57 protein-coding genes (2 of these 57 only partly in view) are annotated in these 57,671 nt (G+C 37.9%); 44 read left to right on the plus strand and 13 right to left on the minus strand.

Annotated elements, in window-relative coordinates:
• From BLO34_RS01290 to BLO34_RS01370, 17 genes are all read left to right on the plus strand, one after another.
• On the plus strand, positions 1-2,329 hold the 3' portion of the coding sequence (locus tag BLO34_RS01290; protein WP_090751896.1) for a polysaccharide biosynthesis tyrosine autokinase. Its footprint begins 134 nt before the window's first position; only the last 2,329 of its 2,463 coding nucleotides appear in the window; the start codon falls outside the window, past its left edge; it ends in the stop codon at positions 2,327-2,329.
• Between the two features lie 12 nt (positions 2,330-2,341).
• Positions 2,342-3,196: an ABC transporter permease gene (locus BLO34_RS01295; RefSeq protein ID WP_090751897.1), complete on the plus strand. Its 855-nt coding sequence runs from the start codon at positions 2,342-2,344 to the stop codon at positions 3,194-3,196.
• A gap of 16 nt (positions 3,197-3,212) precedes the next feature.
• Positions 3,213-3,929 (plus strand): glycosyltransferase family 2 protein, encoded by a 717-nt coding sequence (locus BLO34_RS01300; protein ID WP_090751899.1) that lies wholly within the window; start codon positions 3,213-3,215, stop codon positions 3,927-3,929.
• A complete protein-coding gene (locus BLO34_RS01305) occupies positions 3,926-5,356 on the plus strand; it encodes a hypothetical protein (RefSeq protein ID WP_090751901.1) in 1,431 nt (476 codons plus the stop codon). Before BLO34_RS01300 ends, BLO34_RS01305 begins: the two co-directional genes overlap by 4 nt.
• A gap of 55 nt (positions 5,357-5,411) precedes the next feature.
• Positions 5,412-6,824 (plus strand): DUF6056 family protein, encoded by a 1,413-nt coding sequence (locus BLO34_RS01310; RefSeq protein ID WP_090751902.1) that lies wholly within the window; start codon positions 5,412-5,414, stop codon positions 6,822-6,824.
• A gap of 15 nt (positions 6,825-6,839) precedes the next feature.
• The gene (locus BLO34_RS01315; protein ID WP_231959532.1) at positions 6,840-7,688 is read left to right on the plus strand and encodes a polysaccharide pyruvyl transferase family protein; all 849 of its coding nucleotides are present in this window, start codon (positions 6,840-6,842) and stop codon (positions 7,686-7,688) included.
• Between the two features lie 11 nt (positions 7,689-7,699).
• The gene (locus tag BLO34_RS01320; RefSeq protein ID WP_090751904.1) at positions 7,700-8,995 is read left to right on the plus strand and encodes a polysaccharide ABC transporter ATP-binding protein; all 1,296 of its coding nucleotides are present in this window, start codon (positions 7,700-7,702) and stop codon (positions 8,993-8,995) included.
• Positions 8,980-9,726, plus strand: a complete 747-nt coding sequence (locus BLO34_RS01325) for an FkbM family methyltransferase (protein WP_197672891.1) — start codon at positions 8,980-8,982, stop codon at positions 9,724-9,726. Before BLO34_RS01320 ends, BLO34_RS01325 begins: the two co-directional genes overlap by 16 nt.
• A complete protein-coding gene (locus BLO34_RS01330) occupies positions 9,723-11,435 on the plus strand; it encodes an FkbM family methyltransferase (RefSeq protein ID WP_090751905.1) in 1,713 nt (570 codons plus the stop codon). Before BLO34_RS01325 ends, BLO34_RS01330 begins: the two co-directional genes overlap by 4 nt.
• A gap of 281 nt (positions 11,436-11,716) precedes the next feature.
• Positions 11,717-12,718, plus strand: a complete 1,002-nt coding sequence (locus BLO34_RS01335; protein WP_157686600.1) for a glycosyltransferase — start codon at positions 11,717-11,719, stop codon at positions 12,716-12,718.
• Entirely contained in the window at positions 12,715-13,491 is a 777-nt protein-coding gene (locus BLO34_RS01340) for a glycosyltransferase family 2 protein (RefSeq protein ID WP_090751908.1), read from the plus strand. Before BLO34_RS01335 ends, BLO34_RS01340 begins: the two co-directional genes overlap by 4 nt.
• Positions 13,491-14,450 (plus strand): glycosyltransferase family 2 protein, encoded by a 960-nt coding sequence (locus BLO34_RS01345; RefSeq protein WP_090751910.1) that lies wholly within the window; start codon positions 13,491-13,493, stop codon positions 14,448-14,450. Before BLO34_RS01340 ends, BLO34_RS01345 begins: the two co-directional genes overlap by 1 nt.
• Positions 14,443-15,393, plus strand: coding sequence for a glycosyltransferase family 2 protein (locus BLO34_RS01350; RefSeq protein WP_090751912.1), 951 nt, complete (start codon positions 14,443-14,445; stop codon positions 15,391-15,393). The genes BLO34_RS01345 and BLO34_RS01350 overlap by 8 nt, the downstream gene beginning before the upstream one ends.
• Positions 15,390-16,178: a glycosyltransferase family 2 protein gene (locus tag BLO34_RS01355; protein ID WP_090751913.1), complete on the plus strand. Its 789-nt coding sequence runs from the start codon at positions 15,390-15,392 to the stop codon at positions 16,176-16,178. The genes BLO34_RS01350 and BLO34_RS01355 overlap by 4 nt, the downstream gene beginning before the upstream one ends.
• A complete protein-coding gene (locus BLO34_RS01360; RefSeq protein WP_090751915.1) occupies positions 16,171-17,028 on the plus strand; it encodes a glycosyltransferase family 2 protein in 858 nt (285 codons plus the stop codon). The genes BLO34_RS01355 and BLO34_RS01360 overlap by 8 nt, the downstream gene beginning before the upstream one ends.
• Before the next feature lie 12 nt (positions 17,029-17,040).
• A complete protein-coding gene (locus tag BLO34_RS01365; protein WP_090751917.1) occupies positions 17,041-17,772 on the plus strand; it encodes a glycosyltransferase in 732 nt (243 codons plus the stop codon).
• 50 nt (positions 17,773-17,822) lie between these two features.
• Entirely contained in the window at positions 17,823-18,686 is an 864-nt protein-coding gene (locus BLO34_RS01370) for a glycosyltransferase family 2 protein (RefSeq protein WP_090751919.1), read from the plus strand.
• Between the two features lie 20 nt (positions 18,687-18,706).
• On the opposite strand, the gene BLO34_RS01375 is transcribed toward BLO34_RS01370, so the two are convergent.
• Positions 18,707-19,558, minus strand: a complete 852-nt coding sequence (locus BLO34_RS01375) for a hypothetical protein (RefSeq protein ID WP_090751921.1) — start codon at positions 19,556-19,558, stop codon at positions 18,707-18,709.
• 184 nt (positions 19,559-19,742) lie between these two features.
• Between BLO34_RS01375 and BLO34_RS01380 the strand changes: the two genes are divergently transcribed.
• From BLO34_RS01380 to BLO34_RS01485, 22 genes are all read left to right on the plus strand, one after another.
• On the plus strand, positions 19,743-20,825 hold the full coding sequence (locus BLO34_RS01380) for a glycoside hydrolase family 99-like domain-containing protein (protein WP_090751922.1): 1,083 nt from the start codon (positions 19,743-19,745) through the stop codon (positions 20,823-20,825).
• A gap of 21 nt (positions 20,826-20,846) precedes the next feature.
• On the plus strand, positions 20,847-21,944 hold the full coding sequence (locus BLO34_RS01385; RefSeq protein WP_090751924.1) for a glycosyltransferase family 2 protein: 1,098 nt from the start codon (positions 20,847-20,849) through the stop codon (positions 21,942-21,944).
• Positions 21,941-22,897: a glycosyltransferase family 2 protein gene (locus tag BLO34_RS01390; RefSeq protein ID WP_090751926.1), complete on the plus strand. Its 957-nt coding sequence runs from the start codon at positions 21,941-21,943 to the stop codon at positions 22,895-22,897. The genes BLO34_RS01385 and BLO34_RS01390 overlap by 4 nt, the downstream gene beginning before the upstream one ends.
• A gap of 1 nt (position 22,898) precedes the next feature.
• The gene (locus tag BLO34_RS01395; RefSeq protein WP_090751927.1) at positions 22,899-24,032 is read left to right on the plus strand and encodes a glycosyltransferase family 4 protein; all 1,134 of its coding nucleotides are present in this window, start codon (positions 22,899-22,901) and stop codon (positions 24,030-24,032) included.
• 51 nt (positions 24,033-24,083) lie between these two features.
• Positions 24,084-25,259 carry an acylneuraminate cytidylyltransferase gene (locus BLO34_RS01400; protein ID WP_090751929.1) on the plus strand — a complete coding sequence of 392 codons (1,176 nt, stop codon included), beginning with the start codon at positions 24,084-24,086 and terminating at the stop codon, positions 25,257-25,259.
• On the plus strand, positions 25,256-26,392 hold the full coding sequence (locus BLO34_RS01405; RefSeq protein WP_157686602.1) for an acyltransferase family protein: 1,137 nt from the start codon (positions 25,256-25,258) through the stop codon (positions 26,390-26,392). Before BLO34_RS01400 ends, BLO34_RS01405 begins: the two co-directional genes overlap by 4 nt.
• 21 nt (positions 26,393-26,413) lie before the next feature.
• Positions 26,414-27,286, plus strand: coding sequence for an N-acetylneuraminate synthase family protein (locus tag BLO34_RS01410; protein ID WP_090751932.1), 873 nt, complete (start codon positions 26,414-26,416; stop codon positions 27,284-27,286).
• 7 nt (positions 27,287-27,293) lie between these two features.
• Positions 27,294-28,100, plus strand: coding sequence for a class I SAM-dependent methyltransferase (locus BLO34_RS01415; protein WP_090751934.1), 807 nt, complete (start codon positions 27,294-27,296; stop codon positions 28,098-28,100).
• A 10-nt stretch (positions 28,101-28,110) separates the two neighbouring features.
• Positions 28,111-29,517, plus strand: a complete 1,407-nt coding sequence (locus BLO34_RS01420) for a UDP-glycosyltransferase (RefSeq protein ID WP_090751936.1) — start codon at positions 28,111-28,113, stop codon at positions 29,515-29,517.
• Entirely contained in the window at positions 29,514-29,726 is a 213-nt protein-coding gene (locus BLO34_RS01425) for a hypothetical protein (protein WP_090751937.1), read from the plus strand. The genes BLO34_RS01420 and BLO34_RS01425 overlap by 4 nt, the downstream gene beginning before the upstream one ends.
• A 75-nt stretch (positions 29,727-29,801) precedes the next feature.
• Positions 29,802-30,890, plus strand: coding sequence for an acyltransferase family protein (locus tag BLO34_RS01430; RefSeq protein WP_157686604.1), 1,089 nt, complete (start codon positions 29,802-29,804; stop codon positions 30,888-30,890).
• Complete coding sequence (locus BLO34_RS01435; protein WP_090751941.1) at positions 30,890-32,038, plus strand: glycosyltransferase family 4 protein; 1,149 nt, start codon at positions 30,890-30,892, stop codon at positions 32,036-32,038. The genes BLO34_RS01430 and BLO34_RS01435 overlap by 1 nt, the downstream gene beginning before the upstream one ends.
• A complete protein-coding gene (locus BLO34_RS01440; RefSeq protein WP_090751943.1) occupies positions 32,035-33,525 on the plus strand; it encodes a glycosyltransferase family 2 protein in 1,491 nt (496 codons plus the stop codon). Before BLO34_RS01435 ends, BLO34_RS01440 begins: the two co-directional genes overlap by 4 nt.
• Positions 33,522-34,310: a glycosyltransferase family 2 protein gene (locus BLO34_RS01445; RefSeq protein WP_090751945.1), complete on the plus strand. Its 789-nt coding sequence runs from the start codon at positions 33,522-33,524 to the stop codon at positions 34,308-34,310. Before BLO34_RS01440 ends, BLO34_RS01445 begins: the two co-directional genes overlap by 4 nt.
• Positions 34,303-35,331 (plus strand): exostosin family protein, encoded by a 1,029-nt coding sequence (locus BLO34_RS01450; protein ID WP_090751947.1) that lies wholly within the window; start codon positions 34,303-34,305, stop codon positions 35,329-35,331. Before BLO34_RS01445 ends, BLO34_RS01450 begins: the two co-directional genes overlap by 8 nt.
• Position 35,332: 1 nt before the next feature.
• The gene (locus tag BLO34_RS01455) at positions 35,333-36,328 is read left to right on the plus strand and encodes a glycosyltransferase family 2 protein (RefSeq protein WP_090751948.1); all 996 of its coding nucleotides are present in this window, start codon (positions 35,333-35,335) and stop codon (positions 36,326-36,328) included.
• The gene (locus tag BLO34_RS01460) at positions 36,325-36,873 is read left to right on the plus strand and encodes a serine O-acetyltransferase (RefSeq protein WP_090756350.1); all 549 of its coding nucleotides are present in this window, start codon (positions 36,325-36,327) and stop codon (positions 36,871-36,873) included. The genes BLO34_RS01455 and BLO34_RS01460 overlap by 4 nt, the downstream gene beginning before the upstream one ends.
• Positions 36,870-38,222 (plus strand): glycosyltransferase, encoded by a 1,353-nt coding sequence (locus BLO34_RS01465; RefSeq protein ID WP_090751950.1) that lies wholly within the window; start codon positions 36,870-36,872, stop codon positions 38,220-38,222. Before BLO34_RS01460 ends, BLO34_RS01465 begins: the two co-directional genes overlap by 4 nt.
• A 52-nt stretch (positions 38,223-38,274) precedes the next feature.
• A complete protein-coding gene (locus BLO34_RS01470) occupies positions 38,275-39,345 on the plus strand; it encodes a glycosyltransferase family 4 protein (RefSeq protein ID WP_090751952.1) in 1,071 nt (356 codons plus the stop codon).
• On the plus strand, positions 39,342-40,724 hold the full coding sequence (locus BLO34_RS01475) for an O-antigen ligase family protein (RefSeq protein ID WP_090751953.1): 1,383 nt from the start codon (positions 39,342-39,344) through the stop codon (positions 40,722-40,724). Before BLO34_RS01470 ends, BLO34_RS01475 begins: the two co-directional genes overlap by 4 nt.
• Positions 40,721-41,737 (plus strand): glycosyltransferase family 4 protein, encoded by a 1,017-nt coding sequence (locus tag BLO34_RS01480; protein ID WP_090751955.1) that lies wholly within the window; start codon positions 40,721-40,723, stop codon positions 41,735-41,737. Before BLO34_RS01475 ends, BLO34_RS01480 begins: the two co-directional genes overlap by 4 nt.
• Positions 41,738-41,772: 35 nt before the next feature.
• Positions 41,773-43,164 (plus strand): sugar transferase, encoded by a 1,392-nt coding sequence (locus BLO34_RS01485; RefSeq protein WP_090751957.1) that lies wholly within the window; start codon positions 41,773-41,775, stop codon positions 43,162-43,164.
• Between the two features lie 182 nt (positions 43,165-43,346).
• On the opposite strand, the gene lnt is transcribed toward BLO34_RS01485, so the two are convergent.
• Together lnt and BLO34_RS01495 are read right to left on the minus strand one after the other, a co-directional pair.
• Entirely contained in the window at positions 43,347-44,954 is a 1,608-nt protein-coding gene (gene lnt / locus BLO34_RS01490; RefSeq protein ID WP_090751958.1) for an apolipoprotein N-acyltransferase, read from the minus strand.
• Positions 44,955-45,021: 67 nt separating this feature from the next.
• The gene (locus BLO34_RS01495; protein WP_090751960.1) at positions 45,022-46,071 is read right to left on the minus strand and encodes a PorV/PorQ family protein; all 1,050 of its coding nucleotides are present in this window, start codon (positions 46,069-46,071) and stop codon (positions 45,022-45,024) included.
• A gap of 139 nt (positions 46,072-46,210) precedes the next feature.
• Here BLO34_RS01495 and BLO34_RS01500 point away from each other — a divergent pair, with 139 nt between their 5' ends.
• Positions 46,211-46,975 (plus strand): CDP-alcohol phosphatidyltransferase family protein, encoded by a 765-nt coding sequence (locus BLO34_RS01500; RefSeq protein ID WP_090751962.1) that lies wholly within the window; start codon positions 46,211-46,213, stop codon positions 46,973-46,975.
• On the opposite strand, the gene lptB is transcribed toward BLO34_RS01500, so the two are convergent.
• Positions 46,972-47,718: an LPS export ABC transporter ATP-binding protein gene (gene lptB / locus BLO34_RS01505; protein WP_090751964.1), complete on the minus strand. Its 747-nt coding sequence runs from the start codon at positions 47,716-47,718 to the stop codon at positions 46,972-46,974. The two genes, BLO34_RS01500 and lptB, sit on opposite strands and share 4 nt — an antisense overlap.
• Positions 47,719-47,801: 83 nt before the next feature.
• Here lptB and BLO34_RS01510 point away from each other — a divergent pair, with 83 nt between their 5' ends.
• From BLO34_RS01510 to BLO34_RS01525, 4 genes are read left to right on the plus strand one after another with little or no spacing between them, the layout of a single operon-like run.
• The gene (locus tag BLO34_RS01510; RefSeq protein ID WP_090751966.1) at positions 47,802-48,032 is read left to right on the plus strand and encodes a hypothetical protein; all 231 of its coding nucleotides are present in this window, start codon (positions 47,802-47,804) and stop codon (positions 48,030-48,032) included.
• A complete protein-coding gene (locus BLO34_RS01515) occupies positions 48,025-48,597 on the plus strand; it encodes a phosphatase PAP2 family protein (protein WP_090751968.1) in 573 nt (190 codons plus the stop codon). Before BLO34_RS01510 ends, BLO34_RS01515 begins: the two co-directional genes overlap by 8 nt.
• Before the next feature lie 3 nt (positions 48,598-48,600).
• Entirely contained in the window at positions 48,601-48,981 is a 381-nt protein-coding gene (locus BLO34_RS01520; protein ID WP_090751970.1) for a hypothetical protein, read from the plus strand.
• A 19-nt stretch (positions 48,982-49,000) separates the two neighbouring features.
• Positions 49,001-49,471: an HAD domain-containing protein gene (locus BLO34_RS01525; protein WP_090751972.1), complete on the plus strand. Its 471-nt coding sequence runs from the start codon at positions 49,001-49,003 to the stop codon at positions 49,469-49,471.
• Between the two features lies 1 nt (position 49,472).
• Here the strand turns inward: BLO34_RS01525 and meaB are convergent, their stop codons facing one another.
• From meaB to BLO34_RS01570, 9 genes are all read right to left on the minus strand, one after another.
• Positions 49,473-50,489: a methylmalonyl Co-A mutase-associated GTPase MeaB gene (meaB, locus tag BLO34_RS01530; protein WP_090751974.1), complete on the minus strand. Its 1,017-nt coding sequence runs from the start codon at positions 50,487-50,489 to the stop codon at positions 49,473-49,475.
• Positions 50,490-50,529: 40 nt separating this feature from the next.
• Entirely contained in the window at positions 50,530-50,874 is a 345-nt protein-coding gene (locus BLO34_RS01535) for a DUF3140 domain-containing protein (protein WP_090751976.1), read from the minus strand.
• Positions 50,875-51,270: 396 nt separating this feature from the next.
• On the minus strand, positions 51,271-54,687 hold the full coding sequence (secA, locus tag BLO34_RS01540; protein WP_090751978.1) for a preprotein translocase subunit SecA: 3,417 nt from the start codon (positions 54,685-54,687) through the stop codon (positions 51,271-51,273).
• 115 nt (positions 54,688-54,802) lie between these two features.
• The gene (locus BLO34_RS01545) at positions 54,803-55,024 is read right to left on the minus strand and encodes a DUF2795 domain-containing protein (RefSeq protein ID WP_055413277.1); all 222 of its coding nucleotides are present in this window, start codon (positions 55,022-55,024) and stop codon (positions 54,803-54,805) included.
• 190 nt (positions 55,025-55,214) lie between these two features.
• A complete protein-coding gene (locus BLO34_RS01550; RefSeq protein WP_090751981.1) occupies positions 55,215-55,787 on the minus strand; it encodes a cob(I)yrinic acid a,c-diamide adenosyltransferase in 573 nt (190 codons plus the stop codon).
• Between the two features lie 3 nt (positions 55,788-55,790).
• Positions 55,791-56,255 (minus strand): PH domain-containing protein, encoded by a 465-nt coding sequence (locus BLO34_RS01555; RefSeq protein ID WP_157686606.1) that lies wholly within the window; start codon positions 56,253-56,255, stop codon positions 55,791-55,793.
• 12 nt (positions 56,256-56,267) lie between these two features.
• Positions 56,268-56,624 (minus strand): carboxymuconolactone decarboxylase family protein, encoded by a 357-nt coding sequence (locus tag BLO34_RS01560; protein ID WP_090751984.1) that lies wholly within the window; start codon positions 56,622-56,624, stop codon positions 56,268-56,270.
• A gap of 4 nt (positions 56,625-56,628) precedes the next feature.
• Positions 56,629-57,459, minus strand: coding sequence for a twin-arginine translocase subunit TatC (gene tatC, locus BLO34_RS01565; RefSeq protein WP_090751986.1), 831 nt, complete (start codon positions 57,457-57,459; stop codon positions 56,629-56,631).
• Positions 57,460-57,671: the final stretch of an SIS domain-containing protein gene (locus tag BLO34_RS01570; RefSeq protein ID WP_172823942.1), read on the minus strand. 757 nt of this gene lie beyond the right edge of the window; 212 of the gene's 969 nt are visible here — the last part of the coding sequence; its start codon lies off the right edge, out of view; it ends in the stop codon at positions 57,460-57,462. It abuts the gene before it with no gap.

Raw genomic sequence — 57,671 nt, forward strand, 5'->3', positions numbered from 1 at the left:
CCAATTTATACAGACGTTTTATAGAATTGAATCCCTGATCAGCATCAAGGATAATAACAACCCGCTGTTTACAAGTAATCAAAGCCTTACGTTTAATTGGGGCGGTACTACAGATAAGGTTACCACAGCGATTATACAGTTCAAATCTAGATCTCATGCAGAGGTTGTGGTGGATCAATTGCAATATTATGTCAATTATATCAAGGAAGGAGATTATTATAACATTGATGCTTATAAGCAAACTCCGTTTTTTGTTTTTGTTGATACTTCCTATGCTCAGTTGTATCAGAAAAACATTAGAATCAAAGTCCTGGACAATGATCGCTTTGAACTGAGTGCTCCTTTCAGCGGAACTACAGCTGGTGGGTTCGACTTCGTGAAAAAGGAATGGGTCTCTGTAGAAACCCCTCAAGGAGAATGGCAGCAGATATTTGAATTTGGAGAAGAAATTGACCTGCCTTTTTTACATATTACTATAGAGAGAACCTCAGAGCAGGTAAAGACAGGAGAATGGCTGTTTAACCTAGGCAACTATTGGGGGACCGTTATGCGATACAAAGGCATCGCTGTTAGTCAACAACCTACAGGATCTTCTATTTTGAGCCTTAGTATGCAGGGTTTGAACAAGAAACGCCTTATCGACTACATTAATAAGAGTAGCGAGGTACTTGTTACTGAGGAATTACGTAAGAAAAATAAATTTGCCGTCAGCACTATAAAATACATCGACAGCAGTCTACAGCAGCAAAGTAAATTATTGAAAGAGTCAGAAACGGAATTAGCGGCGTTCAGAGATAACACCCAGCTTATCGATGCCACTTCTCAAAGCACTGATTTCAATTCAAAACTGACCGGTTTTGAGATTCAGAAGCGTGACTTATTGAATAGGTTGAATTATTATGAGACCTTAGATACATATTTAAAGCGGCGTTCAGACTATACTGCTATACAGGCTCCATCTATTGTAGGAATTACTGAAGGTAGTATAGGTGGTTTCATAGGTCAGCTCATCGGTCTATCTGAAGAGCGCAAGCGATTGGAATTTAGTTTAAAGCCAGATGCACCGGCTTTCAGAGATATTGATAGGCAGATAGATGCTTTGAAAACGGTAATTTATGAAAACATCGATAATAGCACCTCGCTTTTAGAAAATGAACTGGGCCAGATCAATAGGGAGATAGGTAGATTGGAAAGCCAGATCAAGCGATTGCCTAAAGAACAGCAGGAGTTCTTAAAAATCCAGCGACAGTTTGATATAACTCAGCAGGCTTACAATGTTTTTCAGGCAAAACGTGCGGAAGCTGAATTAGTCAAAGCAGCCAATGTATCAGATGTTTATATCATTGACGAGGCAAAAGACACCGGTCAGGGCGGCAGCCAGCGAGATACTAATATTAACTATTTAATCGCGTTGCTGATAGGTATTGCGATTCCGGTTACAGTGGCTTTTGTACTGACCTTGCTGGATACATTTATCCATTCACCTAAGGAGTTGGAAAGGTTATCTCCAGTCCCTCTAATTGGCGTTATAGGACAGGTAAAACACGATAATAATCTAGTAGTTTTTGAGAAGCCTAGGTCTGCCATAGCAGAAGCTTTTAGGGGATTGCGTTCCAGCCTCCATTTTATATACAATCAGGATACTGCGTCAGAATCCAAAACAATTATGGTGACCAGTAGTGTTAGTGGTGAAGGGAAAACCTTTACCAGTATCAACCTAGCGACAGTTTTTGCCTTAAGTGGCAAGCGTACCATACTAGTAGGATTAGATTTAAGAAAGCCTAAGATATTTGACGATTTCAACATTGATAATACGATAGGTGTTTCAAACTATCTGGTAAAGGATGCCACGTTGAACGAGATTGTCAAATCTTCAGGAATAGAAAATCTGGACCTAGCCTTATCTGGACCGGTACCACCCAATCCCAGCGAGCTTATATTGAATAAGCAAACCGCCATAATGCTAGAGGAATTGAAGCAGTCCTACGACTATGTTATTCTGGATACGCCACCTTTAGGATTAGTAGCAGATGCCATGGAGATTTCAAAGCATTCAGATGCCAGCCTTTATGTAGTGCGTCAAGGTTATACTAAAAAAGGAATGCTGGATATTTTAAACGATAAGTATTCTAAACAGGAATTGGGTAACGTAAGTATGCTCTTCAACTATTTCAACGACCGTGCGAGATATGGACATGGGTATGGATACGGATATGGTTACGGTGCCTATGGTAATGGATATCATCAAGACAGTGCACCTCAAACGGCAGCTTATCGCTTGAAAACACGGATCAAACAATTGTTTTCGCTTTCGCGAAAGCGAAATTAATTACAGCCATTAATGGAAAATCAAGAGTGGTTATATGAAATTAAGCCTAAGGGAAAGCTTATTGACCTGAATTTCAAGGAAATATGGAGATATAGGGATTTACTGGTTTTATTTATTAAAAGGGATATTACCACTGCCTATAAGCAAACCATATTGGGCCCTTTGTGGTTTTTGATACAGCCGTTGTTCACAAGTGTGGTTTTTACCTTAGTATTCAACGAGGTGGCGGGAATAGATAATGGAGCCATTCCCAACTTTCTTTTTAATCTTACCGGACTTACTCTCTGGAGCTATTTTAAGGAAGTCTTGAGTGTTTCAAGCAGTGCCTTTACATCAAATGCCGGCCTGTTTGGTAAAGTATATTTCCCACGGTTTATTGCGCCAGCATCAAGAGTACTTTCTGGCTTGTTCAAGTTTGGAATCCAGTTGATTATATTGGTGATATTCTATGTCTATTATTATGTAAATGGAATGGATATTTTGCCCAGTACTGCTCTGCCGTTGATCCTGCTGGTGCTACTCAACGTTATTTTGATGGGAATGGGTTCAGGTCTTATCTTATCTGCAATGACGACTAAGTACCGTGACCTAAATGTATTGATAGGCTTTGGTTTGAGTCTTTTATTATACCTCAGTGCTGTGATGTATTCATTAGAAGAGGCAAAAAATAAATTACAGGAGTACTATTGGGCCGTAGAATGGAATCCTATCGCCCATGTTATTGAGAGCTATCGTAGTTTGTGGTTTGGCTCGTTGCCTATTCACTGGACTGGAATCTATGTAGGATTTTTTGTGGGAACGGTCCTGTTTTTAATTGGCTTGATTGTATTCAACAAGACAGAGAAAACATTTATAGATACGGTTTGATGAAAATATTAATGCAATGATAGCAGTAGTAGTTCCCTGTTTTAACGAGGCCCATCGTTTGAAAGCTGATCAATTCAAGGATTTCATTGAAAAAAATTCAAACTATCACTTCTACTTTGTTGATGATGGAAGCAACGATAATACATTTGAACTTCTAACCAGAAGTTTCAGTAATGTAAAAAGGTGTTCTATTTTTAACGTGGTTGAGAATGTTGGTAAAGGTGAAGCAATAAGAACTGCTATTAAACGGATCGATATTAATAGATACGAGTACGTTAGTTTTATCGATGCAGATCTTGAAATACCATTAAATCAGCTTATCAAGCTCTCTAAAAAGATTTCTACATACCCACGGTCACTGATAGTTATATCTCGAAGAACTAACAGAAATAAGGAAAAAAGATTTTTCATTAGAAATCTAGGAAGCAAGATGATATCCTTAATATCTCAGAAACTACTTAGGCTTAATAATCCTATTGTTGATACACAATGTGGTTGTAAAATGCTAAGGGTAGAAATAGTTCACATATTTGAAAAACCATTTATTTCCAGTTGGTTATTTGATTTAGAAATTTTACTAAGAATTCGTAATTATAAGAAACGTTCAGATCAATGGATTCATGAGGTTTCGTTGCATGAATTAAATAGCGTGAATGCTAAAAGAAATTATACTTTCAAAAGTGCACTTCATTTGACAAACCAGTTGTATAAAATAAATAGAGCTTACAATTGAAAAAGAGATTACTTGGAAATTTGACGGTAATTTTAATAATTTTCACAATTGTTGTTGTGCCTTTTGGGATGGTCTTTGAATACGTTCAGCTTTCGCAGGATGACTTAGGAAGAGCCTATTCAAACTTTGAAAATTACTCGCAAAATTTTGATTGGTGGATGTCTGCCCATAATGGTAGATTTTTTAATGCCTTGATTGCATTATTACCTATTTATTCTTCAATGACATCAATCAAGTTAATTCTTCTCCTAATTTTCTTATTGCATCCAGTAGTATTATATCTGGTTCTCAAAAAATATTTAAAATTTGTGGGGTTGCAAATTGAAAAATCTTCAATTTTATTATTGAGTATGATGTTTTTTTTTATGATGATCATACAAATGCCTCTCCTTGTAGAATATTTTTATTGGTATGCTGCCATGACTGTCTATAGTTTGCCTTTTTTAAGTTTTTTAATGCTTATCTATTTTATACTAGGTATTCATCAATCTAAAAAGGGTGCTCTGTTTGGCGCTGTATTTTGCTCTTTACTTTGCGTAGGTAGCAATGAAATGTTTATTCTAATTATCAATTTTTTATTGACGATTCAGATTCTACGTTATGCTCTGATGAATAAAATGATTTTATTTAAATATTTGATAATTGAATTATGTGTGCTGCTGTCCTCGCTTATAGTGATCTTTGCCTCCGGTACTTCACACAGGCAGGCAATAAACCAGTCTGGAGGAGATTTTGCTAACGCTACCATGCAATCAATAAAAGCAACCCTATCTCTTTTATTCAATCAGCTCAGTTCTTTTGAAGATATTACGGTTATTCTTTTAATTATTTTTTCAATAGGACTATTCAGTTCTAAAGGTGTGAATAGTTCAAGGCTCAAATACATAAATCCAATTATTTTACTTGCATTCAGTTTAATAATAATTTTTTTGGTACTATTTGTTCCAGCCTATGCCACAGGCGGCATAGGTTACAACCACGGTAGAATAGCAAACCTAATACAGATTTCCTTGTTGATGACATTAGTGATAAACGCTATAAATTTTGGAATCTATATTTTATCTAAAGGGATCAGATGGAATATTTCTAAATATTACTACGGCTATACTTGCCTTCTTGTGGTTTTCATAATTTTCATTTCATTCCGTGATGAAAATTTAAGAGGGCTGTATCAAGATTTTAATGAGAATAGGTTTGAAGTAGTCGAAGGAGCCATTGACCAGAGAACTCGAATATTATTGAAGGCAAAGAACGGTAAAGTTGAAGTTCCTAAGCTTTCACATTCCAACACTCTACCCTATATGGATATTACCGAGGATTCAAAACACTGGTATAATCGAGTATACGTCGAATATGTGAATCATAAATATGAAATAAATATTCAGTCTATAGTTTTGCAGTACGAAAAGAGCGATACTGAATTGTAATGTATGACAGGGCTTTCAAAAAGCTTTGATTTTTAAACATTAAAATTATACTCCAATGCTACAACTAAGAAAGCTTATAGGTATCAAACTAGTATCCTTCGTCATAGTATGCTTTTTTGTGCTTTTGCCTTTTTCATTTGTTACGAATTACGTAGACCTTTCTGAAGATGATTATGGTAGAGCCATATTATTTTTTGATAATTATTGTGTCAATTATTTCGTTTGGTTGAAACAGCACAATGGAAGATATATAAATGCAATGATTAGCCTTTTGCCCTTATATAGTTTACCCATTTTAAAGACAGTTTTGGGACTCAATTTCCTGATTACTCCATGGGTTATAAAAATGTTTGTGCAGCGTTTGAGTATAACTTTTGGCGTGCGACTTAGAAATATTAATTCATATCTGGTAGCAGTGGTATTGTTTGGTCTGATGATTTTCCAGATGCCCTTGTTGGTTGAGTATTTTTATTGGATGGCGGCAACTACTGTTTACTCATTTTCCTTTTTGAGTTTTTTGATGATCTGCTACTTTTTGTTTGATGTTAGGAAAGGCAGCAAAAAAGCTGTGGTGGGAGCAGCTCTTTTTACCATAGTGGCAACAGGCAGCAATGAAATTTTTTTATTGTTGACAAACTACGTCATCTTCATAAGTCTAATCTTATTCTGGATTAGTCATAAAAAACTAAACGTTCATCTTTTGGCAGTCCAAATTGTAGCACTTGTATCATCATCCATCGTAATACTTGCGACGGGTAGCAGCAATCGCAGAGACAATTATGCTGCAGGTGGAGATATTGTTGACTCTATTGTTTTATCATTAAAAAACACCGTTTCCATACTTTTCAACCAATTCACTACATTAAACGATGTATTGATCTTAATTGCGATAGGTTCAACAGCATTATTTGTAGCAACACAGACAAAAGTTTCAAAAAATCTGCAATCTCTGAATCCTATGCTTTTGTTGTTGCTAAGCATAGTAGCTCTATTTCTGATATTTTTCACTCCCAATTATGCTATGGGAAGCGTCTCCTATAACAATGGCAGGGTAGGTAACCTCATCCAGATCCTACTCTTATTTATTCTGTTTACAAACTGCTTAAATTTTATTATTTACTACAGGATTCACCAGACAATTTTGCCATTTGTAAACAGCCTGTTTTCTAGAATTGCCGTACTGGTATTACTATTTGCTACGACCCTTACTTCAGTAAATACTCAAAATCTATATTTGGATTTTTATGATGGATCATTTGCTAGATTGGAGCAAGATCGAAAATTGAGAGTTGAGACAGTTAAAATCAATCGGTCTAACCACCTAACTATCCCACCACTTTATAAAACAAGAACATTGCCTTATGATGGTATAACAACCGATCCCATAGCATGGCAAAATCGATATTACACTGAATATATCAATCAAAAATATGATCCGGATCTATTGAGTATAAGATTAGGCAAATAACACGTGTCGTTTACAGTGACAAGGAAAAATAAAACTTTAGAAGAGATCAGCACTAGAAATAAAATACGATTATACTGGTGGAGCGAGCGCCATATCCAGAAAAAGGACCACGAGAACTATGGTGATTTACTGGGAAAATATCTCGTCCAGAAAATCACAGGCAAACAAGTAAACTGGGTACGTGCCAGCCGTTTTTATCTCAAGAACTTATGGAAACCAGTTTATGTGACCATTGGCAGCGTTTTGGAACACGTAGGGAGCCACTGTATCGTATGGGGCAGTGGTATTGCCAATAGAGACGCGCAAATTCCAAAAGCTACCTTCATGGCAGTTAGGGGTCCGCTTTCGCGAAAGCGATTACTTGATCTGGGCCATCATTGTCCAGAGGTTTATGGCGATCCGGCGCTTCTATTGCCAGATTATTATAATCCACCGGTTAACAAGGAATTTGAGTTGGGAATTATACCGCACATCAGCGATCATAAACTTGTTGAAATACTGTTCAAAAAAAATGATTCGATTTCAATCATTGATTTTAGGACAAACGATATTGAGTTCACGACTAGTGAAATTTTAAAATGCAAGAGAATACTATCATCATCGCTGCACGGGATCATTGTTGCCCATGCATATCAGATCCCAGCGATTCAAGTAAAGTTTTCCGATAACATTTATGGCGATGGTGTCAAATATCATGATTATATGCTGTCTGTAGGAATTGAACCCTACACAGCAGAACTAATTAAAAGCGACAGACCTATCGAGGAATGGTTGAAAAAGTTTGAATTACAGCAGCATAAACAACCTAACCCACAAATTATAAGTACATTGAAAAAAGGGCTTATGAAAAATTGCCCGTTTTAATCCAGTAATTTATGAGTGACGTCATTTTAAAAATTGAGGATTTATCCAAACAATACCGTTTAGGTAACGTAGGTACTGGCACATTAAGCCACGACCTGAATCGAGCGTGGGCAAAAATGAGAGGAAAAGAGGATCCCTACCTTAAAGTTGGAGCCGTTAATGATCGTAATGCTTCTGCAACTTCGGACTACGTATGGGCTTTAAAAGACATAACTTTATCAGTTAATGAAGGTGAGATTATAGGCATTATAGGTAAAAACGGCGCAGGAAAATCAACCTTATTAAAAATTCTCTCAAGGGTCACAAGTCCGACAAATGGCCATGTCAAAGTAGGAGGACGTATGGCCAGTCTTCTAGAAGTTGGTACCGGAATGCATCCAGAACTGACCGGAAGGGAAAATATTTACTTGAATGGGGCAATACTAGGGATGAACAAAGCCGAGATCTCTACAAAAATCGATGATATTATTGAATTTTCTGGTTGCCAAATGTATATCGACACTCCAGTAAAAAGGTATTCTAGCGGTATGGGTGTTAGATTAGGATTTGCCGTTGCGGCATTTTTAGAGCCCGATATTTTAGTGGTCGATGAAGTATTGGCCGTGGGCGATGCTGAGTTTCAAAAGAAGGCAATTGGAAAGATGCAAGATATTTCTAATACTAGCGGTAGAACAGTTCTTATTGTTAGTCATAATATGGTATCGATTCAAAATCTTTGTTCAAGAGTAATCATTATGGAAAATGGACTGAAAGTTTATGATGGTGCGACAGACAGAGGAATTGAACTGTATCTCAAAACAAATGAACAAATTGAAAAGAACAATTTGCTCGATCTTGAAGATAGATCAGGTTCAGGCATCGTAAAGGTTAGAAAGTTTTGGCTAGAAAATGAATTTGCAGAAATTGTATCAACATTACTATCAGGCAAAAGAATTGCACTATGTTTTGAGTTATCTATTCAAGAAAGTAAGATTATAGATGGTGGAAAAATAGATCTGGGATTTTCTGTTCACGATGAGCGCATGAGTTCGTTGGCTATTCTTTACTCTTCTTATCAAAATATACAAATCACGCCGTCGGATCAATCAACAATTACGGTGAAGTGTTTAATCGACGATTTTCCATTTAGCGCGGGTAATTATTTAATAAAAAGTCGAATTCTTTATGACAAAGCAGAATCTGATTGGCTTAAAAATCCTATCGGTAAATTTGCCGTTCAAAAAGGTAATTTTTATGGTACTGGTAAATCTGGAGCGAATAGTATGAATACACCATTTTTAATAAAAGGAGAATGGGAAATCAATTAGTTAAACAGCTTCTATCGTTAATTACGCCATTGAGACTACAAAACATGTTCTTTAATGAGATGAATAAAAAAATATTGGACAAAGAAAAGTTCAAGAATCTATCCTATGCCCAAGAAGGCGAGGATTTAATTTTATGTAGATATCTAGATGAGAAGAGTGATGGCTTTTATGTTGACATAGGAGCTTATCATCCAAAACGATTTTCTAATACTTATTTGTTTTATTTAAGAGGTTGGACAGGAATAAATATCGATGCAAGACCTGGCTTTAAAGATCTATTTTTGAAAGAACGTCCTAATGATATTAATATCGAGTGTGGCGTCTCAGAAATGGAGAATGAGATGACTTATTATATGTTTGAGGAGCCGGCTTTGAATACATTTTCAAAAATGGAAGCAGATCTGAAAAGTAGGGTTAATAACTTCAATATTATTGATAAGCAGATAGTACAAACTAAACCTTTGAAGATAATATTCGACAAATATCTTCCTAAAGGCCAGATGATTGACTTTATAACCATCGATGTTGAAGGGTTGGATCTACAAGTTGTTTTATCCAATGATTGGGCTAAATACCGATCAAAATTTATTTTGATCGAAGATTTGAAAAGATCTGACATTGCTGAATTAATCGAGACATCACAGTTATACAAAAAGCTTACTGATCTGGACTATGTGCTAATTGCCAAAACTTTTAACACCTTGTTTTTTAAAGATAATTTACGATCGTGAGATTATTTCCTATAATTCTATTTGTTTACAATAGACCTGATCACACAAGAAGAACATTAGAGTCTCTATCTAAAAATGAAGGTGCAAAAAATTCTACTTTATATATATTTTCTGATTCGTACAAGGAGAATGCTCTACTTGAGGGGAGAGAAAAAATAATTCATGTACGAAGGATTATTAGAGAAAAGCAATGGTGCGGCAGGGTTATTATTTCAGAAAGCAACATCAATAAAGGATTGGCAAATTCTGTAATTGAAGGAGTTTCAGATATTTTAAGACTTCACAAAGCAGCGATAATTTTAGAAGATGATATAGTCACAAACTCCGGATTTTTAAAATTCATGAATACAGCCTTAAGAGTCTACGAAAAAGACAAAAAGGTTTATGGTGTTTCTGGGTATAAGTTTGATCATTATGGTGAAATTCAGGATGAAACTTTTTTTTTGCCTGTAATGAGTTCTTGGGGATACGGTACGTGGTCAGATAGGTGGGATAAAATCAATTTTAATAGCAATCATTTACTTGAAAAAATTGAATCATTAGATTTGGGTTCAAAAATGAGATTTGGATCGATTGACTATTATATGATGCTTAAGGCACATGTCGCCGGTAATATCAATTCTTGGGCGGTTAGATTTCAAACCTCTATGTTTTTAGATAAAGGTGTTTTTTTATACCCCAATACCTCGTTGATTCATAATATAGGATTCGATGGTAGTGGAGAACATTGTGAACATGATGATTCAAAAATGAATTATGATCAAGTAATTAGCAAAGCAATCAATATTATCCCAACACGTAAAAAAGTATTTGTAAAAACTAAAACGCTTAAGAAATTTAATGAAAAGCAAGCTAAAAAGAATTTTAATTTACATTTCCTAAAATTTAAATTATACCAAAAAGCTCATCATTTCTTACCTCCAGAAATCCTACAATATATCAAGCGTAAAAGGAAGAAAATTGATAAAGAACCTTATCAATGGTTGAGAAACATACCTAGATACAAGAATACTCAAATAATTTTATTTAATAAGCAAGTTACTATACCAGATTCCGCATCTTTCTTATTTATGTATGATGAAATCTTTAAAAAAGAGATCTACAAGTTTAAATCAGATGTAGACACACCATATATCATTGATGGCGGTGCCAACGTAGGTCTAGCAACAATTTATTTTAAAAATCTACATCCCAAATCACGCGTGGTAGCTTTTGAACCTGATTCAAAAATCTTTGAAATTCTCAAAAGTAATATTGATGCTTTCAATTATGATGATGTTCATTTATATAATATCGGTTTGCTCGATTATGATGGCGATATTTCTTTTTCTCAAGAAGGAGCAGATGCTGGAACTGTTGTTTTAAATGAAAATCAAGTTGGTTCAATTTCAACTATCAAAGTCGGTACATTAGGACCATTTCTTAAAAAAACAGTTGACTTTCTAAAGTTGGATATTGAAGGTGCTGAGACTAAGGTTTTAGTAGATATAAAAGACTCTTTGGAGAATGTGAAAAGAATATTTATAGAATATCACTCCTTTGTTGATAAAGATCAAACGCTGTATAGTATTTTAGAAATTCTTTATTCTAATGGTTTTAGAGTATTTATAAACTCTCCAGGTCTCCACAATCATCAACCGTTTATTAAGGTAGAAACCTATAATAACATGGATATGCAGCTAAATATTTATGGAATAAAACACTTATGAATGTTCTGATTATAAATACGTATTCCCATGGCGGTGCCGCTAACGCCTGTATACGATTGCATGAAGGATTGTTGGATTCAGGTGTGAATAGCAAATTGCTTTTTAAGGTCAAGTTAAAGAACGTTCGAGAGTCGTATTCTTTTCAGGAGACACAAATACCATATCCTGTTTTCAAGAGAAAGTATTATAAGTGGAGGTACATAATTTTGGACTTGTTGCCTCAGCGATTTCGAAAGTATTTCTTATCTCAAGAATACTATTTGAAGCAACGTCCCTCAAATTTGGAACATTTTTCTTTTCCAACTTCAAATTTCGACCTTACTAGAAATATACTTTACGAAGAAGCTGATATAATTAATCTTCATTGGGTTGCAGAATTTTTAAACTTTCAAACCTTCTTCACTAAAAATAAAAAGCCTTTAGTATGGACTCTTCACGATATGAACCCATTTACTGGAGGAGAGCATTATGAAGAGGAATTTTCTGGAATTGATGAAAGTGACACACTTAAACCTAGAATTATCAACCTAGATGATAAATCATTTTACGAATCGATTGTTAACGATAAAATAAAGGCCTTGAAGGAAACAACCCGATTGACTGTGGTAGCGCCCTCAAATTGGCTTTGTAATGAGGCTAAAAAAAGTCGGGTATTGGGTAGGTTTGAAACATATAGAATTCCATATGGTTTAGATCAAAAGGTTTTCAGACAATACGATAAGCAAGTTGCAAGAGATGTATTGAACATTAAAACTGAAAAGTCTGTTATTCTCTTTGTTTCAGATAAGATTGACAGTGAACGTAAGGGTATCAAGATTCTGCTGCGATCTCTACGTTTAATTAATCAAGAAAATCATCTTTTATGTATTGCCGGCGATGTTAAGGACTTGGATTTAGATGATTTTCAATGCGAGACTCATTTGTTAGGTCATATTAAAGACGATCGAATAATGAGTTTATGTTACAATGCTGCAGATGTTTTCATTATTCCATCACTTATGGATAATTTACCTAATACCGTTTTAGAATCGTTGATGTGCGGTACTCCAGTTATAGGTTTTGCTATAGGCGGCATTCCCGACATGATTATAGATGAGGAGAATGGAATACTTGTCAAACACATTTCTCCGCAAAATCTAGCTAAGGCTATTTCTGAATTTTTCTTAAATGCCAATACATTTGACCGCGAATCAATTAGTCAAAAAGCTATCGAAAAATACAGTCTTGAGATTCAGGCAGCTTCCTACGTAAAGCTTTATAATAGAGTCGAAAACGAAATATGAAATTATCTATCATAACTGTCAATCTTAATAATTATACAGGTCTGCAACGTACGCTGAAAAGTGTTGCAGGGCAGTTTTACAAAGATTTTGAACATATAATTATCGATGGAGGATCAACGGACGGTAGTAAAGAATATCTCGAAGCAAATACGGATTTGTTTACGAATTACATAAGTGAATTAGATGTTGGTATCTATGATGCAATGAATAAAGGTGCTGCTCTGGCAAAAGCAGATTACCTTTATTTTTTAAATAGTGGTGATGACCTCGAAGGAAAAACAGCACTGAAAAATATTGTGGCGTACCTCAACGGTGAAGACTTGATATATTTCGATATTAATGTTATCGATGGCGTCTTGACAAATATCAAGAAAGCACCCGCAAAATTAAGTTTTAGATACATTTACGATGACTTACCTGCTCATCAAGCAACCTTTGTGAAAAGGTCCCTTTTTGAAAGACTTAACGGTTACGATGCTAGCTTGAAGATTGTCGCAGACTGGAAATTTTTTGCGCTCGCTGTACTGAAATATGATGCCTCTCATAAGTATGTTCCAACAACATTCTCCAATTTTTATACTGGTGGAATCAGTTCTATCGAAAAGAATAGAAAAGCCTTGGAAAATGAACGAAAGCTAATTTTGGAAAAGGAATTCCCAATTCTGCTTGAAGATATCAGGCATCAATTCAAGTTGCAGCGTATACTGCGTAACCTCAGAAAATCAAAAAAAATACAATGGCTGCAGCGATTGGGTTTATTAGATAAATTTTAATGTTTGAAGTCTCTGTCATCATACCTGTTTTTAATGCTGATCAATTTATTGAAAAGGCTGTAAGATCTGCTTCAGAATTACCGCAGGTTCGTGAAATAATTATCGTTAACGATGGTAGCACTGATGGAACCTCTGATATACTAAAACGGCTGTCCGTTGAAATTGATCAAGTTTGTATTTTTCATCATGCGGATAATAGCAATAAAGGAAGGTCTGCCAGTAGGAATCTTGGGATTCAAAACGCCAAATCAGAATTTATCGCGTTTCTGGATGCAGATGACTATTACCTAGAGAATCGTTTTTTAAGGGATTCTGAAATTTTGAAAGGTAATATAGATTGTGATGGTGTTTATAATGCCATCGGTGTTGAATTTTATCGAGAAGAACGGCCTGGTGAGAGAGATAAACTTGAACTAATAAGCTTAAATAAAACTGTTGAGCCAGACGCCTTATTCGAATCCTTAATATCAGGTAATGACGGTTATTTTTCATTGGATGCGTTAACGGTTAGAAAATCTTTAATTCAAGCTGTAGGTGGTTTTAATGAGAAACTTGAAGTTTCAGAGGACACTGAATTAATTTGGAAATTATCCTTGAAAGGTGATCTTCTACCTGGTATATTGAGAGATCCTGTAGCTGTCAGGGGAGTTCATGATAATAATATATTCAATCAAGAGTCATCATATAAAAATTCTGAACTCCAGTTTTACATATCCTTATTTAAGTGGCATGCTAGAAACTTCAAATCGAAAAGTATCAGCGAGTGTTTATTGGAACGGGTTTGGATCATCAAACGTCAAGAGCAAGATAATATATTAGCAGAATTACTATTTAGCTTCCAATTGCTTTTTTCAAATTTCAGGTTTCAAACTTTTAATTCGCAAATAAAATACAATGCGATAACCATTTTGATGAAAAGAATCAAAAATCGTATTAAGCGAAAGAAGCATTATGCATAGAGATAAAAAAATCACCGTGATTATTCCTGCTTTTAATGTAGAAAAATTTCTTTCTAAATCAGTTGAATCCGCCTTGATTCAAAAAGAAGTTGGTGAAATTATCATTGTTGAAGACGGCAGTACGGACAATACATTAAAAATAGCAGAGTCATTTAGTTTTCGTAATAATAGAATAAAAGTTCTCACTCATCCTAATAATGTGAACAGAGGTAGAGGTGCTACTAGAAATTTGGGTATTCAAAATGCAAATTATGACCTAATAGCTTTTTTAGATGCTGATGATTATTTCTTGAAAGGACGTTTCACAAATGATTTGAATATATTAACGGATAAGTCAGTAGATGGAGTTTATAATGCTGTCGGATTTAACTTCTATCGGGAAATAAAACCAGGAGAAGAAATACATTTCAAACCAAACACATTATCAAAGAAACTTGCGCCAGAGAATTTATTTGAAGGTATTGTATCCAGTAAATATGGATATTTGCATTTGAATGGTTTGACAGTAAGAAGAGAATCTTTAATCAGGCTAGGTTTATTTAATGAGTCTTTGAAAGTAACTCAAGATTCGGACTTGATATTTAAGTTATCCTTGAAATATAGATTATGCCCAAGTATAATTGATATTCCCTCCTCAATGCGAGGAATACACGATGATAACGTGTTTAATAAATCTGAGGTTTATATTGAATACAATCCTAAGCTTTTCGAATCGTTAGTTGTTTGGTCTTTAGAAAATGAGATACCAATGGATCGAATAGATCTATTATTACAGTGGCTCTGGCACCATAAATTTAAACAGCGGCTAAATTTATTACAGGAGAGTATCTATTGGTTGAAATTAATAATAAATAACCCTATTTTACTCACTTCAAGTTTATCGATTAAGTACTTTCCAATAGTGAGAAAGCGCAAGCAGATTTTTAGTTTTTTATATCAATGAATTCACTAGTATCCATCATCACTGTGAACTATAATAATCTGAAAGGATTGCAATTGGCGATGGAAAGTGTTCTTGAGCAGAACTTTCAAGAATTTGAATATATTATTATCGATGGTGGATCCACAGATGGCAGTATAGAATACATAGAGAGCAAGAAAGATATTATTGACTATTTCTCAAGTGAACCGGACGCCGGTGTTTATGATGCCATGAATAAAGGCATAGCGGCGGCAACTGGGGATTATATCTTATTTCTTAATTCTGGTGATCATTTCGCTTCTTCCACCAGTCTGGCAAACGCAATACCGCATCTGGGAAATAAGGACATCGTTTATTTTGATTTAGGGGTTGTAGAAAATAAAACCACTTCAATAAAATATTACCCAGACGAGCTCTCTTTCTCTTATTTTGTAATGGATTCCCTGCCACATCCAGCAACATTTATAAGGCGTTCCGCGTTCGCGAAAGCGGGATTATACGACATCAATCTAACCATTTGTGCAGATTGGAAATTTTTTATGGATGCCATCTGTAAGTTTGGATGCTCCCATAAACATGTTGATGAAGTTCTTTCCACGTTTTACATAGGTGGTTTAAGCTCAGACCCCAAAAATTATGGTGTCAAGACAAAGGAGCGAGAGATGGTGCTACAGAATGGATATGCGCCGTTCATTAAAGATATAAAGGACGTTGTTTTGCTTAAAAAACAATTGAAGACATTGAGGTCTTCAAGAATCATCACAACACTTGTCAAATGGGGACTGCTCCACAAAATTGATGGATAAACTGGTTTCCATAATTGTACCATGCTACAAACAGGCTCATTTTCTTGCTCAGGCGCTGGAATCAGTCCTACAGCAAACCTACACTCAGTGGGAATGTATAATTGTTAACGATGGTAGTCCAGACCATACTGCTACCATAGCAAGAGAATGGGTGGCGCAGGATTCACGATTTAGGTATCTGGAAAAGGAAAATGGAGGTTTGTCATCTGCACGTAACGCTGGAATATCGATCAGCAATGGGCAGCTGGTCTTACCACTGGACGCTGATGACATACTGCATTCTGATTATCTTTCAAAACTTGTCCCTGGATTGACGCAGGATGAGCAGTTGTGCATCATTTCATGTTACACAAGTTTTTTTACTAGGTCAAAGCAGAATACCTACTTCAACCTACAACCCGCAGGATCCACAATCATCAACATACTGTACCAAAACCAATTGATTGCAACCTCACTTTTCTACCGGTCTTCATGGGAAGATGTAGGTGGTTACGACGAGCAGATGAAAACAGGTTTTGAAGACTGGGAATTCTGGTTACGCATTCTAAAGGCAGAAAACAAATCCTATAAAATCGTTCCCGAGGTTTTGTTCTATTATAGAAAATCAAAGCAGTCGATGCTGGTAGATACGCTGACTAACCATTTTGAATCCACTAAAAAATACATCATTCAAAAACATCCAGAACTGTACAAATCAGATTTTCATAATTTCACATCAGTACAATTTCACTATTTAGAAACGGCTAAGGCCCGTGAAAATAAGATCAAAAATTCCATGGAATACAAACTGGGCCGTATCATCCTGAAGCCTTTGAGATACATTTATTCCATGATGAGGAAAAAAAAATAGATTATCCAGAGTATGCTAAGTGTCGTCATAAGAACTAAAAATCAAGCTCCCGCACTCAGGTTTCTGCTGAAGAATCTAACAGAGCGCTATGCAGGCGACGTGGATGAGATTGTAGTAATCGACAACCTTTCCACAGACAACAGCCAGCAGATTGCCCTGAATCACGGTGCAAGATTTGAAACCATAGAAAAGTTCAGCTATGGTGGCAGTGCAAATTTTGCCGCCTCAAAGGCCACACATCCTATAATCGTTATCTTCAGCGCGCATTCCTACCCCATAAGTCATGACTTTTTTAAGCTCATCAAAAAAAGCTTTGATGCAAATCCCAACCTTGCTGGGATACGCTGCCTGCACAATTCCAGCGACTACCGCAACTATATCAATGGTGTTACCGTACAACAGGATCCAAATCGATCTGGACTGATTTTTTCTGGTTCCGCTTTCGCGAAAGCGATATGGCAAAAGCATCCCTTCAAGGAAGATGTAGCTACGTTTGAAGATAAGGAGTGGACTACACGAGTGGTAGCTGCCGGTTACGATATTGAGCTGGTTCCTGCTATTTTCAGCTATGAAATCAAAAGATCCAAAAATCAGGAGCTATTCCGTTTCAAAAATGATCTGGTAGGGAATTATCAATTGTGGCATCAGGATGTGAGTATTCTATCGGGACTTAAGGGATTTCTGGCGAGTATTAAACGCTATACCATTGATTGGATTGTAAGTATCTGGTTTTCCTTAAGGTGATTCATCGAAATAGTCCTATTCAACATGAATAAGCCTGAAAAGTTTTAAGAATGTTGTCAGAGCAATTAATAAGCGTCATTATTCCCTGTTATAATCAAGCGAGCTTTCTGAATGAAACCCTGGAATCTGTTTATGAGCAATCATATGCGGACTGGGAATGCATCATTGTCAATGATGGTAGCACCGATAATACGCAACAAATTGCTGAGCGATGGGTCAAAAAAGACGTAAGATTCAAGTACTATTTTCAGGATAACAGCGGCTTGAGTGCAGCTAGAAATAAAGGTTTAAAAGAGTCACGTGGTGATTTTATACAGCTACTGGACTCAGATGATCTAATTAACAAGGAAAAATTTGAGGTGCAATTGAATGAAATTAAAGAAAGTGATGTATCGATCTGCAATTATTTTCCCTTTATGCATGAAAATCCCTTACAAAAAGCTCCCTATCGATATTTACCTCCTTTCTTAGCTCCTGACAAATTGCTGAGAGATTTAATCATAGACTGGGAATATAGAAAATCCTTTCCACCACACTGTGTTTTGTTCAGAGCCTCTCTGGTTAAAGATAATGCTCTGTCGTTCGTCGAGGATCTTCCCAATCATGAGGACTGGGTTTTTTGGGTAATGTTGTTTCATAGCGCAAATTCTATTAAACAAACATCATCAATTTTGGCAAAATATAGGATTCACTCGAATTCAATGAGTACGAATTTTCATGAGATGCGTGCGGGATTTTTGCAGGCCACTGATTTTTTGGAAAACTATTTTTTGAAGATGAATGAAGTCATAATGGTTCGACTGATCCGTATAAAGCGCAAAGAGATCAAAGCCCGTCAGAACAGGAAAACGTCTCCATTATGGAATTTGGCGAAGCGTTATTACCGTAAAATTAAATCAAGATTCGTAGGCTGATATTTTTAATACGCAGTTTTTTATTTGTTTATGAATTTTAGGGTCTTCTTTTTTGCTCTCCGCAATTTCAGAATCAGTTGGGCCCACAAAGACGGTTTGTATTCTTTGACATATTGCTTGTTAGACAAACCCCCAAAATCAGTATCGTAAGTAAATAGCGCCTTATGTCGTACTGCTATTGTTTCATTTCTAGTGTAAGAAATAAGGGGTATGTTTCCTATCATCGATGCTGTGATTGCAAATGTTGAATATTTAGATGACATGTAAATAGATTGACATAGACTCAAAGCAAAGAAATCAACATACTCACCAGGAACTTCCTTACTGCAAATGGGATCAATTATTTTAATGGATTTATTCAGTTTTTTCCGTAAGACCCTTTTGTAGGACGACTGGTCTGAACAGATAAAAATATGCTTGGGTTTAAGCGTATTGATTAAGTTAATTGTTTTTGCGATGTAAAGATTGAACTCTTCATAATCTTTCATGAAGTGATCGTGGTTTTTTCCTATACGGTCCGTTCCTCGCAAATGGATACCTACTGGTTTGATATCATTTTCAAAAAAAATATCAAATGCTGGTTCGATTTTTTTGGCAGCTGCCAAAACCTCTCTCTGAGTTAAATTTTGAAAGTGTTGATTTTGTTTTTCTGGATCTACATTCAATTCTAATTCCTTCGAGGCTGGTGCATTTTTAAGAATTGAAACACGATCTGCGCTTAGAAAAATATCATAACTTCTATAGGCGTATTTATTTTCCCATATATAGTTGATTTTCATGTTCTTTTTCAACGAATATGCTTCCAATAAAATTATTTGCTCCAGTCTGTTGCCTATGCCATCAGGCCTTCCGTAAAAATTATAATCGACCATTAAACTCTTTATTCTATATTAGCTTGAAATTCCAAATACCCAATACTGATAAAGTCTCACGTATTGACAATAGATAAAACTTCAACGGAAATAGGGATTGGTACAAATCTAAGTGGTAATGGAGAAATATACTGTTGTTTAAAAGCAAGCCTTAGAAAATAGTGCATAAACAGATAATCTACGTATGCCTGAAAACAAAATCAAATCTATAGCCATTCATTTACCGCAGTTCCATCCCATTCCTGAAAATGATGGTTGGTGGGGAAAAGGGTTCACGGAATGGACCAATGTTGTGAAAGCAAGGCCATTGTTTGAAGAACATTATCAACCTCATCTACCCGCAGATTTAGGTTTTTATGATTTACGATTGGAAGAATCCCGACTTGCACAGGAAAAGCTGGCAAAGGATTATGGCATTTATGGATTTTGTTATTACCACTATTGGTTTACGGGTAAGAAAATACTTGAAACACCATTAAATCGCAAGCGGCAAAATAAAAAAGAGGACCTACCTTTCATGATGTGTTGGGCAAATGAAAACTGGACCAGAGTCTGGAATGGCGGTGATAAAGATGTTTTATTGGAACAAAAGTATTCCAGCGAGGATGATTTGAACCATATCCACCATCTTTTTGAATATTTTAAAGACGATAGATATATCAAAGTAGATGGTAAACCTGTATTTATTGTTTATCGACCTGACCTTTTTCCAGACATGACAGCCACGCTATCTTTGTGGAGAAATGAAGCTCAAAAAGCCGGATTTCCAGATCTATATCTAGGGAACGCTCTCTCATTTGAAGATGAGCAAGGCATATTTGATTTCAGCATCGATTTTCAACCTAAGTTTTCAGAACGACCACAACCACTTAGTTATTCTAGAATGAAAAACTATATAAGAGCGGCAAAGAATAAATTAGGATTAAACGACTCTAACAGTCTTGATTTGGTTTATGACTACGATGATTTTGTGGATTTACAAATCAGCAAAAGTTTTAAGGAAAAAAAGTATCCAGGAATTACTCCAGGTTGGGACAATACTGCCAGACGCAAGGAAGGATATTTTGTCCTTCATGACTCCACTCCAGAGAAGTATGAGAAATGGCTTGATCACATCGTGACAAACTATCCATGGAATGATATGCCAGAATCGTTTTTATTTATAAATGCTTGGAATGAGTGGGCAGAAGGCAATCATTTAGAACCATGTGCAAAATGGGGTCTTGATTATTTGGAGACAACTAACAAGGTCCTGAAAAATAACTAAACGATCTACGACATTATTTCATTGGAACAACAATTGCTGACCATCGTGATCCCTAATCGCAACCGTGATCTCAAAACGGTTAGGCGCAGTCTGGATTCCATCCAGCCGCAGTTGGGAAAAGGTGTTGAATTATGGTTAGTAGATTATGGGAGTAGTCTGAGTTATCAAGACAAACTTCAGACCTTACTCCTCAGCTTTCCTAAAGTTCGAATACTTCTATGTCCAGTACAAGGTCAGTTGTGGAATAAATCCCGATGTATCAATATGATACTTAAAGAAGCGACAAGCACATATTTTATGGTATGTGACATGGATATGATATGGCACCCTAGATTCCTGGATGAGCAGAGCCAAAAATGGCAGCGTGATCAAGCAAACTATTATAGTGTAGGAATGTTAACAGAGGAAGAGAGTCAGAAAAATCAAAAATTTGATGATTACGCCATTAGTTTTAAATCTTCTAGAGAGGCAACGGGAATTACGGTATTTGATACAGAGGCATTGAAATCCATCAATGGATTTGATGAATTTTATCACGGTTGGGGAGCCGAGGATACAGATGCACACGACCGTTTTAAGAATGCGGGTTTCAAAGTGAAGTTTGAATCAATTTCCACGTACTTTCTTCACCAGTGGCACCTGAGGGATTACAGATCTACCATCAGTTTTGCGCCATTTCATAAGTATCTGGAACGCATCAATGACAGGTACAGCGAATTCACTAGGGATTTGAACCGTATCAAAGCGAACGAAGCTCAAGAATGGGGAGTGATGTGCGGCAAAAATGCGTATGAAATGCTTCAAAGCCCTGATATTAGACTAGAAGTAAAACCTTTTCAACATGAAATTATAGGTATTGTAAATCAATTGCTGGAAATCAACATACCACAGACCGTTCACATAACGGTGCAAACTGAACCTCTTATACACATAATGAAGGCCAGATTGAAATCTATTATCGGTAAAGGAAAACCATCCTTATATATGTCTATGGAGCATGTCAACGAGCGTTTTCTTGAAATGCTAGTTTCCTTTACTCGCAATCATCCTTATAAATATAAATTTGATCGACAGAAGAGGCGTTTAGATTTCATCATACGTTTAAACAACCACGCTTGACTGACTCAACATACAGCCAAAGGAATACGGTACGCGATGATAATTCAATCGTTGTTGTCAGTGTATTTTTGCTCACCTTCAATCAGAAATCCTATATCGCTCAAACGCTGGATTCTATACTTGAACAGAAGACGCAATTTTCATATGAGATTGTGATAGGTGATGATGCTAGTACAGACGGTACATCTGAGATCTGTTTGCAATACAAAGAGAGATATACAGATCAGATTGATTATGTGCGCCACGGGACCAATATGGGACTAATTGCAAACTTTGTAGATACGGCAAAGAGACTCAAGGGAAAATATGTTGCTATCTGTGATGGTGATGATTACTGGACAGACCCTTTAAAACTTCAAAAGCAAGTCGATTTTTTAGATAACAATACAGAGTTTGCTATTGTTGGAACTCATTGTGCATATGAGGATGGTGATAATATTTTTACAGCAAAACAGGATAATACAATCGCATCCTATACTGTTGAGCAGATGGCATTAAAGAATAGAATAAGCGCTCCCACATCGTTATTCAAAAATTTTGATCGTTTACAGGATTTGCCCTCGTATTTTTTAAATTTTCCTTACGGCGACTGGCCGGTATATTTAATGGTTCTCCATTCTACTGGATCAAAGGCAGCAAAAATTCCTGATATTAGCGCGGTTTATCGTAGGCAAATAGGCGTGAGTGCAAGTATGCGCCTCAATGCAGTGGAAGTATCCTCAAAAAATGTTTTGATTCTTGAAGAATTAATAAATGATAAACAGTTGTCAAGCGTAAAAACACAGCTTATTAAGGGGCTAATCAAAAATAAAAGAGAACTGATAACTGCGCTAAACAGAAAGGGTGCTTATATGAAAGCTATCGGCAAGTTTATTGGACTGATGCAGTATCAAGCAAGATGGGCTCACGTTAAATGGTATTTTTATTCCATTAAAACCTCGATGAATAAATAAGATGAAGATATTGATGGTTTCGATGAATTCGATTCACTTCCGCAGGTGGAGTGAGCAGCTGCGTAATAGCGGTCATGAGGTATTCTGGTTCGATGTATTGGATCAGGGCTATGCGCCTTCAATGAGCTGGATGACCCAGATAACGGATTGGAAGAAGGGATTTTTAAAAAGCCGTGGACGTACGTTGTTTAAAAAGAAGTTGCCAACGCTATTTAATTTCTTATCCAATAGATTCGACCATAGAGTAGATACTGTTTTTGAAAAAACACTGAAAGTTGTGCAGCCAGATGTTGTTCATAGTTTTGCATTATATGTTTCGTGCACGCCCATTTATAACGTGATGGCTAAATTTCAACAAATCAAATGGATCTACAGCTCATGGGGTAGTGATTTATATTATTACAAAAACGAAACATCCTACTTAGAGGACATTAAGAGAATATTGCCCAGAATTGATTTTCTGTTTACGGATTGCCATCGGGATCATCAGACTGCGGTGAACTTGGGGTTTTCTGGCAAGTTTTTGGGAGTGTTCCCGGGCGGTGGCGGTTTTGATCTGGAATTTATTGAATCACAAACAATTCCTTACACAATGCGCGATGTCATTCTAGTAAAGGGATATGAAAATAGATCTGGACGATCTGTAAAAGTTCTGCTCGCTCTGGAACAAATTGCAGATTCTCTAAGTAATTTCAAAGTGGTGGTTTTTGGAGCAGAGGATCCTGCAGTATTACGTTTTCGTGAAAGCGATATTCCCAACATTCAGATTCACCATTTGCTACCCCATAAAAAAATTTTAAAATTGATGGGTTCTGCTATGATATATATAGGAAACTCCAATAGTGATGGGATGCCTAACACTATGTTGGAGGCGATGTGTGCCGGCGCTTATGTCATTCAATCTAATCCGGGTGGTTCAACTGAAGAAATCATTGAGAATGGAACGAATGGCAGTTTGATCAATGATTGTGAAGATGTAGAGCAAATTAAATCAGTAATCAATAAAGCCTTACTTTCTGTAGAGCATCGATCAAAGGCAGTCTCGTTTAATAATAACGAATTAGCACCAAAATTGGATCGAGATCTTGTCATTTCCCAAGTTATCGATGCATATCACCAAGTAGCGGAAGGATAATTCTTAAAATATGTTGACTTTCCACTAAATTGCGCCAGCAACCCCAACTACATGAAATCCATAGGTTTTATACCATTGCGCCAGGGATCAAAAGGGATCCCAGGAAAAAACAAGAAGAAACTTCTTGGCAGGCCTCTTTTTTGCTGGGTGGTGGGCGAGGCCATTGCCTCCGAATTGGATGAGGTTTTCATATACACAGATGATACAGAAATCATCGATTTCATTAATCGGGAATACCAGTGGACAAAAAAGATAAAAACCGTACAACGCAGTGAAGCGAGTGCAAGCGATACCGCAACAACAGAACTTGCCATTCAGGAGTTCATAGAAAATGAACAACCAGAATTTGACGTATTTTGTCTATTGCAAGCGACAAGTCCATTTACTGTAGCAGCAGATATTAACAACTGTTTGAAAGCCGTAGTCAATAAATCTTCTTATGATGCAGCATTGACCGTGGTAAACACACATAGATTTACATGGAATAATAACGGCACAGCAAGTAATTATGATTTTATGAGCCGACCACGCCGCCAGGATTTTGAGGGTCAACTCATAGAGAACGGAGCCTGTTATGTCACTACTAAAAAGGCGTGGAGGGAAAGCAACAACCGCATCAGCGGTAAAATTGCCACGATAAAAATGCCTGAAGACAGTCTCACCGAAATCGATTCCCTAACCGACTGGCTCATTGTTGAAGAACTCCTGGCAGCCAGACTTAAAAAGCAAAAGCAATCCAGCCGCATATCGCATTTAATACTTGACGTGGACGGAGTGTTTACTGATGGTTGCGTGTATTATAGTCGTGATGGTGAAGTCATGAAAAAGTTTGATATGCGGGATGGTATGGGACTGGAAATCCTACGTCAGAATCATGTAGAAGTTATAGTAATGACCTCAGAAGACTCTCAGATTGTAGCCAGCCGTATGAAGAAATTGAAGATTAAAGATGTTTTCCTGGGAGTCAAGGATAAATACAGCCTTCTATCAAGAATAATAGCACAGCGAGATTTAGATTTTTCACAAATCGCTTATATAGGTGATGATGTTAATGATATGGCAAACATCTGTGCCGCAGGATGGTCATTTGCTCCGGCAAATGCGACCATGGAAATAAAGCGTCATGCAGACCTCGTTCTTTCAAACCACAGCGCGGCAGGAGCCATACGAGAAGCCTGTGAGTTCATCATGAAGTATAACGATCGATTTAATCACAATTTTACGTGAGCTATAAGATGATTTATAGCTTAAGAATATCAAGTTCAAGAATTTATGGATTAGATTTTCTACGTTGTTTAGCTATATTATTCGTTGTTTTTGGCCATGGAGCATATTTGATGGAATGGGAAAACTATATGTATGTAAATTATTTTTTATTTGATGGTGTAGCGATTTTTTTTGTTTTAAGTGGGTTTTTAATAGGAAGGATTCTTCTCAACCTTGTTGAAAACCCACAATTTTCATATTTACATTTAATTGATTTTTGGTTGAGACGTTGGCTACGTACTTTACCAAATTATTTACTGATCTTGTTAATATTATTTGGTTTAAATCTATTGTTTACTAATGGGTTTCAAATCAGTAATTATTTCTCTTACTTCATTTTCTCACAAAATCTTATAAATAAACACCCAGATTTCTTTCCAGAGGCATGGAGTCTATCTATTGAAGAATGGTTTTACCTATTAACTCCCATTCTTCTGTTTGTTGGTATTGTAGTTTTTAAAATCAATAGGAGATGGGTGATATTTTACTCCATTCTTTTGTTGTTGATTGGCTCTACTTTTATTCGCTATTCTTTATACGCTCATGGAGAAATTGTTGACGGCGAGGCTTGGGCGAAATTGCTATCAGGACGTGTGGTAACAAGACTAGATAGTATTATGTATGGTGTAATAGGTGCAGTATGTTCAAAATATTATCGTGTACTATGGTTTAAATTTAAGAATGCTTTGTTTTTTGTTGGTTTATTATTATTTCTTTTTATAAAATTTTCGCCAATTGATTATAGCGCGATAGGTTTTTTTAATTCAGTATTCTCATTTAGCCTAATTTCTATAGCAACCTTATTTTTACTACCTTTTTTAAGCCACTTAAAGAATGGGAAAGGACTAGTTTATAAAATAGTTACATTCATCAGCTTAATTTCTTATCCAATGTATTTGGTAAATCTATCAATAGTCCAATATTGGATTTTGAACATTGTTGATTGGGATAGTATGACTTATTTCAATTCGTATTTTAAGGTATTACTAAGCTATTTTTTATATTGGTTATTAACTATTGGGTTAGCGTTTTTCATTTATAGGTATTTTGAAAAACCTATCATGCGCTTTAGAAGCAGATTGAGAATAATCTGATCTTATAAATTAGTAAAACTTATGAATAAATACCAACCACCGTTCACCATCGCAGAAATAGGTGGGAACCATAAAGGCGATATGGAAATCGCCAAAGAAATGATAAAGGTCGCCTCCATATTTTGCAAGGTGGATGCCATCAAGTTTCAAAAGAGACATAATATTGAATTGCTAACACAAGAGCAATATGAGGCGCCGCATCCTAATCCCGTTAATTCTTATGGCGATACCTATGGGGCACACCGCGAATTTTTGGAATTTGATGTAGACCAGCATGCAGAGTTAAAATCCTACTGTGAAGAAATGGGAGTTATATATGCTACAAGCGTTTGGGATGTAACCAGTGCAAAAGAAATCGCAACCCTTGAACCAGATTTCATCAAAATTCCCAGCGCCTGCAACAATCATTTTGAAATGCTGGGCTGGTTGTGTGAAAATTATAACGGTGAGATCCATGCCTCTACGGGTATGACTACACGTGATGAAATTAAAACCATCGTTGAGTTTTTTGAAGGTAAAAACCGTGCAAAGGATCTGGTTCTATACAACTGTACCTCAGGATATCCGGTACCTTTTCCAGACGTTTGCCTGCTGGATATTACTACCCTAACAAAAGAATATGGTGACAGGGTAAAATCTATCGGGTTTTCAGGCCACCATCTGGGGATTGCAGTTGATGTGGCGGCCTATACACTAGGGGCACACATTGTAGAACGGCACTATACGCTGGACCGTACATGGAAAGGAACGGACCATAGCGCGTCACTTGAACCGGCCGGTATGAGAAAGCTGGCGCGAGATCTCCGTGCGGTTCATCAAGCGTTGACACACAAAGAGACAGATATTTTACCTATAGAACAAGTGCAGCGCGATAAATTAAAATATCGAAAATGATTGTCAAATGAATTTACTTTCATTGTTTAAACGAGTGAAATTCAGGCTTTACAGTTATAAAAAAAAGGTAAAGACTATCACAGTGGACCGTTTGCTGGCTAATGATTTTTATTTTAAGTACGAGGGTTACTGTAATTGCTGCGATCAAAAAGTAACCTTTAGTTCTAGAAATAGCTGGCTCAGAGATTATTTTTTCTGTGATGATTGTAAGAGTATACCGCGTGAGCGAGCTCTAATGAGAGTCATTGAAGAGGAATATCCGAATTGGCGATCCTTAAAAATACATGAATCTTCACCTGGAAACAGGGGAACAAGTTTAAAGCTAAAAAAGTATGCAGCTGATTATAGTTGCTCACAATATTTCCCGAATCATAAAAACGGAAGCCAGGTAAATAATTGGATGAACCAGAATCTGGAAGATTTAACCTTCGAGGATAACTCTTTTGATTTAATAATCACACAAGATGTATTGGAGCACGTTTTCAACCCAGCAAAAGCATTTCAAGAGATCGGTAGGGTACTGAAGAGAGGCGGTGCACACATATTTACAGTTCCATTGGTCAACAAGCACCAAAAAACGGAGCGATGGGCTACTATTGATGAGAACGGTGAATTAAATTTCTTAGGGGAACCAGAGTGGCATGGAAATGTTGTAGATCCTAATGGTTCACCTGTAACAATGCATTGGGGCTTTGATATCATCGAATTTATTAAGAAATATTCTAATTTAAACACTAAGATTTTTCATATCGATGACTTGAGTAACGGAATTAGGGCAGAGCTGATTGAAGTTTTAGTAACTAGAAAATCATAGTGTGAAATCGATGCATAGTAAGAAAGTTTTCATCTTGTTCCCTGACGGTGTCGGTCTACGCAATTTTGCTTTCACCGGTTTCAAGGAAATAGGCGAGCAGCTAGATTTTGACATTACCTACTGGAACAATACGATTTTTCCCATACAAAGTGAATTAGGTTACAAAGAGCTTCATATAGGCAGCACGAAAATTCATCCCAAAACTCCAGTATTGAGTCATGCTCGCAAGAGGGTGGAATTAGCGCTTTCGCGAAAGCGAGCAAATGATCATGTTTATAACACCTATCGATTCCCATTGAAATGGAATGGACCTAAGCATTTCTTGAAAAGTGCCTTCGTGAAATTTCACGAAAGATTCAACGCCACACCGCATGGCTGGCAGCGCCTTATGGATCAAATGTATGCAGCAGAACGATCTACAGATAGATACCAGAAAGCCAAGACTCAACTGCAGGAACACCAGCCAGATTTGGTTTTTTGCACAACGCAGCGTGCCACACAAGCTATAGCACCCATGCTGGCCGCCAAGGATCTGGGAATCAAGACGGCCTGCTGGATCTACAGTTGGGATAATTTGCCCAAGGGTATGAGCACGATAGAGACAGATTATTATTTTGTATGGTCAGATCTAATGAAACAGCAAATGTTGGAATATTACCCAAAGACTGTTCCCGAACAGATTTTTGTGACGGGCACGCCGCAATTTGAACCTCATTATGATAATAGTATTCTGCTTTCGCGAAAGCAGTTTTGTGAAGAGCATCATCTGGATGAGGATACACAATACATCTGTTTTTCTGGTGATGATCAGACGACATCGCCGCTAGACCAGTATTATCTGGAGGACACCGCAATTGCCGTTAGAAAACTACGGGATGAAGGTTATAATTTGGCCATTATTTACCGTCAGGTGCCGATTGATTTCACAGGACGTTATGACAAGGTCCTTGAGAAGTATGCAGACGTAATTACTACTATCGCGCCCTTATGGAAACCTATGGGAGAGCATTGGAATCAGGTGATGCCTACAAAGGCTGATTTTGCTAGATTGGTTAACACGTGTTACCATAGCGAGATGGTGGTAAACATCTGTTCGAGTATGGTATTTGACTTTGTAATTCACGGGAAGCCGACCATCTTTCCCAACTATGAACAGCCGCAACTTAAAAAAGGGATACGTGACATAGGTCAAAATTATGAGTATATTCATTTTAGGTCTATGCCGGACCGAGAAAAAAGCGTGGTCTGGGCCTATAATAAATCTGAAATATATGAGGGAATCAAAGGCCTACTGGATGGAGCATTGAATCCAGTGTCCATAACAAAACAGTGGTATGAAGTCGTCAATAGATCTGATTCTCCTAATAAAGCCAGTGAACGTATATGGAAGGGTATTGCGGAAATATTGCCTAGATGAAATCCTTTTTAAAATATCTTTTTTTAACTATTTCAATAATTATCGTGGCAAATTTTATTCTAGGTGCGATAGTAGATTACAGTTTGCGCAGTATTTCTGGGAGTACACTTGAGGAACGGGATAAAATAGTAGAAGGAGAGATCAGTTCAGATGTCATATTGTTGGGTATCTCTAGAGGTAAAATAAGTTGGAACCTTTTTGTCTTTTAAAATCATCTCAATGCGTCAACCAATAATTTATAGTACCTGTGCTCGAGAAGTAATTAGTAGGAATTTATAATGACCATGAAAAAAAGATTTGAATTCATTGATTCATTGAGAGGTATAGGCATTTTAATGGTCATGGTTTACCATACATATCAAGACGTTTCAAAAATATATGTCCCAGAATTGTCCCTTTTTTTTTCCCAAGGTGCGAGAGGCGTTCAATTGTTTTTTATAGTAAGTGCCTTTACACTGTACTATTCGCAACAGCAAAGAGAAAGAAAAGGATCCAACACAATTGGCAGCTTTTTTTTTAGAAGGTATTTCAGGATCGCTCCAATGTATTACTTAGGAATTTTCATTTTTTCAATGATGATAATTTTCAACATTCATCATGAACCTTTGAGACATAATCAGATCACAATTTTCAATATAGTTTCAAATTTTGTGTTTTTGAACAGTTTGAATCCCGAGTGGATTAATGCGATTGTTCTGGGTGGATGGTCAATCAGTGTGGAGTTTCTATTTTATTTTATGTTTCCACTCAATTATAAATACGTAAGTTGTCTTAAGGGTAGCATTAATTTTTTGATGATCACTTTAATCATGAGTGCAGTAAGTAGTTTTGTAATGAAGCGTTTATTTCATTTTGAGCAAGTTTTATTACTGGATGAATTTTTGTTTTATAACATTTTCAATCAGTTACCTGTTTTTGCAATTGGAATAGTAGGATTTCAGATAATAAGAGAAAAAAAATTTTTCTCTAACGATTTTAGTTATCTACTCCTCTTGATGACCATCATTGTTTTATTCGTTTTTTGGGATGATTTTACGATGCATCATTTATTAAACTCCGTGGTATTTGCAACATTGATGGTGGCATTATCGATGGGTAAATTTGACTTCTTGAATATTGGATTTTTATCCTACTTTGGAAAGATCAGTTACAGCTGTTATCTGGTTCACTTTGCTGTGTTATTTGTTATAGTCAAATTCAATTTTATTCAAATTTTTGAGCCCACAACCTTAGTCTGGAATCTTTGTAATTACTTTGTCATGCTACTGATAATTTTAGGAACGACAGCGTTAATAAGCCAAATCACATATAATCTCATCGAACGACCCTTCATAAAATTAGGAAGATCAGTCCCATCACTTCTTATTAAATAATGCACATAGCCTTTCTCACACCTGAATATCCTCACGAGCGTATAGGCTCCAGTGGCGGTCTGGGTACGAGTATCAAAAATCTTGCGTTAGAGCTTGTAAGGTCTAATGTAACTGTCAGCATTATCGTCTATGGCAAAACTAAAACAGCAGAATTCAATGATGCCGGCATCCAATTTTATATACTGAAACAGAAGAAGTATCGTATAGGCGGCTTTTATTTGTACCGTATGCGTATCAATCGATTTTTAAATTATCTTATTAAAGATAAAGGGATCGACCTACTTGAGGCACCGGACTGGACTGGAATTACTGCCTTTATGAAATTTAAGATTCCTGTCGTAATAAGGCTTCATGGAAGCGACACCTACTTTTGTCATATTGAAAAACGACCACAGAAATGGAAAAACCGTTTTTTGGAAAAGTGTGCCGTTAATACTGCAGCTGCCTTTATCGCACCCACAGCTTTCGCATGCGAGCTGAGTGCAAAGCTGTTTAAAATAAAAGCTAGCCGTATTGAGGTAATACGCCACGGTATTCAGATCAACAAATTTAAAAATGAACGCCCAGAAGATTACTTATCCTATTCAATCCTCAACATTGGGACACTTATCAGGAAAAAGGGTATGTTTCAACTTATCCAGATCTTCAACAAAATTGTAGATGATTTTCCCGATGCGACACTTACTTTGGTTGGGGGCGATGCTCCGGATGTCGCAACAGGGAATAACTCGACATGGGAAATGATGAGAAAGCAAATGAGCCCTGCCGCAGTTAAGAATGTCGCCTATAAAAGTGTTCTACCCTATGAAAATGTCCTAGCGGAAATTAAAAATGCTCATGTATGTGTTTTTCCTTCACTTGCAGAGACTTTAGGCATGGTAACTATAGAATCCATGGCCCTACAAAAGGCTGTTGTGAATACTAATATAGGTTGGGCTCAGGATATCATTACAAATGGAGAGGATGGATGTATGCACCATCCAGATGACATTACATCCTATGTCAAATCCATTACTTCGATTTTTAATAATAAGAATTTGAGCCTTGAATTAGGCCATAAGGCTCGAATGAAAGTCGAAGATAGATTTGATATAAGAAAAATAGTTGACGACAATATAAAATTTTATCTAAAAGTGTTGGCATCATGATCGTTTTAAGGCATGAAAAAGGTAAAGTTTCTGAGGGTAACCATGCTGGTGAGAATGTGATCGAGGTCTTATATAAGACTGCCAAAAAGAACCCAGCTGAGCCGATCATCATTATAAAAAACAAACTTGACGCTAGCGAATTTATCGACGCAATCGGACAGAACCCGTCTGAGCGATCACTCATCTCTAATTATAATCCGCTCAATGACGGCCTGGGTTACGTAGAGGACAGTCCATTTATAAATGTTTCCAATAGCGTTAAATACCCTACTTGGATTAAAGGTTCTAACGCCATATACATCCATTCAAGTTTGGTAAATAAAATCTCGCATCAGCTTCCTGCTGGTAATGACTTGCTCTATTGGGTAAATTCAGTTGCCAGACTGCTACAATCTAAGGGAGTCTTGTGTTATCAAATCCCTATGATGCATCAGGATGAAAGGCTTTTGACCACAAAACTATATCAATTTGTAAAACAGCACTACAAGCGCAGGTGGACATTTTTTCTACTTGCCTGTCATTTGATTTATGAAAAAAGATTTCCAGTTTACGCTTTCGCGAAAGCGCAATTCTATAAAAGAAGAAATTTAGAGTTTGATCAACGTGAACAGAATGATCTGTCCTCTTTTATATTGAGAGAGAAACCCAAAGAAATACTGAATTACGACGTGATCATTCCCACGATGGGCAGACCTAAATATCTTTATGATGTATTGAACGATTTAAGCGATCAGACCATCCTACCCGTGAGCGTTATTATCATTGAGCAAAATGAAAATCCATCATCCACTTCACAATTATCTTATTTGAAGGATGAATCATGGCCGTTTGCTATTATTCATAATTTTATTCATCAAACCGGTGCCTGTAATGCACGCAATATGGCCATAGATTTATCAGCAGCGCCGTGGGTTCTATTTTTTGATGATGACGTGAACGTAAGCAAGGATTTATCGAATAACATCTCTAATTTTATCAAATCAACTCATTCTCGGGCAGTAACTTTTCCTTGTTTGCAGGAAGGAGAGGAAGAAAAACAAAAGGGTTATTTTCAATGGGCGTTCTTTGGTTCTGGTTGCTCTATCGTACATAGAGATATCGTCAATTGTTGCAAGTTTGATCCAGCCCTGGAACACGGTTATGGTGAAGATGTAGATTACGGTATGCAGATAAGGAATTCAGGTTTTGATATCATCTACGCGCCAGAAGTTCAAATAAGGCATTTGAAAGCGCCTTCTGGGGGTTTTAGAAGTGAATTTAAATTTCCTTGGCAAGATGATACGATTCAACCTAAGCCATCGCCGCATATTATGTATTTTAGAAAAAAAAGCTATACGCAGCAACAGCTCTTGGGATATAAGTTGGTACTTGCATTGAAATTGTTTTCAAACTCAAGAAATAAGAACCCATGGAAATTTATTAGGAAGTTCAAAAAACAATGGGAGTCCAGTGCAAAATACGCCTCGCGCTTAATTCAAACTGAATGAAAAGAATCAGCTTCTTGATAACACACTTTAACAGACCTGAGGCCTTGATGAAATGTATAGAAAGCATTTTATTAATTAAGTCTGAAGATGATGAGATTATAGTAAGTGATGATGCTAGTGAGGCCTATGTAATTGACAAGATCAAGGAATTTAAATACGATAATCTAATCGGCTCTAATATAAATAAGGGTCTAGCGGCGAACATCAATAAAGGTGTAGCTGCATGCAAGGGAAAATACATCATCTATTGTCAGGAAGATTTTATGCTTGATGCAAAGCTCAAAAAAAGGATATACCAACTATGCGATATGATTGATAATAAATCTATTGATATGATTAGGTTCAGTTCCTATTTCAAATTCAATAAGTTGATTCATTTGAATGATGAAATATCTGTGATACCTAGGTTTCATTGGAAAAACTTTCTGCAGAATTTTTATCGTTACAGTGATCATCCTTTCATTGCCAGAAATGATTTTTGGCAACGATTTGGATTCTATCAGGAAAATACCTCAGGAAGGTATGGTGAAACGGAATATGGAGTACGACTTGCCAATTCAAAAGCAACTATTGCGATAACACATGATCAGCTTGCACATTCCATTGAGGGGACAGCCTCTACCTTAGCCACAGAATTACCGACATCAAAAGCAGCTAAAATCACTAGTAAAAAGTTCTACCAGTATGCCAGATCATTACGTCTATATTTTGAATGGTTGATGTATACAGATAATAGGCGTGGCTTGATCACCTATAAAAATGCCAGATTAACAAAAAATGATTAGGCTCTTCACCTTCAAAGATCTATTGATACCAGAAAATAGAGGTTCTGTACATCCACTGATTTTTGATCTATGCTATTTTGAAAATGCCCATCAGAAAACCCATGAGCAATATTCACTAGTAGACGACCCCAATGAGGCTGATGCGTTCATATTTCCTATGGATTTATTATCTCAAAGGACTTCGAACTTGTACGCTGGGGAGTTCAACAAGATGCTCAGCTTAACTAAGAAACACAATAAGAAGCTATGGGTTTATACTGGAGGTGATTACGGTACAACAATACGGGACCCAAGTGTGTTGACTTGGCGATTATCTGGAAACCGATTCAGTAATTCCGATCAAACTATTATAGTCCCAAGCTTTATTAACGATCCCATCCAGCATCAAAAAGCTCATTTATCTTATTTAGCTTATGAAGAAAAACCTCATATTGCATTTACTGGGCACGCTACTAAGGATTTTTTTATTTCCACGCGTTTCATTGCTGCAACTTTCGCAGCTAATTTGAAACGGAGTTTTAAGGTAGATAAAAGCGATATTCAGCCTATATTTATCGCCTCTGCCGAAAGGTATCGAATTTTGAAAAAGCTGGAATCTTCCAAAAATTTTAAGACCAACTTTATCTACAGGAAAAAATATAGAGGTGGCGATATATCAAAAGAAGAGAGGTTACGAGGAACTCAGGAATTTTTTGCAAACCTCACTGGATCAGCCTACACGTTTTGTATGCGAGGTGCCGGTAATTTTTCAGTAAGGTTTTATGAATCCTTAGCTTGTGGGCGCATTCCCATTCTAATTGATACAGATGTGGCTTTGCCACTTGAGAACATCATTGATTGGAAAAAATCCATCTGTAGAATTGATCCAAAAAAAAACATTGAAGAGCAAATATTAAAATTTCACAAGAAATTGAATCCCTCATCGTTTCTCGCTCTACAGAAAAGCAATAGGAAGTTATATAAGGACTATTTAGTAAGACATGCGTTTTTTGAGGCTGTTTATAATCAATTAAAACAGTAAAATGAAAATATCCCTCATCATTTGTACGTATCAGCGGCCCATTGCGATTTCTAGACTTTTGGAATCAGTACGGCAGCAGACCGTGTATCCAGATCAGATTTTAGTGATTGATGGAAGCATCGATGATGAAACATTAGTTCGCTTTCGCGAAAGCGAAATTCCCAACTTACATTATTACAAAGTGCCGGAAAAAGACCGTGGTCTTACCAGACAACGCAACTATGGTATTGAGCGAGTGGATCAAGAGATGGATATTGTCGCTTTTCTCGATGATGATACGATTCTGTTAGAAAATTACTTTGAGGAAATAATTGAAACCTATCAGAAATATCCGGAAGCTATGGGCGTAGGTGGATACATCATCAATGAAGTGAATTGGGTAAAAGCAACAGAACCGCAAAGAGATGATTTGAATCATTTTTATTTTGATAACTACCGTCGCAAGGAAAGTTCCCGTTACAAATTAAGACGTAGATTAAATTTAATACAAAAGGAGCCTCCAGGCTACTATCCGGATTTTGGCCATGGAAGATCCATAGGTTTTTTGCCTCCATCGGGAAAAATTTATCAAACGGAAACCTTAATGGGTGGGGTTTCCAGTTTTCCTTATAATGTGCTCCAGACCCATAAGTTCTCGGAATATTTTGAAGGGTATGGGTTATACGAGGATGCGGACTTTAGCTTGCGTCTCGCCAAAATAGGTAAGTTATATGTAAATGCAGCTGCTCAATTGGAGCACCATCACGATGCTTCAGGTAGGCCTAACCTCTATAAATACGGAAAGATGGTGGTAAGAAATGGCTGGTATGTCTGGCGGGTCAAAAATCCCAAACCTTTAGTAAAGGATCAGACCAAGTGGTACCAGATCACGATACTACTCGCTGCCATTAGATTTCTCAATATATTTACTACAAAGGAGAAATGGCAGGCATTTGAAGAAACATCAGGTAGGGTAGTCGGGCTTTTCTCTTTATTATGGAACAAACCAAGACCATGAAATTTTCTAAGGACATCAAGCGATATACTGACTATAGTGGTAAAAGCGCATTGCTCATGTTGCTGACACAGCAGGGTTTATGGTCCCTTTTTTATTATAGGATCTTTAATGCCGCTTACCGCTCCCATATTCCTAATTTTTTTAAGAGAATTATTTTAATGATAGGGGTAGTGTTTCAAAAGAAAGTAGAAATATTTACCGGTATAACTTTGCCATATTCAGCAACGATAGGTGAAGGTCTTTATATAGGACATCATTCCGGTATTATCATTAATGCTGCTGCAGTTATAGGTGACAACTGCAATATATCACAGGGCGTCACCATAGGAGTTAGCGGTCGAGGTTCTAAACGTGGTGTTCCTACAGTAGGTGATCGGGTTTACATAGGTGTTAATGCCGTTATTGCAGGTGATATAAAAATAGGTAACGATGCTGTGATCGCGGCAAATTCCTTAGTAACCAAAGATGTTGATTCCGGAACAACGGTCATGGGAGTTCCAGCTTTCAAGGTAAGCGACCGTAACAGTCATGACTATATTTTATGAATCTTCTGGTAATTTCTGACGCACCTATACTTGAGGTTCATGGCAATAGGCAAGCCTATGCACCGTATGCCAAAGAACTGGATTTATGGATGAAACACTCTTCACAGGTTACTTTTATATGCCCGGATAAGTATTTGCATAATTTATTGCTCCGTGAATTAGAACAACAGGATTTTGAGCAGATAGCTGTAACTAGATTAGAATTCAATAATATAAAATCAGCCTTGACATCTATTATAGCCATACCCGCACAGATAATCACTCTCTACCGCGAGATGAAAAAAGCAGATCACATCCATTTACGGGCTCCTGGAAGCTTGACGTTATTAGCAGGATTGGTGGCGATATTGCTTCCGCGAAAGCGTAAATCCGTTAAATATGCTGGGAATTGGGACCCTAATTCAAAACAACCTTTATCCTATCGCTGGCAAAAGCGTCTCTTTTCAAGCCCAAAATGGAGTAAGAATACCAAAGTTATGGCCTACGGGCAGTGGAAAAACCAATCGGAAAACATAGCGCCCTTTTTCACGGCTTCGTATTCTAAAACTGACAGAAAGGTTTTCAAAAAAGAGTTGGTGAGTCCGGTACAAATCATTTTTGTAGGTACGTTATCAAAGAACAAAAACCCGCAATTGTTGGTGGAATTGATTAAGGGTCTTCACCAATGTGGTATTGAAGCACGAGCACATTTCTACGGCGATGGCCCCATGATGAGCCAGTTGAAAGAAATTGCCAATTCAACTTCATCAAAAGGGCGCAGCCTAGGTCAAGCCGAGAATGAATCAATATCTCATAGCAATTCAGTCTTGAGCGACAGTCGAGTAATGGATAGTGATTCAGGACCTCGTAGTAATCCGGTCTTGAGCGATTGTCAAGATACGGATGGTGATATAAAACCGTCCTCTTTAAAAAAGTCTCCGTCTCGTACAGAGCGTAGTCGAAGTGAAGATAACGCGGCATTCACCTTTCACGGTAACCAACCGTCAGGCGTGGTTAAAAAAGCATATGAAAAAGCTCATTTTGTATTTTTGGCTTCACAAAGTGAAGGATGGCCCAAAGTTGTGGCTGAAGCTATGTGGCATCGTTGCATACCCATCGTTACACCGGTAAGTTGTGTTCCATGGATGCTAAATAATTGCGGTAAAGATGATTTAAAATCAGCTTTCGCGAAAGCGGAACAACCCAGAGGACTCATCTACACGCAAATGGATAAAGTTATAAGAGAGATCATGTTCTTACTACGAAACCCAGAATATTACAAAGAAATGTCACGGTCAGCACAAGACTGGTCCCAACATTATACGATAGAAAAATTTGAACAGGAAATCGTAAAATTACTAAAGGTCTAATTTTACATTACATCTAAACTCCAAAAACCAAAACCAAAATAATTTTCCCTAAATGCGCGTATTACAGATTATAGATAGTCTACATCCAGGTGGTGCAGAGCGCATGGCGGTTCAAATAGCAAATGGATTGGTGGGAAGCATTGAATTTTCGGCATTATGTTGTACTAGGGAAGAGGGTTTATTGAAAGAACAGTTGAATAAAAGAGCTACTTATTTATTTGCTAACCGCTCCGGTCGAATAGGTTTATCAGGACTCAGGCGAATAAATGAATTCATTAATGAGAGAAAAATCACGCATTTGCACGCTCATGGAACTTCTTGTTTTACCGCTTTCCTACTAACAATTACAAGACCTAGGCTTAAGCTGATCTGGCACGATCATTACGGTAATTCAGAACAGTTAGAAAATAGACCAATACGATTGCTAAAATTTATTTCAAAGAAATTCAATGCGATAATAGTAGTTAATAGGCAGCTTCAATCGTGGGCTACGCAACGGCAGCTGAGCAATAAAATATTTTATTTAGCTAATTTCTCCAGCCTGAACAGCTCGACTACAATAAACGATCTTAACATACCAGATACATCTGATCACCGGGTAGTGTGCCTAGCAAATTTAAGACCGCAGAAGAATCATCTTATGTTATTGAACGTATGGCGAGGACTCACTAAGTCACATCCGGAATGGAGCTTACTACTGGTAGGTAAGGACTTTGAAGATGATTATAGTGCTACCTTGAAACAGTTTATCAAATCAAACAGATTAGAAGAAAGCGTGTTTATATTAGGTTCCAGAACTGATGTTTCCAATATTTTAAAACAATGCCAGATAGGTGTACTTAGTTCCATATCAGAAGGTCTACCATTGGCACTGCTCGAATATGGTACTGCAAGTTTGCCAGTAGTGACAACAGATGTAGGTGCGTGCAGGGAAGTCGTAGGGAATACAGGATTTGTAATTGAGGCGACTCAATCAGAAGATTTCAGTAATCAACTAGAGAAACTAATCACTGATCCAGAACTGCGACTGGATTTTGGTCATAAATTTTATGAACGAGTGAAAGCGAACTACGGTTGTGAACCGTATATCGAGAAACTTGAGGGTATTTATAAATCACTATGATCAAGGTAGAAAAACTTCCATATCCTATTCTAATAGCAGCTCATTTGATTATGGCTCTTATGGTGGTGTTGCTGCCTTTAACGGCAAAATTATTATTCTATGGTGTAACAGCGTATTTGTTTTTGAGGGTCATCTCAAGCAAAGATCGCAGTCAGGAGGCACTGATGGCGGCTTGTTATCTAACCTGTTGGGAAGTATTTCTGAGAATGACAGATGCCTTGTTTTTTTACGAGTTCATCAAGTACTTAGTCATAGTTTTTATGTCTCTCGGTATTTTTCAGAAAGGATTTTCTTTAAAATCCATACCCTATGTGATTTATCTACTGCTTTTGATTCCCAGTATCGTGGTGGCTTCTCAATCCATACCGTTAGGAGAGAGTCTGCGTAAGGCGGTGGCATTCAACCTGAGTGGACCGGTGACTTTAGGAATTGTGGCAATCTATTGCTTTCAAAGAACGATTACCTTAAATCGATTGGAAGAGATCCTCAAATTGTCGGTTGGGCCTATTGCAATGCTGACGTTGTATCTATTTCTGGTAACTCCTGATATTAGGGATGTGGTAACTAGTACAGCTTCCAACTTTGCTGCGTCTGGAGGTTATGGACCTAATCAAGTGGCGACAGCACTGGGTATAGGTATGTTTATTTGTTTTGTGAGGTTCCTGAGAGTTAGAAGTTTCTGGATGAATGTTATTGATATCGTGCTGCTTCTGGGAATGACCTACCGTGGATGGGTGACTTTTTCCCGCGGTGGCATCCTGACAGCGGCCATGATGATTGGGGCAACTATAGTCACAATCTTTCTTTTAAAACGATCTGCTTTTAGAATTGCCATGCTGCCTAAATTAGGTGTGTTGGTGCTGGGTCTCGGGATAGCATGGGGATTTACTTCACTGGTGACTAATGGATTAATAGACAAGCGTTATGCAAATCAAGACGCTGCAGGACGTGCAAAAGAAGATTTGAGCACTGGTAGATCAGAATTGATCAGTAACGAGCTGGAGGCATTTGTAGAGAATCCCATTGCTGGAATAGGGGCAGGTCAGGTCAAGTACTATCGCGCCCGAAATGGCGGTAACGCAGCAGCTACTCACAACGAGACCAGCAGACTGCTATCAGAACATGGTGCTATTGGTATTCTTTCTCTAATGGTTCTGATTTTAACGCCTTTGATTTATCGATTGTCCCATCGTGGAAATATTTATTTCTATGCTTTTTTGATATTTTGGTTTGTCACGATCAACCATAGCGCCATGCGTATTGCTGCGCCATCTTTTTTTTATGGATTGGCGCTGTTGCATGTGATCAAGGCAAAAAAGCCAATCAAGAAAGTGAGCACCTCAAAAATACCCGACCGTTTGAAGCTGCAAACAGCATGAGAATTCATATCCTTTATATAGGAAACAAGCTGGCTTCAAGGAATAGGACAGCATCTACCATTGATACCTTGGGCCCTCTTCTGGAACAGGAAGGTTATCAGTTGAAATTTGCCAGTTCTAGACCTTCCAAAATTATGCGGTCAATGGAAATGCTTGCGATGGTGTGGAAAAATAAGAAATGGGTAGATGTTGTCCTGATCGATACCTACAGCACTCTTAATTTCTGGTACGCGATATTCATCGGGAGGATGTGTCATTTTTTGAAGATTAATTATGTTCCCATACTCCACGGCGGTAACCTTCCTATAAGGTTGGAAACCCACAGCAGGGTATTGAATCATTATTTGAAAAATGCACACGAAGTAGTTTGCCCCAATGAATATTTGTATTCCGCTTTCGCGAAAGCGGGTTACTCAAATCTCCACATCATTCCCAACAGCATTGAGATAGATAATTACCCTTTTAAAACTAGGACCGAGTTGGAGCCAAAGCTTTTATGGGTAAGATCATTTGCTGAAATCTATAACCCGATGATGGCAGTAAAAGTTCTAGAAAAAATAAGGGTGGATTATCCTCAGGCCACACTCACCATGGTAGGTCCGGATAAGGATGGAACTATGAAGGAGTGTCGTCAATATTCTGATAATCAAGTACTTGACGTGAAGTTCACCGGATTGCTATCAAAGGGCGCTTGGGTAGAGTTGAGTCGTGAGGCAGATATATTTTTGAATACCTCAAACTTTGATAATATGCCGGTCAGTATAATAGAGGCAATGGCGCTGGGCTTGCCTGTTGTCTCTACAAATGTAGGAGGTATGTCTCATCTCATACAAGACAAGCTCAACGGTATTTTGGTTGATGAAGGTAACACCGATCAAATGGTAACATCCATTAAATTGCTTGTTGAGAACCATGAACTAGCCCAATCAATCTCGCTAAACGGTCGTAAACTTGTAAGTAAATTCTCATGGAGCGTCATCAAAAAAGATTGGCACAAGCTTTTAAAAACTTAAAGAATATATTTGACATAAGAATGCTAATCCCCTAAATGGCACCTTCTAACTCGATTCATTTTGATATTTCTGAACGTAAAGTCCTTTTACGGGTTATCGATCTATGTGTCGTTATTTGCTCGCTGCATATTATTGGCCTCTTATTCGACATGAATTATTTTTTGATCAATGTTGATCAGTGGTTTTGGTCTATATTTTTAGCTTTCTATATTCTCTTTTTTGCTACCGTTTTTGAATTGTATGATTTGCAAAAAGCCAGTCGCATCACTAGTACTTTACAAGGAGTTTTTTATACGGGAATGTTTACTTCAGTTGCCTATTTATTGACTCCTTTTTTTACACCTGCATTGCCGGACAATAGGTTACAGATCTTTTATTTCATCGCAACCATCCTAATTTCATTAATGAGTTGGCGATCCATTTATGTGAAACTATTTGCCAGTTCCAGATTTGATAAAAGAATTATAATCGTAGCTGATGCAGTAGATGCCGTAGAGATATCCAACCAATTACAGGCAGCAGATCCCAACTACACTATCATAGGATACATCAATACAGATCGGGAAATACAAATGGGACATGATGATAGAATCACTGTCCTTAAGGTAGATGAGGCAATTAGGAAAATTAAGACAGAAAATGTTTCTGAGATTGTGGTTGCGAGTATGAATTCTGCTGGTATTACCACTAAAATTTATACGTGGTTGATTGAGCTGGTAGAGAATGGTTTTTCGGTAAGGGAATATTCTCAGGTTTATGAAGAGATGACTGACCGAGTCCCAGTAAATTTTGTTGGGAAGGATTTTTATAGATATTTCCCTTTTGCACGAAGTAATCAAAACCGGCTTTATCAAGTTTATCATAGGATTTTTGACATCTTGATTAGCATTATTGGAATTGTTGGTTTTGTGATTATTGTACCTCTAGTACTAATTGGAAATCTATTGGCTAATCGCGGACCTTTATTCTATTCGCAAACTAGGGTAGGTCGTAACCGTGAGCAGTTTGAGATTCTCAAATTCCGTACAATGGTGACCAATGCAGAAATGGACGGTGCGCAATTTACCGTCAAGAAGGATGCTCGAGTTACTATGTTCGGTAAGTTTTTGCGTAAAACAAGATTGGATGAAATACCTCAATTTTTTAATATACTTAGAGGAGAAATGAGTGTGATAGGCCCCAGACCCGAAAGACCTGTGTTTGTAAAAAAGCTAACTGAAAAGATTCCGTTCTACGAAACAAGACATGTGGTAAAGCCTGGCTTAACAGGTTGGGCACAGGTGAAATCTTCCTATGGTGAGACTTATGATGATCATCTCAGGAAACTACAATATGACTTGTATTATATTAAAAAGCGCAGCATTTTTCTTGATATTCGGATTCTTGTAAAAACCTTGAGTACCGTGTTTTTCTTAAAGGGGCAATAGGATATATCAAGTTCCAAGTTCCAAGTTCCAAGTTTCAAGTGCCAAGATCTAGATTTAAAGCTTCAAACTGCGAAATGTAAATTTCAACTTGTCAAATCTTTGTCTTTGGATGTTTGAAAACTATCAAAATGTTTCAAAAAGAAAATTCATTGACAAATTATCTAACCACCAAATTATTAGAATCACTTCCGCTTCATGGTACCTCTTTTAAAAATCCCGAATAGCAAAATAAAGATGCCCATTCCCATCGCAATTCTTGCGATATAATCACCATGATTGGAGTAGAAGGTAAGTTCATCAGATAATCCAACTGTTGCTTTAATAGCTCCTTGTTTTTCATAGTCTAATCGTTCTGTAACGGTTCCAGATGGAGCTATTACCGCACTAATCCCAGTATTGGCACTGCGCGCAATCCATCTTCTGGTCTCAACAGCTCTTAATCTAGCTAGGCTCAGGTGTTGCTGGTGGCCTTGTGTGTTTCCCCACCAGGCGTCGTTGGTGATAATGGCGAGAAACTGGGCGCCATTTTTCACATAGTCGCTCACATAATCTCCATAAACCGATTCATAGCAAATGATGGGTGCTACTTTGCTTCCTTGGGCTGTTTCAAACACTGCTCGATCTTCTTGAGTAGTTTTGGTAGCAACCGTGCCTCCCAAATCTATCATCGCATCACCTAGTATGGGCTGTAAAATGCTTTTATAAGGAAAGTTCTCAACGCCTACTACTAGTTTTGATTTGTGGTAAAGCTCTGGAAGGGCAGCATCTTTCAAAAATAGCGCACTATTAAAATCGTTGTAGTAAAACTCACCTTGCGCATAGTAATTACTTTGTGTGGTAATTTTCTCTTCATCCCTAAATCTTTCCAGCAAAGAAATACCACCTAAATACGACATATTAGGTCGTTGCTGAATATATTGTTGCAGAAACCCCACGCTGGGTTCCAATTCAACGGTGCCGAGTTCGATAGATCTTGCAAGAACAGTTTCTGGTGCGATAATAAGATCTGTAGTTGAGTCTATATAAGGTTGAGAAAGCTGCAATAGAAGGTTTGCTATACTTAGATTATCTGTATTGTACTTTTCGGCATAAGGATCAATATTCGGTTGAATGATGACAACTTCGCTAGTATCGCCATCTAATGCATCGTCTGGCTTTAAGAACAAAGAGATCAAAATCGGAATTCCAATTAAGGTCAATGAGATGCGAGTTACCTTGACAGAAACGAAAAGATTGAATTTTGTTTCGCTTTCGCGAAAGCGTTTCCACAATAAATACAACGAGATATTTGTAGCTAAAACCCACAACGTACCACCAAAAGTTCCTGTGTATTCATACCATTGAATCCATGAGGTGTATTCGCTAAAGCCGTTCCCAAGGTTGAGCCACGGCCATGAAAAATCCCAATGTAGGTGCAGGTATTCAAACCCTATCCAGATGCAGGCAAGAAAACTAAGAGATGCACCGGTAGTCGCCCTGCGTGCAAATAAATGATAACACCAGAATACCAAGGCCATTAGTAATGAGTTCACTAGCACCGCAAACCACATCCCAAATGGTGTTGCAAAATACAACCATGATGTAGTCGCCATATTCCAAATAAGAAATGTCAAATAGGAAAACCCTAATACCTTCCAACCAGTGGCTTTAGCAGATTGTAGTCGCATATTGTACTCAACAATCAACAATGGTATGAACGCAAAAAACAATAATAGCGGAAACCCATAGGTGGGCCAGCCTAGCCAAAATAGTATTCCAGATAGTATGGCAAGTAAGAAATTCTTCAACATGAAATAGAAAGTTCAGACTACTAAAATAGCAGGTTATTGATAAAGGGAAAGGCTAGTATCCAGAAACCTATTGACCAAACACAGACAGATCCACATTCAATGAGAAAATGTTGGAATAAAGAGCCGCGCTGGAATCACCAATATCAGTAAGCGCATAGTCAACTGAGATTCCCTTGTACTTGAAACCAATTCCAATGTTGGGCTGGAACGTCACGTTGTCATTACCGTCCAGTTGCAATTCATTCTGGAAGTTTCCCATACCGGCACGCACAAATATCAAATCTGTATAGCCATATTCAAGACCCAAAGCTGGCGTGGCGCTCACATTGCTGCTGGAAATAATATCATTGGTCTGTATGAACCTCATATTGAGGTCAACTTCTGCAGTCAAAACATGGTCGTAGTGGAAAGTGAACTCTCTAGCAATCCCTAATTGTAACTTAGGTAGTGTAATTTCAGTAGTTTCTGGAAGGTCTTGGTTTTGGTTTTCAACAGCACCTTGTACCGTGGCAAATTCATCTTCATCAATGGACCAAGTATTATAGGTAGTTGTAATATCGCGCGCCATCAAACCTAATTTCCAGTCACCGCGCTGCATCTGCAGGCCTATATCCAGACCAAATCCTATGGAGCTCGCAAAATCACCAATGATTCTACGAATGATTTTGACGTTACCGCCATATGAAAACCCATCTAGTTTTGACTCACGCGCATAAGATAGAGTGAATGCCCAATCTGCTGTAGAGAAGGTAGAAATACGGTCATAATTGATATTCCCTTGATCGTCTATTAATTGGGTCGTGTTGAGTATGTCATCTACTGAAAACCTAATGATAGAAAACGCAAAAGCACTGCGATCATCAATAGGCATCGCATAAGCGCCATAGTTATATTGAGCGATATTGGCAAAATAGCTGGCATGCATGAGTGAAAGTTCTCGCTCTTCCAGTTGCATCAATCCAGCTGGATTCCAGTATCCTGAATTGACATTGCCGGTTCCCGCGACAACGGCATTGCTCATTCCCAGCGCAGCGGCGTCGACTCCTATATTTAAGAATTCGTTGGAATAGGCTCTTGAGGTTTGCGCTTTCGCGAAAGCGAAACACAGCAAAAACATAAATACAAGGGTACATCTCAAGGTAGCGACAATTCTAGTGGCAAATATCCAAAGTTATCCTCTAATAACTTCATAACCTTGTGGATATTGTCCTACATACATCATGATTCCAGCAGATTTTTGCCGCATATTTGTAGCTATGAAACAATGGATTCCAAATATCATCACTCTTTTCAATCTATTATGTGGTTGCATCGCTGCTGTGTTTGCTTTTAATGATGATTTGATTACTGCTGGAATTTTTGTTGCTGCAGGAATATTCTTTGACTTTTTTGACGGCCTTGCCGCTAGAATGCTCAAAGTAAGTAGTGAGTTGGGTGGTCAGTTAGATTCCATGGCAGACCTTGTAACAAGTGGTCTTGTGCCTGGAATCGCCATGTACCAAATGCTTAACGATGCGCTAGGTGTGAGCATTTTTGATGATGCGGTATCGTTTCAAACAGTAGCAAACGAATATTCTATTACCAGTCCTTACGTTCCCATAATAGGTTTCTTGATTACTGCGGCAAGTGCGTTGAGGTTAGCGCGTTTCAACCTGGATACCAGACAAACCGATTCTTTTATAGGCGTACCAACTCCAGCGAATGCCATCCTAATTATATCACTTGCCATAATTGTTCAAACCACGCACTTGGATTGGATTTATGGATTATTGAGTAATCCTTATATTCTGACTGGAATTATATTGTTGAGCTGTTATTTGCTTAATGCAGAACTGCCTTTGTTTGCATTAAAGTTCAAAAACTTTGGGTTCAAAGGGAACGAGATACGATGGATTTTCCTGTTGCTTTGCTTGATATTAATCATCACGCTACAACTTTATGCAGTGCCTTGTATTATCGTGTTGTATCTATTGATGAGTTTGCTTAACAATGCGATTACTAAGAATAATACGCTGTATTAATCAAAGATTTTCTTCTTTCTAAGTTCAAAGTTCTGTCCTAAATAAACTCGTCGTACGACTTCGTCTTCGGCTAGTTCCTCTGGATTTCCTTGTTTGAGAATTTTACCTTCAAACATGAGGTAGGTTCGATCTGTAATAGCAAGAGTCTCTTGAACGTTGTGATCTGTGATAAGAATACCAATGTTCTTTTTAGTCAATTGGGCAACAATACGCTGGATGTCTTCAACGGCAACTGGATCGACACCTGCAAATGGTTCATCCAACAATATGAAATTAGGATTTGTGGCTAGTGCTCTGGCAATCTCTGTACGGCGACGTTCACCACCAGATAATAAATCACCGCGGCGTTTGCGTCTGTCGGTCAGGCCAAATTCCTCCAGCAACATATCGCGCCTTTCCAACTGTTCTTTTTTGGAAAGATCAGTCAATTGCAAAACACCTAAAATGTTATCCTCAATCGATAACTTTCTAAAAACCGATGCTTCCTGTGCTAGGTAACCTATACCGTTTTGCGCGCGCTTGTACATGGCGTATTTGGTGATATCGGTATCATTTAGAAAAACCTTACCGCCAGTAGGTTTTACAAGACCTACCATCATGTAAAAAGTCGTAGTTTTTCCAGCACCATTAGGTCCTAAAAGTCCTACGATCTCACCTTGGTTTACTTCTAGAGATACGCCTTTTACTACTGGCCTGCCTTTATAGGCTTTCTGGAGATTATCTGCGGTTAACTTTTCTTGCATAGTCGACAAATTTAGTTGTTCCCATTCTGAATTCTCAATTCTGAATTCATAATTTAGCGGTTGTCACCTTAACACCAATAACCATGCAACTTCCTAGATTTTTAATGGGCGACCATTCTGAGCATCCTGATGATATCTTTGTCATTCATACAGAGTATCCTAGATTTATCATTAATCTGATTGATGATGAGCTTGAGTTTATAGATGATATCCAAAAGGATGATAAGGAAGAACTAGAAGCCGAAACCAAAAATCTGATTGAAGAAGCCAGCCGTTTCTACGACGAGCAAATGGAATTCTACGAGAATGAATGATCTCAAGGATCTGGATTGGGATGCCACGATCGCTCTTAATGATTGGGGAAACGATGTGGTTGACCTATTCTTTAACACCATCACCCACAAGTTGTATTCCATACCATTATACCTGGTTTTGCTCTATTTTTTCTATAAAAAACTGGGATGGAAAAACACAATGATTAGCGTTGTAGCCATTGCTATACTCATTGCGGCAAGTGATCAAATTGCTAATCTTTTCAAGGATGGTTTTGAAAGGTTAAGACCGTTTAGAGAACCGGCGCTTGATGGGCTCATTTCCAAAGTAGGTCGCAGTGGCGGCACCTTCGGGTTTTATAGTGCTCATGCTAGTAGCGCAGTTGGTCTGGCGACTTTCGTTTGTTTATTACTCTGGAATACCCAACGTCTATTGTGTGTCGTGACGATCATATGGGCAATGTTGGTCGCTTACAGCCGGGTTTATCTTGGTTTGCATTACTTGGGAGACATTTTAATGGGCGCCGTTATGGGAATATTATTAGGCCTGATCTGTTTTAAGTTGTTCGCTTTCGCGAAAGCGAGATATGGTACAAAAACAAAGTAAAATATGAAGATCGATCAAGGTACCATCCATAATTTATTAGCTCAAAAGCAGCCGAAACTAAATAGTACTCACAGCAAACTTTGTATACCTATCATTTATCGCATTTATAAGAAAATGGGTGCTGGGATCAGATTTGATGATATTAAGGTCGATGAAACCTTAATAATTGATGGTCATCATAGATTTATAAGTTCCTTATTGGTGGACGATAAGTTGGATTATGTGGATTCAGCAAAGACATCTGCGACCAGAATTTACGAATGGTCAGATGTGGAATTTGTGGAAGAAGATTGGGATACACAGGAACAGATTGCTCAATTTAATCGGGAAGATGCAGCCTTCAACAATATTTCATTGGAGAAGTTGATGGAGCTAACCCGCTAAATTTTGGTATTTTAGTAATATGTTGATCTACTTAGATATCGATGGAGTGATGGTTGCGGCAAATTCTTGGCGTAGGCCTAATATCCTTGATGATGGATTTGCAGAATTCACGCCTCAAGCTGTAAAAGCCCTCAATAAAATATTAGAATTTCCAGAAACTTCTATTGTTTTAACGACCTCGCACAAACACCATTTTTCCTTAGATCAATGGAAAGAGATGTTTAGAATAAGAAACATAGACATTGAAAATATTCAGCGGTTGCCAGAAAACAATGAAAATTTGAATCGTAAAGAAGAGCTTATGCTTTGGTTCCAAAAAACTGAGATCAAAGATCATTTTATAATAATCGACGATGACAAATCTCTAAATGCCTTGTCGCCTTATTTGAAATATCGTCTGATACAAACAAATGCATCCGTTGGGTTAACTGATCACCTGGCAGATCAAGCACTGACGATCATGTCGACTCTCGATATGGAGTTGATCTAGTTTATTTCTTATTCATTAAAATATCTGCAGCCTCAAATGCAGTAATCTTTTTATCAAGAATTTGCTGTTCTATATTTTTCAAATGCTTTTCAATTGCTGGTCGATTATAGAATTCAGATTTTAAACGATCCTCAATTGTTTGGTGTAGCCAATAGATTTCTTGTAAGTTTCGTCGTTCTTGAAATGAACCATTAGATTCACTTTGGGCTTTATATTCTTGAATTTGAGATCCAACCTCACTGATTCCTTCCTGTTTCAATCCACTCGCTGTTATGACTTTTGTAGACCAGTTGTTGTTTCTTGATGGCATGAGATGCAGTGCGTTTTTGAATTCGCGTTGGGCATGTTTTGCCGCGGTTTTATTCTCTCCATCGGCTTTGTTGATAACGATGAGGTCTGCCATTTCCATGATGCCTTTTTTGATTCCTTGTAGATCATCACCGGCACCAGCAAGTTTAAGCAGGAGAAAAAAGTCAGTCATGCTATGCACGGCAGTCTCACTTTGACCTACACCAACGGTTTCAATAATGATGAAATCAAAACCAGCAGCTTCACATAGGATAATCGCTTCTCTGGTTTTACGAGCCACACCGCCCAAAGTCGTTCCTGCAGGACTAGGTCTGATAAATGCTTGGTCACTCTTAACCAGTTCTTCCATGCGCGTCTTATCGCCCAGAATACTTCCTCTTGAAATACTACTCGATGGGTCAATGGCAAGCACAGCTACCTTCTTTCCCGAAGAAATAAGATGAGATCCCAACGCCTCAATGAATGTTGATTTACCAACACCAGGGACGCCGGTAATTCCTAATCTAAATGACTTTCCCGAGTAGGGTAGAGCTTTTGATAATATCGCTTTCGCGAAAGCGGAATCACTCACTGCTGTACTTTCAACGAGCGTGATGGATTTACTTAGAGCACTGATCTCGCCATTTTTCAATTGCTCGAAAAGCTCCTCTACATCCAACGCTTTTTTGCGATGCTTTAAATTGGGATTGATATGTGCCGACTCTGACAATACAAGGTTTTAGAAATATAAAGATCGCAATAAATCTTGACTAGCAGTCCATGTCCTTGCATGGATCGTGGCCCCAGTTTTTTAGACTGTAGCGCCAGTCGGACTCTTTGATATCGCTACTAGGTTTCTGAGCCTTGTGGCGATTGATGTAACCTATAACCTTATTCATGTGATTATAATTGGTTTCAGTTAGCTCGTCCTTTTTCTTGTTTTTGATCTTGATAATTTTCTTACCAGACTTGTGACCTATAGCTTCACCGTCGCCACTGTCTTGTCCTACATCTTTTGATTTATCGGTGTCCAGCCAGTCTTCCAGCTCACTAGGCGTCATGTTTACTAAATCGTAGAATTCATCATAGATCTCGTCGTTGCTTTTATCGCTCATGGTTTTTGTTTTCAAGATAGGAAGTGATCTGTAGGTAAAGTGCTACGGTAATGTTAAGTAAGAATATTTTATTCACGTTGAACTCAACCAATCGCTCCTTCTCGACTGTCGCTCGAAGCGGCTGCATTATTCTTTTCCAATTTGCTTATTGAACCAGTATCGAGCGGCAGTCGAGATATGGTTTTTGTTCAGAAGATTCTCTTAGTGGATTACGGCTTCTCGACTCTCGCTCGAAGTGGTTGCATTATTCTTTTTCAATTTGCTTATTGAACCAGTATCGAGCGGCAGTCGAGATATGGTTAAATAACAAAAAAGCCTGAACTATAAGTTCAGGCTTTTTTGATGTTCTGCTTTCGCAATTCGGCGGCGCTCAGTGCGAGCTACCGCAAACTTATTCTAGAATTTATCCAATACCCATTCACCTTTATTGATCAATGGAATGGCTTGTTTGTACTTACATTCCTTAGATTCTCCAGTCATGATGTTCTTGATCGTAACTTGATCGTTGCGACCAATTTTAGGCTGGTCGCGAGTGATGGTTTCTGTCACAGGCTGGCGTTGTTGCTGACTTGCGCCTGCGCCAACAGCTCTGTTCTGAGCGGCCTGCTCATCGCTGTTGAGGATCTCATCTTTTGAAGTGGTGGTTTTCTCTGCTTTTTGTTCACGAGCTTCCTTGATGGCATTTGCATCTTGAGTAGGCAAGTCACCCTTAAACATGAAACCGATTACTTCTTTGTTCACCTTATCAATCATTTCCTTGAACAGCTCAAAAGCTTCAAACTTATAGATCAATAATGGATCCTTCTGCTCATGAACAGCTAGCTGTACACTTTGCTTCAACTCATCCATTTTACGTAAATGCGTTTTCCAAGCATCGTCGATGATAGCCAACGTGATGTTCTTCTCAAAGTCGGTTACCAATGTTTTTCCTTCAGATTCGTAAGCATCCTTAAGATTGGTGGAGACGTTCAAGGTCTTGATACCATCTGTAAAAGGAACGGCGATACGCTCAAATTTACGCTCGTCATTTTCCACTACATTCTTGATCACTGGATACACTTCTCTCGCTGTGCGCTCCATTTTCTCTTTATAGTGCTCGTATGCGGCTTTATAAATTGCCGATGTAATCTGAGGTTCTGTTTTAGACTTAAATTCTGACTCGCTAATAGGACTACTCATCGAGAAGTAGCGTATCAATTCAAAATCAAAGTTTTTGAAATCTTGAGAGATTTTGTTAGTTGAAACAATATTCTCTGCAATGTCATAAATCATGTTAGCGATGTCTACCGCTAGACGATCACCAAATAGTGCATGATAACGTCTCTTATAGATAACTTCACGCTGTGCGTTCATCACATCATCATATTCCAATAGACGTTTACGAACTCCAAATGCATTTTCTTCCACTTTTTTCTGCGCACGTTCAATAGATTTAGAAATCATTGAATGCTGAATCACTTCACCTTCTTTCATACCCAATCTATCCATGGTTTTTGCCATACGCTCAGAACCAAACAATCGCATCAAGTTATCTTCCAGAGACACGTAAAACTGCGAGCTTCCTGGATCTCCTTGACGACCAGCACGACCACGTAACTGTCTATCGACACGTCTTGAATCGTGACGTTCTGTACCTATAATAGCTAGACCGCCAGCTTTTTTGACTTCTTCTGATAATTTAATGTCTGTACCACGACCTGCCATGTTGGTGGCGATGGTGATTTGACCAGAATTACCAGCTTCGGCTACAATTTCAGACTCGCGTTTGTGCTGTTTTGCATTCAAAACATTGTGCTCAATTCCTGCGCGCTGCAGTGTTCTACTCAATAATTCTGAAATATCAACCGATGTCGTACCTATCAATACAGGACGACCGGCTTCTTTAAGGCGTGTTACTTCTTCAATGACAGCACCGTACTTTTCTCTTTTGGTTTTGTAAACAAGATCCTGACGGTCATCACGAGCGATAGGTCTGTTGGTTGGGATCTCCACAACATCTAATTTATAGATTTCCCAGAATTCACCAGCTTCAGTTACCGCAGTACCTGTCATACCAGATAACTTCTTATACATTCTAAAGTAATTCTGCAACGTGATGGTAGCAAAAGTCTGTGTGGCATCCTGAATGGTTACATTTTCTTTTGCCTCAATCGCTTGGTGCAATCCATCGCTATAACGGCGACCATCCATGATACGACCAGTTTGCTCATCAACGATCATTACTTGTTCCTCACTTACAGTTTTGATGGCTCCAGTAGTGGCATCTCTTGTTTTTTTGTCTTTAGACATTACCACATATTCCGTATCGCGCTCAAAAAGGGTGTATGCTTTTAATAGCTGATTAAGTGTGTGAATGCGTTCAGATTTTACTGCAAATTCACGGAAAAGCTCTTCTTTCTTTTCGGCTTCTTCTTCCTTGCTGTAACCGCCGTTCTCGATCTTACCGATCTCGATACCAACTTCTGGCATGATAAAGAATTCAGGATCGTCATCTCCTGAAAGGTATTCGATTCCTTTATCTGTTAATTCAACTTGGTTATTTTTCTCGTCAATCACAAAGTACAGTTCTGCATCCACAGTCGGCATCTCGCGATTGTTGTCAGACATGTAGTGATTTTCTGTCTTTTGAAGTAATTGCTTGATACCTTCTTCACTAAGGAATTTGATCAATGCTTTGTTCTTAGGTAGACCACGATAAACTCGCAGTAACTCCAATCCACCTTCTTTAGAATCTCCTTCTGAAATCAATTTTTTAGCTTTCGCCAAAGTTTGTGTCAGTTCCTTTCTTTGAACATTCACGATATTATCGACGGGACGCTTGAGTACATCAAATTCCTGGCGATCACCTTCTGGAACTGGTCCAGAAATAATCAAAGGCGTACGTGCATCATCAATAAGAACGGAATCCGTTTCATCTATGATGGCATAGTTGTGTTTGCGCTGTACCAGATCTGCAGTGGCATGAGCCATATTATCACGCAGGTAATCAAAACCAAATTCGTTATTGGTACCATAAGTGATGTCTGCTAGATAAGCTTTACGACGTGACTCAGAATTAGGTTTGTGATAATCAATACAATCAATACTCAACCCGTGGAATTCAAACAATGGTCCTATCCATGCGCTGTCACGTTTTGCTAGGTAATCATTTACCGTTACTACGTGAACACCATTACCGGTCAATGCATTAAGGTAAACAGGAAGTGTGGCTACAAGCGTTTTACCTTCACCAGTCTGCATCTCTGCAATTTTTCCCATGTGCAATGCTGTACCACCTATGAGTTGTACGTCGTAGTGAATCATATCCCAGGTGATGGGCTTACCAGCGGCATCCCAAGAGTTGGACCAGACGGCATGGTCGCCATCTAGGGTCACATAATCTTTTTCACCACTCAACTCACGATCGCGTGTAGTGGCTGCTACTTTAAGCTCTGTATTGTGGAAGAATCTTTTTGCCGTTTCTTTCATCACTGCAAAGGCCTCTGGCATGATCTCATTCAGTACAGCCTCTGCTTCTTCATACGCCTGCTCTTGAAGTTTATCGATTTGCTCATAGATGTCCTCTCGCTTGTCAATATCTTCTTCGTTATTGGCATCTTCTTGTAAAGAGGTGATCTGCTGTAGTGTGTTCGCTTTCGCGGAAGCGATCTTATCCTTAAACTCTGTTGTTTTATGGCGCAGTTCATCAATGGACAGACTTTCCATTGCTTTCTCAAAACTTAAGGTTTTTGTGACGTTAGGCTGCAGTTCTGCAACGTCCTGCTTTGATTTGTCGCCTACGAATATTTTTAAAACGGAATCTAATAGTCCCATGTTGTGGTATATAATTGATTAATAGCTATTTATATTTATAAAATTGCTCTGGTCAAGATCTTAAATATAAAGCAAAAAAAAAGCCTCTTACGAGACTTTTTAAGGTTATAGATGTCTAGTATTCATCCTCATTCCAGAGGTAATCATCGTCTGTAGGATAGTCTGGCCAGATTTCCTGGATCGACTCATAAGAATCACCTTCGTCCTCGATGGCCTGTAGGTTCTCAACGACCTCCAACGGCGCACCGGTACGGATAGCGTAGTCAATAAGTTCGTCCTTTTCTGCTGGCCAAGGAGCATCACTTAAATAGGATGCAAGTTCAAGTGTCCAATACATAATTTTACTCGTTTATTTTTTGCAAAAATAGACGGTTTGTCCACTTTTCCAAATTTTTTTGATAATTTAAGATTCAAGATTTTAAAGAGCGGTTAAGCTTTTGGAAATCAAATTGTTTTGTTCAAAATGTGAAGTGTGATTCCATGTGTTCCAGCTGCAAGAATATCCTAAAATATTTGCTAAGCCCGATCTAATGTTTTTTAGGAATCCACTTGATCTCTTCTGCCTGTAGATCTTTAGACAACTTACGTGCCAATACAAACAGATAGTCAGAAAGTCTGTTGAGATATTTGATTACCTGTGGATCGATAGGTGAACTCGCATTCAATTCCACTGCTAGGCGCTCTGCGCGTCTACAAACAGTACGTGTTATGTGACAGAATGACACAGACTGATGACCGCCAGGAAGAATGAAATGCGTCATTTGAGGTAGATCCTCTTCCATTTGATCCATTTGAGTTTCTAATTCTGACACGTTCTCATCAGAAATCTTTGGGATGTTCAAGCGTTCCTTACCATTCTTGAGAAGCTCCTTTTCTGGTGGTGTGGCAAGAATAGATCCAATGGTAAATAGCCTATCCTGTATCTCAATAATGAACTTTTTGACTTCACTATCAACAGGTTGATCTCTTAAAAGACCCATCCACGAATTAAGTTCATCAACGGTTCCATAACTATCTATTCGTAGATTGTTCTTGGGAACACGCGTACCACCAAAAAGTGATGTTTCTCCTGTATCGCCTGTCTTTGTATAGATTTTCATTTTTTAATCAATTGAAGTTGGAAAAATATCATCCTCATCATCTTGTACTTCGATGTCTGGCTTCAGCTCTAAAAGCTTTTCAATGAACTTTTCGTTATTATAAGGACTGATGTATAGCTCGTTGTAATTATTGTATCTAATAATGATACCATTGCGAGCTGTGGCAGGTTTCAAACCTACCCATAAAGTCGTGTTCTTTACGACTTGTTCTATGTCTGCAATCTTTATTGAGCCTCTGATAGGTCCAGAAACATATTTCAATTCGTCGTTATCCAACACATAATAGGTTTGGATAAGAATCCATATCAACAAAAATGGAACTACCAGCATTAGAATGATGCTGGGTATCCAGATGGATAAATCTTTCTGGGTATTTTCTAGTGAAGAAAAAAGTAGGTAAATCAATAATGTGGAAACGAGGATTACCACGCTCATCATCAAAAAACCTTTTTTACTTCTAAATCTCACTAATCAAGTTTATTATTCTGTTGTAGATTGTTGTTCTACCGCATCCCAATATTCATAAGCGCGTCTCAAATGCGGTATGACAATCGTACCACCTACTAACGTTGCAATAGATAAAGCTTCTACAACTTCTTCTTTAGACAATCCAGCTTTATGACTTTCTTCTAAATGGTATTTCACACAATCATCACAGCGCAAAACGGTGCTTGCAACAAGGCCCAACAGTTCTTTGGTTTTCTTATCCAGCGCACCAGCGGTAAAAGCATTGGTGTCAAGGTTAAAGATACGTTTAAGGATCTTGTTATTATCTTGAGTAATAGCGCCATTCATGCGCTCACGATACTCATTAAATTCTTCTACTAGGTTGCTCATTCTTTTATGTTGCTAATTTTCTTTTTCTGCGGGCGTCTCTCATCAAGACAAATTTTGATATGTAAATACTTATCTCATATAATATTAATACAGGAATCGCCACGATAACCTGGCTTGCGATATCTGGCGGAGTTATGATAGCCGCAACTATTAGGATTGCTACCAGTGCAAACTTGCGACCCTTGCGCATACCTGCAGGCGTTGCAAGTCCTATTTTAGTCAAGAAATATATGATAATAGGAAGTTCAAATAGAATACCACTCGCTAGCGCGCTTGCTCTAATGTATGCCACATAACTTTGTATGCTAGGTTGTGTTTCTACAAAGTCACTCAGTTCATAGGTTAACATGAAATGAACGGACAGTGGCGCTATCACATAATAACCAAAAACGACACCTATAAAAAACAGGATGCTACTAATGATGATAAAACCGCTACTATACTTGCGTTCTTGTTGTTTGAGTCCTGGCGATATAAATTTCCAAACCTGCCACAATACATAAGGAAAGGCTACAACAAAACCTACCGTTATAGATGTCCAGATATGAACGCTGAACAAATCTGACATCTCTCTGGACTGTAGGATAAAATTGAAATTGGGATCGCAAAATTCACTTTCTATTCCCACCAATCGGCCAATTTTGCAGAAGAATTGATAGGTAACAAAATCTTTTTTAATAGGTCCGAAGATAACCGTGTCAAAAATAAATTTCCTAGCTACAAAGGCAACTATTGCACCAACAAGTATACCTATTATGGAGCGAATCAAGCACCAGCGCAGTTCTTCTACGTGGTCCAGAAAAGACATATTATTCGGATCTACTTTACGTGCCATTTATACGATTCCTTCTCTAATTACATCATGAATATGCACGACACCTGCATAATTTTGATCTTCATCAACTGACACCAGTTGCGAGATATGTTTCTCTTCCATCAACTCACGAGCTTGGATTGCCATGGCATCTGCAGGGATTGTTTTGGGATTTGCTGTCATGATATCTTTTGCGACAAGAGAATCGATGTCCCTGCCGCTGGTTAGCATGC

It is taken from the genome of Nonlabens sp. Hel1_33_55, from assembly GCF_900101765.1.
Taxonomy (GTDB): domain Bacteria; phylum Bacteroidota; class Bacteroidia; order Flavobacteriales; family Flavobacteriaceae; genus Nonlabens.

Bases quoted from the DNA above. Each gene is read 5' to 3' on its own strand.
- BLO34_RS01295 (WP_090751897.1), top strand. From the start codon at position 2,342: ATGGAAAATCAAGAGTGGTTATATGAAATTAAGCCTAAGGGAAAGCTT.
- BLO34_RS01300 (WP_090751899.1), top strand. From the start codon at position 3,213: ATGATAGCAGTAGTAGTTCCCTGTTTTAACGAGGCCCATCGTTTGAAA.
- BLO34_RS01310 (WP_090751902.1), top strand. From the start codon at position 5,412: ATGCTACAACTAAGAAAGCTTATAGGTATCAAACTAGTATCCTTCGTC.
- BLO34_RS01320 (WP_090751904.1), top strand. From the start codon at position 7,700: ATGAGTGACGTCATTTTAAAAATTGAGGATTTATCCAAACAATACCGT.
- BLO34_RS01325 (WP_197672891.1), top strand. From the start codon at position 8,980: ATGGGAAATCAATTAGTTAAACAGCTTCTATCGTTAATTACGCCATTG.
- BLO34_RS01340 (WP_090751908.1), top strand. From the start codon at position 12,715: ATGAAATTATCTATCATAACTGTCAATCTTAATAATTATACAGGTCTG.
- BLO34_RS01345 (WP_090751910.1), top strand. From the start codon at position 13,491: ATGTTTGAAGTCTCTGTCATCATACCTGTTTTTAATGCTGATCAATTT.
- BLO34_RS01350 (WP_090751912.1), top strand. From the start codon at position 14,443: ATGCATAGAGATAAAAAAATCACCGTGATTATTCCTGCTTTTAATGTA.
- BLO34_RS01355 (WP_090751913.1), top strand. From the start codon at position 15,390: ATGAATTCACTAGTATCCATCATCACTGTGAACTATAATAATCTGAAA.
- BLO34_RS01360 (WP_090751915.1), top strand. From the start codon at position 16,171: ATGGATAAACTGGTTTCCATAATTGTACCATGCTACAAACAGGCTCAT.
- BLO34_RS01365 (WP_090751917.1), top strand. From the start codon at position 17,041: ATGCTAAGTGTCGTCATAAGAACTAAAAATCAAGCTCCCGCACTCAGG.
- BLO34_RS01370 (WP_090751919.1), top strand. From the start codon at position 17,823: ATGTTGTCAGAGCAATTAATAAGCGTCATTATTCCCTGTTATAATCAA.
- BLO34_RS01375 (WP_090751921.1), bottom strand. From the start codon at position 19,558: ATGGTCGATTATAATTTTTACGGAAGGCCTGATGGCATAGGCAACAGA.
- BLO34_RS01380 (WP_090751922.1), top strand. From the start codon at position 19,743: ATGCCTGAAAACAAAATCAAATCTATAGCCATTCATTTACCGCAGTTC.
- BLO34_RS01395 (WP_090751927.1), top strand. From the start codon at position 22,899: ATGAAGATATTGATGGTTTCGATGAATTCGATTCACTTCCGCAGGTGG.
- BLO34_RS01400 (WP_090751929.1), top strand. From the start codon at position 24,084: ATGAAATCCATAGGTTTTATACCATTGCGCCAGGGATCAAAAGGGATC.
- BLO34_RS01410 (WP_090751932.1), top strand. From the start codon at position 26,414: ATGAATAAATACCAACCACCGTTCACCATCGCAGAAATAGGTGGGAAC.
- BLO34_RS01415 (WP_090751934.1), top strand. From the start codon at position 27,294: ATGAATTTACTTTCATTGTTTAAACGAGTGAAATTCAGGCTTTACAGT.
- BLO34_RS01420 (WP_090751936.1), top strand. From the start codon at position 28,111: ATGCATAGTAAGAAAGTTTTCATCTTGTTCCCTGACGGTGTCGGTCTA.
- BLO34_RS01425 (WP_090751937.1), top strand. From the start codon at position 29,514: ATGAAATCCTTTTTAAAATATCTTTTTTTAACTATTTCAATAATTATC.
- BLO34_RS01430 (WP_157686604.1), top strand. From the start codon at position 29,802: ATGAAAAAAAGATTTGAATTCATTGATTCATTGAGAGGTATAGGCATT.
- BLO34_RS01435 (WP_090751941.1), top strand. From the start codon at position 30,890: ATGCACATAGCCTTTCTCACACCTGAATATCCTCACGAGCGTATAGGC.
- BLO34_RS01440 (WP_090751943.1), top strand. From the start codon at position 32,035: ATGATCGTTTTAAGGCATGAAAAAGGTAAAGTTTCTGAGGGTAACCAT.
- BLO34_RS01445 (WP_090751945.1), top strand. From the start codon at position 33,522: ATGAAAAGAATCAGCTTCTTGATAACACACTTTAACAGACCTGAGGCC.
- BLO34_RS01450 (WP_090751947.1), top strand. From the start codon at position 34,303: ATGATTAGGCTCTTCACCTTCAAAGATCTATTGATACCAGAAAATAGA.
- BLO34_RS01455 (WP_090751948.1), top strand. From the start codon at position 35,333: ATGAAAATATCCCTCATCATTTGTACGTATCAGCGGCCCATTGCGATT.
- BLO34_RS01460 (WP_090756350.1), top strand. From the start codon at position 36,325: ATGAAATTTTCTAAGGACATCAAGCGATATACTGACTATAGTGGTAAA.
- BLO34_RS01465 (WP_090751950.1), top strand. From the start codon at position 36,870: ATGAATCTTCTGGTAATTTCTGACGCACCTATACTTGAGGTTCATGGC.
- BLO34_RS01470 (WP_090751952.1), top strand. From the start codon at position 38,275: ATGCGCGTATTACAGATTATAGATAGTCTACATCCAGGTGGTGCAGAG.
- BLO34_RS01475 (WP_090751953.1), top strand. From the start codon at position 39,342: ATGATCAAGGTAGAAAAACTTCCATATCCTATTCTAATAGCAGCTCAT.
- BLO34_RS01480 (WP_090751955.1), top strand. From the start codon at position 40,721: ATGAGAATTCATATCCTTTATATAGGAAACAAGCTGGCTTCAAGGAAT.
- BLO34_RS01485 (WP_090751957.1), top strand. From the start codon at position 41,773: ATGGCACCTTCTAACTCGATTCATTTTGATATTTCTGAACGTAAAGTC.
- lnt (WP_090751958.1), bottom strand. From the start codon at position 44,954: ATGTTGAAGAATTTCTTACTTGCCATACTATCTGGAATACTATTTTGG.
- BLO34_RS01495 (WP_090751960.1), bottom strand. From the start codon at position 46,071: ATGTTTTTGCTGTGTTTCGCTTTCGCGAAAGCGCAAACCTCAAGAGCC.
- BLO34_RS01500 (WP_090751962.1), top strand. From the start codon at position 46,211: ATGAAACAATGGATTCCAAATATCATCACTCTTTTCAATCTATTATGT.
- lptB (WP_090751964.1), bottom strand. From the start codon at position 47,718: ATGCAAGAAAAGTTAACCGCAGATAATCTCCAGAAAGCCTATAAAGGC.
- BLO34_RS01510 (WP_090751966.1), top strand. From the start codon at position 47,802: ATGCAACTTCCTAGATTTTTAATGGGCGACCATTCTGAGCATCCTGAT.
- BLO34_RS01515 (WP_090751968.1), top strand. From the start codon at position 48,025: ATGAATGATCTCAAGGATCTGGATTGGGATGCCACGATCGCTCTTAAT.
- BLO34_RS01520 (WP_090751970.1), top strand. From the start codon at position 48,601: ATGAAGATCGATCAAGGTACCATCCATAATTTATTAGCTCAAAAGCAG.
- BLO34_RS01525 (WP_090751972.1), top strand. From the start codon at position 49,001: ATGTTGATCTACTTAGATATCGATGGAGTGATGGTTGCGGCAAATTCT.
- BLO34_RS01535 (WP_090751976.1), bottom strand. From the start codon at position 50,874: ATGAGCGATAAAAGCAACGACGAGATCTATGATGAATTCTACGATTTA.
- secA (WP_090751978.1), bottom strand. From the start codon at position 54,687: ATGGGACTATTAGATTCCGTTTTAAAAATATTCGTAGGCGACAAATCA.
- BLO34_RS01545 (WP_055413277.1), bottom strand. From the start codon at position 55,024: ATGTATTGGACACTTGAACTTGCATCCTATTTAAGTGATGCTCCTTGG.
- BLO34_RS01550 (WP_090751981.1), bottom strand. From the start codon at position 55,787: ATGAAAATCTATACAAAGACAGGCGATACAGGAGAAACATCACTTTTT.
- BLO34_RS01560 (WP_090751984.1), bottom strand. From the start codon at position 56,624: ATGAGCAACCTAGTAGAAGAATTTAATGAGTATCGTGAGCGCATGAAT.
- tatC (WP_090751986.1), bottom strand. From the start codon at position 57,459: ATGGCACGTAAAGTAGATCCGAATAATATGTCTTTTCTGGACCACGTA.